The 56,402-nt window shown below is 45.7% G+C and carries 61 protein-coding genes (2 of these 61 cut by a window edge); 37 read left to right on the top strand and 24 right to left on the bottom strand.

The features are described from left to right. Positions 1-113 carry the 5' portion of an MFS transporter gene (locus BTR1S_RS01685; RefSeq protein ID WP_029419701.1) on the bottom strand. The gene continues 1,099 nt to the left of window position 1, outside the view, so 113 of the gene's 1,212 nt are visible here — the first part of the coding sequence; the start codon lies at positions 111-113; its stop codon lies off the left edge, out of view. A 183-nt stretch (positions 114-296) separates the two neighbouring features. Between BTR1S_RS01685 and sigY the strand changes: the two genes are divergently transcribed. The 7 genes from sigY to BTR1S_RS01650 all read left to right on the top strand — a co-directional run bounded on the left by sigY (position 297) and on the right by BTR1S_RS01650 (position 4,552). After that, on the top strand, positions 297-800 hold the full coding sequence (gene sigY, locus BTR1S_RS01680; protein WP_241748831.1) for an RNA polymerase sigma factor SigY: 504 nt from the start codon (positions 297-299) through the stop codon (positions 798-800). After that, on the top strand, positions 797-1,120 hold the full coding sequence (locus BTR1S_RS01675) for a YxlC family protein (protein WP_006639586.1): 324 nt from the start codon (positions 797-799) through the stop codon (positions 1,118-1,120). Before sigY ends, BTR1S_RS01675 begins: the two co-directional genes overlap by 4 nt. Continuing rightward, complete coding sequence (locus BTR1S_RS01670) at positions 1,121-1,339, top strand: hypothetical protein (protein WP_006639585.1); 219 nt, start codon at positions 1,121-1,123, stop codon at positions 1,337-1,339. Next, on the top strand, positions 1,336-1,551 hold the full coding sequence (locus BTR1S_RS01665; protein WP_006639584.1) for a PLD nuclease N-terminal domain-containing protein: 216 nt from the start codon (positions 1,336-1,338) through the stop codon (positions 1,549-1,551). The genes BTR1S_RS01670 and BTR1S_RS01665 overlap by 4 nt, the downstream gene beginning before the upstream one ends. Beyond that, positions 1,551-2,438 (top strand): ABC transporter ATP-binding protein, encoded by an 888-nt coding sequence (locus BTR1S_RS01660; protein WP_029419699.1) that lies wholly within the window; start codon positions 1,551-1,553, stop codon positions 2,436-2,438. The genes BTR1S_RS01665 and BTR1S_RS01660 overlap by 1 nt, the downstream gene beginning before the upstream one ends. Beyond that, entirely contained in the window at positions 2,435-3,211 is a 777-nt protein-coding gene (locus BTR1S_RS01655; RefSeq protein WP_006639582.1) for an ABC transporter permease, read from the top strand. Before BTR1S_RS01660 ends, BTR1S_RS01655 begins: the two co-directional genes overlap by 4 nt. 111 nt (positions 3,212-3,322) lie before the next feature. Next, positions 3,323-4,552: a multidrug effflux MFS transporter gene (locus tag BTR1S_RS01650; protein ID WP_006639581.1), complete on the top strand. Its 1,230-nt coding sequence runs from the start codon at positions 3,323-3,325 to the stop codon at positions 4,550-4,552. A gap of 49 nt (positions 4,553-4,601) precedes the next feature. On the opposite strand, the gene bslB (BTR1S_RS01645) is transcribed toward BTR1S_RS01650, so the two are convergent. Together bslB (BTR1S_RS01645) and bslB (BTR1S_RS01640) are read right to left on the bottom strand one after the other, a co-directional pair. Continuing rightward, positions 4,602-5,075 carry a biofilm surface layer hydrophobin BslB gene (bslB, locus tag BTR1S_RS01645; protein WP_029419698.1) on the bottom strand — a complete coding sequence of 158 codons (474 nt, stop codon included), beginning with the start codon at positions 5,073-5,075 and terminating at the stop codon, positions 4,602-4,604. Positions 5,076-5,289: 214 nt separating this feature from the next. Beyond that, the gene (bslB, locus tag BTR1S_RS01640; protein ID WP_029419697.1) at positions 5,290-5,841 is read right to left on the bottom strand and encodes a biofilm surface layer hydrophobin BslB; all 552 of its coding nucleotides are present in this window, start codon (positions 5,839-5,841) and stop codon (positions 5,290-5,292) included. 310 nt (positions 5,842-6,151) lie between these two features. Between bslB (BTR1S_RS01640) and BTR1S_RS01635 the strand changes: the two genes are divergently transcribed. The 4 genes from BTR1S_RS01635 (at position 6,152) to BTR1S_RS01620 (ending at position 10,298) form a co-directional block, all read left to right on the top strand. Further along, the gene (locus BTR1S_RS01635) at positions 6,152-6,823 is read left to right on the top strand and encodes a rhamnogalacturonan acetylesterase (RefSeq protein WP_006639579.1); all 672 of its coding nucleotides are present in this window, start codon (positions 6,152-6,154) and stop codon (positions 6,821-6,823) included. Positions 6,824-6,941: 118 nt separating this feature from the next. Continuing rightward, the gene (locus tag BTR1S_RS01630) at positions 6,942-8,657 is read left to right on the top strand and encodes an ABC transporter ATP-binding protein (protein ID WP_006639578.1); all 1,716 of its coding nucleotides are present in this window, start codon (positions 6,942-6,944) and stop codon (positions 8,655-8,657) included. A gap of 120 nt (positions 8,658-8,777) precedes the next feature. Then, positions 8,778-9,086 carry a PadR family transcriptional regulator gene (locus BTR1S_RS01625; RefSeq protein WP_006639577.1) on the top strand — a complete coding sequence of 103 codons (309 nt, stop codon included), beginning with the start codon at positions 8,778-8,780 and terminating at the stop codon, positions 9,084-9,086. Positions 9,087-9,104: 18 nt separating this feature from the next. Further along, the gene (locus BTR1S_RS01620; protein WP_006639576.1) at positions 9,105-10,298 is read left to right on the top strand and encodes a chromate transporter; all 1,194 of its coding nucleotides are present in this window, start codon (positions 9,105-9,107) and stop codon (positions 10,296-10,298) included. Positions 10,299-10,365: 67 nt separating this feature from the next. On the opposite strand, the gene prpB is transcribed toward BTR1S_RS01620, so the two are convergent. The 6 genes from prpB to BTR1S_RS01590 all read right to left on the bottom strand — a co-directional run bounded on the left by prpB (position 10,366) and on the right by BTR1S_RS01590 (position 16,613). After that, positions 10,366-11,283, bottom strand: a complete 918-nt coding sequence (gene prpB, locus BTR1S_RS01615) for a methylisocitrate lyase (protein ID WP_006639575.1) — start codon at positions 11,281-11,283, stop codon at positions 10,366-10,368. 12 nt (positions 11,284-11,295) lie between these two features. After that, positions 11,296-12,738 (bottom strand): bifunctional 2-methylcitrate dehydratase/aconitate hydratase, encoded by a 1,443-nt coding sequence (locus BTR1S_RS01610; RefSeq protein WP_029419696.1) that lies wholly within the window; start codon positions 12,736-12,738, stop codon positions 11,296-11,298. Positions 12,739-12,767: 29 nt separating this feature from the next. Further along, entirely contained in the window at positions 12,768-13,883 is a 1,116-nt protein-coding gene (gene mmgD / locus BTR1S_RS01605) for a citrate synthase (RefSeq protein ID WP_006639573.1), read from the bottom strand. A 76-nt stretch (positions 13,884-13,959) separates the two neighbouring features. Then, positions 13,960-14,631, bottom strand: coding sequence for a GntR family transcriptional regulator (locus tag BTR1S_RS01600; protein ID WP_006639572.1), 672 nt, complete (start codon positions 14,629-14,631; stop codon positions 13,960-13,962). Positions 14,632-14,781: 150 nt separating this feature from the next. Further along, a complete protein-coding gene (locus BTR1S_RS01595) occupies positions 14,782-15,630 on the bottom strand; it encodes a dTDP-4-dehydrorhamnose reductase family protein (RefSeq protein ID WP_006639571.1) in 849 nt (282 codons plus the stop codon). After that, the gene (locus BTR1S_RS01590) at positions 15,627-16,613 is read right to left on the bottom strand and encodes a polysaccharide biosynthesis protein (RefSeq protein ID WP_029419695.1); all 987 of its coding nucleotides are present in this window, start codon (positions 16,611-16,613) and stop codon (positions 15,627-15,629) included. The genes BTR1S_RS01595 and BTR1S_RS01590 overlap by 4 nt, the downstream gene beginning before the upstream one ends. Positions 16,614-16,901: 288 nt before the next feature. Between BTR1S_RS01590 and wecB the strand changes: the two genes are divergently transcribed. The 8 genes from wecB (at position 16,902) to licH (ending at position 24,505) form a co-directional block, all read left to right on the top strand. Further along, positions 16,902-17,993, top strand: a complete 1,092-nt coding sequence (gene wecB, locus BTR1S_RS01585) for a non-hydrolyzing UDP-N-acetylglucosamine 2-epimerase (protein ID WP_029419693.1) — start codon at positions 16,902-16,904, stop codon at positions 17,991-17,993. A gap of 122 nt (positions 17,994-18,115) precedes the next feature. Then, positions 18,116-18,706, top strand: coding sequence for a DNA-3-methyladenine glycosylase (locus BTR1S_RS01580; protein WP_029419692.1), 591 nt, complete (start codon positions 18,116-18,118; stop codon positions 18,704-18,706). A gap of 70 nt (positions 18,707-18,776) precedes the next feature. Next, a complete protein-coding gene (gene yxzF / locus BTR1S_RS23755; RefSeq protein ID WP_306420459.1) occupies positions 18,777-18,872 on the top strand; it encodes a small protein YxzF in 96 nt (31 codons plus the stop codon). Positions 18,873-19,099: 227 nt separating this feature from the next. Beyond that, positions 19,100-21,031 carry a BglG family transcription antiterminator gene (locus tag BTR1S_RS01575; protein ID WP_006639566.1) on the top strand — a complete coding sequence of 644 codons (1,932 nt, stop codon included), beginning with the start codon at positions 19,100-19,102 and terminating at the stop codon, positions 21,029-21,031. Between the two features lie 127 nt (positions 21,032-21,158). Then, a complete protein-coding gene (gene licB / locus BTR1S_RS01570; protein WP_006639565.1) occupies positions 21,159-21,464 on the top strand; it encodes a PTS lichenan transporter subunit IIB in 306 nt (101 codons plus the stop codon). A gap of 14 nt (positions 21,465-21,478) precedes the next feature. Continuing rightward, complete coding sequence (gene celB, locus BTR1S_RS01565; RefSeq protein ID WP_006639564.1) at positions 21,479-22,831, top strand: PTS cellobiose transporter subunit IIC; 1,353 nt, start codon at positions 21,479-21,481, stop codon at positions 22,829-22,831. Between the two features lie 16 nt (positions 22,832-22,847). Further along, entirely contained in the window at positions 22,848-23,177 is a 330-nt protein-coding gene (locus BTR1S_RS01560; protein WP_006639563.1) for a PTS lactose/cellobiose transporter subunit IIA, read from the top strand. Next, the gene (licH, locus tag BTR1S_RS01555) at positions 23,177-24,505 is read left to right on the top strand and encodes a 6-phospho-beta-glucosidase LicH (protein WP_029419691.1); all 1,329 of its coding nucleotides are present in this window, start codon (positions 23,177-23,179) and stop codon (positions 24,503-24,505) included. Before BTR1S_RS01560 ends, licH begins: the two co-directional genes overlap by 1 nt. A gap of 248 nt (positions 24,506-24,753) precedes the next feature. Here licH and BTR1S_RS01550 read toward each other — a convergent pair whose 3' ends face one another. The 7 genes from BTR1S_RS01550 to BTR1S_RS01520 form a co-directional block, all read right to left on the bottom strand. Further along, the gene (locus BTR1S_RS01550) at positions 24,754-26,022 is read right to left on the bottom strand and encodes an MFS transporter (RefSeq protein ID WP_029419690.1); all 1,269 of its coding nucleotides are present in this window, start codon (positions 26,020-26,022) and stop codon (positions 24,754-24,756) included. Positions 26,023-26,261: 239 nt separating this feature from the next. Continuing rightward, positions 26,262-27,353 (bottom strand): branched-chain amino acid aminotransferase, encoded by a 1,092-nt coding sequence (locus BTR1S_RS01545; protein WP_006639560.1) that lies wholly within the window; start codon positions 27,351-27,353, stop codon positions 26,262-26,264. A 187-nt stretch (positions 27,354-27,540) separates the two neighbouring features. After that, the gene (gene dltD, locus BTR1S_RS01540; protein ID WP_029419689.1) at positions 27,541-28,710 is read right to left on the bottom strand and encodes a D-alanyl-lipoteichoic acid biosynthesis protein DltD; all 1,170 of its coding nucleotides are present in this window, start codon (positions 28,708-28,710) and stop codon (positions 27,541-27,543) included. Next, entirely contained in the window at positions 28,710-28,946 is a 237-nt protein-coding gene (gene dltC / locus BTR1S_RS01535; RefSeq protein ID WP_006639558.1) for a D-alanine--poly(phosphoribitol) ligase subunit 2, read from the bottom strand. Before dltC ends, dltD begins: the two co-directional genes overlap by 1 nt. Before the next feature lie 15 nt (positions 28,947-28,961). Beyond that, positions 28,962-30,119: a D-alanyl-lipoteichoic acid biosynthesis protein DltB gene (gene dltB, locus BTR1S_RS01530; protein WP_006639557.1), complete on the bottom strand. Its 1,158-nt coding sequence runs from the start codon at positions 30,117-30,119 to the stop codon at positions 28,962-28,964. Continuing rightward, positions 30,116-31,624: a D-alanine--poly(phosphoribitol) ligase subunit DltA gene (dltA, locus tag BTR1S_RS01525; protein WP_006639556.1), complete on the bottom strand. Its 1,509-nt coding sequence runs from the start codon at positions 31,622-31,624 to the stop codon at positions 30,116-30,118. Before dltA ends, dltB begins: the two co-directional genes overlap by 4 nt. Before the next feature lie 12 nt (positions 31,625-31,636). After that, positions 31,637-31,786: a teichoic acid D-Ala incorporation-associated protein DltX gene (locus tag BTR1S_RS01520; protein ID WP_006639555.1), complete on the bottom strand. Its 150-nt coding sequence runs from the start codon at positions 31,784-31,786 to the stop codon at positions 31,637-31,639. 440 nt (positions 31,787-32,226) lie between these two features. Here BTR1S_RS01520 and ywaC point away from each other — a divergent pair, with 440 nt between their 5' ends. The 5 genes from ywaC to BTR1S_RS22360 all read left to right on the top strand — a co-directional run bounded on the left by ywaC (position 32,227) and on the right by BTR1S_RS22360 (position 36,251). Next, a complete protein-coding gene (ywaC, locus tag BTR1S_RS01515; RefSeq protein ID WP_006639554.1) occupies positions 32,227-32,889 on the top strand; it encodes a GTP pyrophosphokinase YwaC in 663 nt (220 codons plus the stop codon). Between the two features lie 532 nt (positions 32,890-33,421). Continuing rightward, a complete protein-coding gene (locus BTR1S_RS01510) occupies positions 33,422-33,985 on the top strand; it encodes an isochorismatase family protein (RefSeq protein ID WP_006639553.1) in 564 nt (187 codons plus the stop codon). Continuing rightward, the gene (locus BTR1S_RS01505) at positions 33,982-35,346 is read left to right on the top strand and encodes an MFS transporter (RefSeq protein WP_029419688.1); all 1,365 of its coding nucleotides are present in this window, start codon (positions 33,982-33,984) and stop codon (positions 35,344-35,346) included. The genes BTR1S_RS01510 and BTR1S_RS01505 overlap by 4 nt, the downstream gene beginning before the upstream one ends. Positions 35,347-35,832: 486 nt before the next feature. Next, positions 35,833-36,054 (top strand): hypothetical protein, encoded by a 222-nt coding sequence (locus BTR1S_RS01500; RefSeq protein ID WP_029419687.1) that lies wholly within the window; start codon positions 35,833-35,835, stop codon positions 36,052-36,054. 32 nt (positions 36,055-36,086) lie between these two features. Continuing rightward, on the top strand, positions 36,087-36,251 hold the full coding sequence (locus BTR1S_RS22360) for a hypothetical protein (RefSeq protein WP_155910206.1): 165 nt from the start codon (positions 36,087-36,089) through the stop codon (positions 36,249-36,251). Positions 36,252-36,392: 141 nt separating this feature from the next. On the opposite strand, the gene BTR1S_RS01495 is transcribed toward BTR1S_RS22360, so the two are convergent. Next, a complete protein-coding gene (locus BTR1S_RS01495) occupies positions 36,393-36,764 on the bottom strand; it encodes a hypothetical protein (RefSeq protein ID WP_006639550.1) in 372 nt (123 codons plus the stop codon). A gap of 11 nt (positions 36,765-36,775) precedes the next feature. Beyond that, a complete protein-coding gene (locus BTR1S_RS01490; RefSeq protein WP_006639549.1) occupies positions 36,776-36,979 on the bottom strand; it encodes a helix-turn-helix transcriptional regulator in 204 nt (67 codons plus the stop codon). Between the two features lie 360 nt (positions 36,980-37,339). Between BTR1S_RS01490 and BTR1S_RS01485 the strand changes: the two genes are divergently transcribed. Continuing rightward, entirely contained in the window at positions 37,340-38,293 is a 954-nt protein-coding gene (locus tag BTR1S_RS01485) for an aminopeptidase (protein ID WP_006639548.1), read from the top strand. Positions 38,294-38,318: 25 nt separating this feature from the next. Here BTR1S_RS01485 and BTR1S_RS01480 read toward each other — a convergent pair whose 3' ends face one another. After that, a complete protein-coding gene (locus tag BTR1S_RS01480; RefSeq protein ID WP_029419686.1) occupies positions 38,319-39,656 on the bottom strand; it encodes a M28 family peptidase in 1,338 nt (445 codons plus the stop codon). A 240-nt stretch (positions 39,657-39,896) separates the two neighbouring features. Here BTR1S_RS01480 and BTR1S_RS01475 point away from each other — a divergent pair, with 240 nt between their 5' ends. The 6 genes from BTR1S_RS01475 (at position 39,897) to BTR1S_RS01450 (ending at position 45,686) form a co-directional block, all read left to right on the top strand. Further along, entirely contained in the window at positions 39,897-40,673 is a 777-nt protein-coding gene (locus BTR1S_RS01475) for an IclR family transcriptional regulator (RefSeq protein ID WP_029419685.1), read from the top strand. Beyond that, positions 40,673-41,626 carry a sugar kinase gene (locus tag BTR1S_RS01470; RefSeq protein ID WP_006639545.1) on the top strand — a complete coding sequence of 318 codons (954 nt, stop codon included), beginning with the start codon at positions 40,673-40,675 and terminating at the stop codon, positions 41,624-41,626. Before BTR1S_RS01475 ends, BTR1S_RS01470 begins: the two co-directional genes overlap by 1 nt. 24 nt (positions 41,627-41,650) lie before the next feature. After that, entirely contained in the window at positions 41,651-42,280 is a 630-nt protein-coding gene (locus tag BTR1S_RS01465; protein WP_006639544.1) for a bifunctional 4-hydroxy-2-oxoglutarate aldolase/2-dehydro-3-deoxy-phosphogluconate aldolase, read from the top strand. Between the two features lie 5 nt (positions 42,281-42,285). After that, entirely contained in the window at positions 42,286-43,434 is a 1,149-nt protein-coding gene (dgoD, locus tag BTR1S_RS01460; RefSeq protein ID WP_006639543.1) for a galactonate dehydratase, read from the top strand. A 63-nt stretch (positions 43,435-43,497) separates the two neighbouring features. Next, on the top strand, positions 43,498-44,829 hold the full coding sequence (locus BTR1S_RS01455; protein ID WP_006639542.1) for an MFS transporter: 1,332 nt from the start codon (positions 43,498-43,500) through the stop codon (positions 44,827-44,829). A gap of 116 nt (positions 44,830-44,945) precedes the next feature. Beyond that, positions 44,946-45,686, top strand: a complete 741-nt coding sequence (locus BTR1S_RS01450; RefSeq protein ID WP_029419684.1) for a YwaF family protein — start codon at positions 44,946-44,948, stop codon at positions 45,684-45,686. Positions 45,687-45,805: 119 nt separating this feature from the next. On the opposite strand, the gene BTR1S_RS01445 is transcribed toward BTR1S_RS01450, so the two are convergent. The 3 genes from BTR1S_RS01445 to ydfH all read right to left on the bottom strand — a co-directional run bounded on the left by BTR1S_RS01445 (position 45,806) and on the right by ydfH (position 49,951). Next, positions 45,806-47,980: an MMPL family transporter gene (locus BTR1S_RS01445; protein ID WP_006639540.1), complete on the bottom strand. Its 2,175-nt coding sequence runs from the start codon at positions 47,978-47,980 to the stop codon at positions 45,806-45,808. Positions 47,981-48,096: 116 nt separating this feature from the next. Next, entirely contained in the window at positions 48,097-48,735 is a 639-nt protein-coding gene (gene ydfI / locus BTR1S_RS01440) for a two-component system response regulator YdfI (protein WP_006639539.1), read from the bottom strand. Next, on the bottom strand, positions 48,728-49,951 hold the full coding sequence (ydfH, locus tag BTR1S_RS01435) for a two-component system sensor histidine kinase YdfH (RefSeq protein ID WP_006639538.1): 1,224 nt from the start codon (positions 49,949-49,951) through the stop codon (positions 48,728-48,730). The genes ydfI and ydfH overlap by 8 nt, the downstream gene beginning before the upstream one ends. Positions 49,952-50,221: 270 nt before the next feature. Here ydfH and BTR1S_RS22355 point away from each other — a divergent pair, with 270 nt between their 5' ends. The 4 genes from BTR1S_RS22355 to BTR1S_RS01425 all read left to right on the top strand — a co-directional run bounded on the left by BTR1S_RS22355 (position 50,222) and on the right by BTR1S_RS01425 (position 52,654). Next, positions 50,222-50,389 carry a hypothetical protein gene (locus tag BTR1S_RS22355; RefSeq protein ID WP_155910204.1) on the top strand — a complete coding sequence of 56 codons (168 nt, stop codon included), beginning with the start codon at positions 50,222-50,224 and terminating at the stop codon, positions 50,387-50,389. Continuing rightward, entirely contained in the window at positions 50,386-50,562 is a 177-nt protein-coding gene (locus BTR1S_RS22350; protein WP_155910202.1) for a hypothetical protein, read from the top strand. Before BTR1S_RS22355 ends, BTR1S_RS22350 begins: the two co-directional genes overlap by 4 nt. Positions 50,563-50,681: 119 nt before the next feature. Beyond that, positions 50,682-51,545, top strand: a complete 864-nt coding sequence (locus BTR1S_RS01430; protein ID WP_006639536.1) for a glycosyltransferase family 8 protein — start codon at positions 50,682-50,684, stop codon at positions 51,543-51,545. 140 nt (positions 51,546-51,685) lie between these two features. Then, entirely contained in the window at positions 51,686-52,654 is a 969-nt protein-coding gene (locus BTR1S_RS01425) for a phosphoglycerate dehydrogenase (protein WP_006639535.1), read from the top strand. Positions 52,655-52,688: 34 nt separating this feature from the next. On the opposite strand, the gene BTR1S_RS01420 is transcribed toward BTR1S_RS01425, so the two are convergent. After that, on the bottom strand, positions 52,689-53,069 hold the full coding sequence (locus BTR1S_RS01420; protein WP_029419681.1) for a VOC family protein: 381 nt from the start codon (positions 53,067-53,069) through the stop codon (positions 52,689-52,691). Between the two features lie 150 nt (positions 53,070-53,219). Here BTR1S_RS01420 and BTR1S_RS01415 point away from each other — a divergent pair, with 150 nt between their 5' ends. Both BTR1S_RS01415 and putP read left to right on the top strand, forming a co-directional pair. Beyond that, a complete protein-coding gene (locus BTR1S_RS01415) occupies positions 53,220-54,410 on the top strand; it encodes a class I SAM-dependent rRNA methyltransferase (RefSeq protein ID WP_029419680.1) in 1,191 nt (396 codons plus the stop codon). A gap of 147 nt (positions 54,411-54,557) precedes the next feature. After that, on the top strand, positions 54,558-56,024 hold the full coding sequence (gene putP, locus BTR1S_RS01410) for a sodium/proline symporter PutP (RefSeq protein WP_006639532.1): 1,467 nt from the start codon (positions 54,558-54,560) through the stop codon (positions 56,022-56,024). Positions 56,025-56,106: 82 nt separating this feature from the next. Here the strand turns inward: putP and BTR1S_RS01405 are convergent, their stop codons facing one another. After that, positions 56,107-56,402: the final stretch of a CidB/LrgB family autolysis modulator gene (locus tag BTR1S_RS01405; protein ID WP_006639531.1), read on the bottom strand. The gene runs 388 nt beyond the window's last position; the window shows 296 of its 684 coding nt (coding positions 389-684); its start codon lies beyond the right edge, outside the window; its stop codon occupies positions 56,107-56,109.

Genomic DNA, 56,402 nt, shown 5'->3' with positions numbered 1-56,402 from the left:
GGGACATAGATGTATGTAGCAAACCAGAAGCAAAAAACGGCACCCCAAAAAATCACATGATCTTTCCTTAAAATTTGTTTTTCTTCATAGACGAGTTGTTTTTGCAGCTCCATCCCTTTTTATTCACACCCCTTTAAATTCAAGTACATCATAAATCCTTGCCGGAAAACAAGATGATTTTTTATCTTATTGAAATAGAATTGAACGGTTTGCCTGCGGCTGTCGTCGTAGATACAGAGACAAAAAGAAAGGGGGTTGGCGTTTTAGTGGATCAAGCAGATGAAAAAGAACTGATCATGCAGGCAAAAGACGGGGAAGATGCCGCTTTTACTAAACTGTTTCAGCTTCACTACTCTTTTGTATATCAATATGTGCTGAAATTAACGCTAAACCCTGATCTCACAGAGGACTTGGTCCAGGAAACGATGCTGAAAGCGTATATCGGCCTTCAACAGTTTCAGGGTAACGCGAAATTTTCAACATGGCTGATTTCGATTGCTTCCCGGCTGTTTATCGACCATCAGCGCCGGAAAAAACGCGAAAACCGCAAAACCCAGGCCGCAGGAGAAGCGGCCGTGCGAAAAATGAAATGGGAGTCTTCCCTTCACGGCCATGAATGGAGCGAATTCTTGGAACTGTTCGCTGCACTTGAGGCTGAAATCAGAATGCCAATCTTGTTAAGACATTACTACGGGTTTACTTACCCTGAAGTGGCAAACATGCTGAAAATAAAAGAAGGTACCGTCAAATCGCGCGTGCATCACGGGTTAAAGAAAATTCGAAAGGAGTGGGAACAGTGAATGAACGAGATAAAAAAGAAACGGTTGCGCATTTGAAACACGAACTCGAAAAGCTTGATGATACTTTTGTTCCGCCGGTTCCTCAAGCATTTGAACTGAATCAGCGTTTAGCCCGGTTTAAACAAGAGCGCAAGCGGGCGCTCAAAAAGGAATTGCTTTGTTTTATCGTCATGGCGCTGGTGATTTTATCGGCTTACTTGACAATTTCCGTTCAAGTTCCGGCTGTTTTTATCATGGTGCAAGGAGCGGCGCTTATATTGCTGCCTGCGCTCGCCCTGTTAGAAAAAAGGCGGCGTACGGCTGACGGGGAGGCTGATTAAATGAATCTTGACATGACCCAGGAAAAACTGCTTTTGCTTCTTTGCATTTCGCCGCTTTTATTTGCGCAGAGCATCTTTCTGTTTCTTGATGCGAAGAAAAAGGGAACCAATGCGTGGTTCTGGGGAATATGGGGCTTGATCCAAACACCGATGCCTTTATTATTCTATTATTTGTTTGTTGTAAGGCCGTTTCATAAGAAAAGGAGGCCGTCGTCATGACTGAAAGAGCAGATATACCTTGGGCGCTGATTGCCCCTTTCATTGTGCTGTATATCATTTTAGCGGTGTCCGCGTTGGTCAGTTGCATGAAACAGGAGAAAACGAATGGCCCAAAGTGGATGTGGATTTTGATCATTTTAGGGATCAGTTTTGTCGGTCCCGTCTCTTACTTTATCATCGGTAAAAAAACATATGAGAGGAGGCGTGTGTGATGCTGTCCGTCAATGGCTTAACAAAAATATATCAGCAGCACCAAGCTGTCCAAAATGTCAGCTTTGACCTTGAATATCAGCAATGCGTTGCCCTTCTCGGGCCAAACGGAGCGGGAAAAACGACGACATTGCAAATGCTTTCCGGTTTATTGGCGCCTACATCAGGACACATCCGTTTTTTGGGGAGGGAATCGATAAACAGGCTGGAAATCGGATATTTGCCTCAGCATCCTGCGTTTTTTTCATGGATGACGGCTTTAGAATATATGTTGTTCGCCGCAAGGCTTTCCAAGCTGAAACACCGTGAAGCCATGGAAAAGAGCCGGTCCGCTTTGCGCTATGTCGGTCTGGAAAAGGAAGAAGACCGGAAAATCGGCGGTTTTTCAGGAGGGATGAAGCAAAGGCTCGGACTGGCACAGGCTTTGGTTCACGAGCCAAAGCTTTTGATTTTGGATGAACCTGTTTCCGCGCTCGATCCGGCGGGACGGCGCGAAGTACTCGAGATCATGAAGAATTTAAAAACGAAGATGACGATTCTCTTCTCGACGCATGTCCTGCATGATGCCGAAGAGGTATGCGATCAAGTGATCATGCTGAAAGAAGGGGCTGTCAAATGGTCCGGTCCGCTTCATAAATTGAAGAACCGGCATCTAAAGCCGTCTTACATTCTGACAGCTGAAGAAAGCCTTGAAGGATGGCTGGAACACCTGCCTTTTGTCAGCAAGGTTGCGTATGATAAACCTTCACAAGCTAACATTGTTTTAACTGATCGGTCTGACAGCCGCCGATTGTTGGCTGAATGCTTGAACAGACATGTATCGATTCTTCGTTTTGAACAAAAAACGCAGTCTTTGGAAGATATGTATATGAAGGTAATGGGGCTATGAATTCATTTTATATGTTATTTCAAAAAGAATGGACGGAAAGCTGGAAGGACGGCAAGCTGTTTTGGCTGCCTGCCGTTCTGATCCTTCTTGGCTTGATTCAGCCGCTCAGCCTGTATTATATGCCCCAAATCATCGATATGGCCGGGAATTTGCCTGAGGGAGCAGTGATCGATATACCAAGGCCTAGGAGTGAGGAGGTTATGGCGAGCACCTTGTCCCAGTTCAGCACGGTCGGTACTGCGATTTTCGTTTTCAGCGTGATGGGCAGCATTGTCAATGAACGAAACCAAGGATCTCTTTCATTGGTGATGGCGAGGCCTGTCAGCCCGCTGCAGTATATCGGCAGCAAGTGGCTCCAGCATGTGCTGCTCGTATTGGCTTCATTTGCTGTGAGCTACGGATTGGCTTTCTATTATACAAATCTTCTATTCGGCAAGGTTGAACTTGAACGGTTTTTATTCAGTTTATCCGTGTACAGCATATGGATTATATTTGTTATGTCGGTTGCGATGTTTTTCAGTGCTTTGTTTCGTCATATTGGGGGGATTGCCGGCATGAGCATCAGCTTCATCGCCTTCGTTTCGCTGGCGGGTTCCTTGTTCCCCCGCTTTACCGAGTGGATGCCTGATAAGGCGAAAAGCCAGGCCGATTATTTTATTATGCATGGTTCATGGGACCATGCTTTCGGCTGGATGGTGTTTTCGTCTGCGGGAATTGTGTTTCTTTTGTTCATGTGCACCGTTTTTGTTTTTAAAAAATATGAATCTTACTAATCAGCCGGGCTTGCCCGGCTTTTCTGATTGTCAACATCATGACTTAAGGTATACAATACACTGGAGGGTTTTCGGGGCGGTTTTTAATAATATGAAAAAAGGAGTGATCCAATGGGTACGGTGAACAGCCAGGCAGATCTTGCCGCACAGTCGAAAGCTAAGCCAAACAGGATATGGATCGCTGTCATATTGGGCATTTTATCGGGAATCGGTCCGGTTGTGATTGATTTGTATTTGCCTGGGCTTCCGCAGATGGCTGATGATTTACATACGAGCGCTTCCATCGTCCAGCTTAGTTTAACATCGTGTTTATTAGGGCTTGCAATCGGACAAATAGTCATCGGCCCTTTTAGTGATGTGTTGGGCAGAAGGATACCGCTGATCGTTTCATTGGCCGTTTTTGCCGCGGCATCTTTTTTATGTGCATTAACATCATCTGTCTGGGTATTGATCGCCATGCGGTTTATCCAAGGTGCGGCCGGGGCGGGCGGCATCGTGATATCGCGTGCGATTGCCCGTGATTTATATTCGGGTACGGAATTGACGAAATTCTTTTCGCTGCTGATGCTGGTAAACGGGATTGCTCCCATCGTATCCCCGGTAGCGGGCGGACAGTTGATGAAGGTTACGACCTGGAACGGCGTGTTTTTTATGATCGGCGTCTTTGGGATCATCATTATTCTGTCTGTCATAATTGGAATTAGAGAGTCGCTGTCTCCGGACAATCGGACGAGAGGCGGTTTCAAGGAGACGTTCGTATCATTCGGAAGGCTTTTCGGCCAGCGGACTTTTATGGGATACGCTTTGGCGCAGGGACTGATCACAGCGGGGATGTTCGGCTATATATCAGCTTCTCCATTTGTTTTGCAAGACATTTACGGGCTGTCTGCTCAGGCCTTCAGCTTTTGTTTTGCGGTAAACGGCCTGGGCATTATCATCGCTGCCCAGATTACGGGAAGGCTGGCCGGCCGGTTCGGTGAAGCAGCTTTATTGAGATGCGGACTGATGATATCGTTGGCCGCCAGTCTGGTCTTGTTCGTGTCCGTCGTCTTTCATGCGCCGCTCATGTTTGTTTTGATCCCGCTCTTTATCGTCGTCTCCTGCATTGGAATTGTGACGACGTCGAGCGGTTCTCTGGCCATGCAAAGCCAGGGGAAGTCAGCCGGGAGCGCATCGGCGCTTTTGGGGCTTTTGACGTTTATTTTAGGCGCAGGCGCAGCGCCGCTTGTAGGTATCGCCGGAAGTCATACGGCTTTACCGATGGCCGTCGTCATTGTATGCTGCAATATTAGTGCACTGGTTTGTTTTAAGATGTTGGTCGGGCGCCGGGCGTCCAAGTGAAAAACCTCCGGAGCTTCAAGCCTCCGGAGGTTTTTCATGCAGATGAGGATTAACGGGGAGCGATTTCCACTGTTGCTTCTGCATGGTGATAATGTCTTCCGAATTTTTGCAACTCAGCGGTGACTCTGTGGGTGCCGGCATTCGGAAGCGTTTTTCGGACCATCACCAGCTTGAATTGAGAGGAGCTGAACGCATAGACGGGAACCCGGACGGTTTGTCCGTCATTTAGAATCTGCGTATAATTTAATGTTCTGCCATTTAGTGAATCCCTTGTGTTCGCATGGAAGCGATACGGGAAGTTAAATTCCACATAGCTGGCACCGACGAAAAAATTCGGTTTGTAGGTGACTTCAATGTCAGAGGTTGTCCATTCTTTATTGCTGTCAACGGTTTCGACATGAAGAGTCGGTTCGCTTCTAAAAAAAGTCGCGTGTGCTTCCTGGGAAGGAAGAATAAATGAAAATAAAGCTGCAGACGTTAGCAGGCCGGCGCTCGCTTTTCCAATCCATTTACGTTTAAGCATCGTATCGTTCCTCCTAAATTGCATTTTGATAGAAAAGGAAAAAATAAGATGGGATACTATAAAAACCCTTTTCACACTTGCTTAATCTATCACTATTTACCGGAAAAATGAATCTATTTTGAGAGAATTTCTAAAAATGTTAAAAAATACAGCGCCGTGATGTATGTAATGATTCAGACAGCCGGCCCTAAGCAAGAGGCCGGCATGATATCATTTAACGCGGAACAATCTCAAGCGTTGTTTCAGCGTGATTAATATTTTTTCCGTTTTGCTGAAGTTCAGCGGTAATTCTGTGGGTTCCCGCATTTGGAAGCGTTTTCCGAACCATGACCAGTTTGAATTCGGAAGAACTCAATGCGTAGACGGGCACTCTGACAGTCTGTCCGTCATTTAAAATCTGTGTATAGTCAAGTGCTTTACCATTTAGCGTGTCTGTTGTGCTTGCATGAAAGCGATATGGGAAGTTAAATTCCACATAGCTTGATCCGACGAATGTATTCGGTTTGTACGTAATGACGATATCGGATGTTGTCCACTCTTTATTGCTGTTGACGGTTTTAGCCTCAAGCGCCGGCTTCTGAACCGGATTTTCCGGCTGCGGGAATTGCGGCGGCTTAGGCGGATGCGGCCAGTGGAACGGACCCCTAAAATGACTTGTATGAACCTCCTGGGCATTCGCTTCATGGGAAGGAAGGACAAATGAAAACAAAGCTGCAGAAGTTAGCAGACCAATACTGATTTTACTGATGATATTACGTTTAAGCATCTGCAAGTTCCTCCTAAATGGCGATTAAGTAGAGGACGTCCGGAAAATATCAAGAAAAGGCAAAAATACGATCGCGATCAACTAAATTCCTTTTCTTGCTCCATTAATCTATCACCATTTACCAGACAAGTAAATATTTTTAGGTAAATTTCTTGAAGAAATTTAAAATATTTAATAGTTTTCTGTCAATTAATAGACGTTTTTATAGAAAAAGAGCCGTATAACGAACAAAATGGTTAAAAAAGTATTTTTGTTGCCGTATATTGATTTCCATCCTAATATATAAAAAAGAGCATGAGGGGGATGGACGATGAAACATATGCAACTGTTTTTGGCGGGGGATTCAACAGTATCTAACTATGATGCTTCTTCTGCGCCGAGAGCCGGCTGGGGGCAGAAAATAGGAGAATTGTTAAATCCGGGCATCCTCGTCCGGAACGAAGCGGTGTCAGGAAGAAGTTCAAAAAGCTTTGTAGAGGAAGGCAGATTGCAGCGCATTTTGGAATACATACGATCCGGAGACTATTTATTTGTCCAGTTCGGACATAACGATCAAAAGCCGGATGAACGTTATACCGATCCTTATGGAACATATCAGGCTTATTTGCGCCGATATATCGATTCCGCCAGACTGAAAAACGCCCATCCGGTGCTGATCACACCCGTTCAAAGAAGGTCGTTCGATTCTGAAGGCCGGCTGCGGAATACCCATGGCGATTATCCGGATGCCGTGAGACAGCTTGCAGATGAGCTTCATGTCCCGCTCATCGACCTTACAGAAACAAGCGGCCGGCTGCTTCAGTCCATGGGAGCTGAATCGGCGAAGAAGCTGTTTTTGTGGCTTAAGCCTGGAGAGCATCCCAACTACCCGGATGGAGTTGAAGACAATACGCATTTTTGCGAATACGGCGCTGGGGAAATCGCCGGGCTCGTGGCAGAGGGAATGAGGGAAGCCGGGCTTCCTTTATGCATCGGTCAGTAGCATCCGTGCTGATTTGAGAATGTTTTTCAATTATTTTTCAAAATTTTTGCACTTCATCCTTTAAACTGTGATACGATCTATTTCATAGAGCCTTTAAAAAAGGAGTGCACATCTTAAAATGATTCGCCGCTTTTTTTCATACTACACACCACATAAACGGCTGTTTTTCATTGACTTTACCAGCGCGATTATCGTCGCCGTTTTAGAGCTTGCGTTTCCGCTGGTTGTTCAGTGGTTTATCGATACATTGATTCCGGGAGGCGATTGGACAGAAATTGTCTGGGTAAGCATCGGGCTTTTATTGATCTACCTGCTCAGCACCGGGCTTCAGTATATCGTCAATTACTTCGGCCATAAACTGGGGATCAACATTGAGACGGACATGCGCCAGGAGCTTTTCCAGCATGTACAGCGCCAATCTTTCCGCTACTTTGACAATACGAAAACAGGACACATCATCAGCCGCATCACAAACGATTTGTTTGATATCGGAGAGCTTGCCCATCACGGGCCTGAAGATCTGTTCATCGCGGTCATGACCTTTTTGGGCGCGTTTTGGATCATGCTGACGATTAATGTGAAACTGGCGCTGGTCGCGATTTTGTTCGTGCCGTTATTAATCGGGCTGATCACATATTCAAATATTAGAATGAACCGGGCCTGGAGGGAAATGTACAGCGAAATCGCGGATGTAAACGCAAGGGTTGAGGACAGCGTATCAGGTGTCCGCGTCGTACAATCCTTCACAAATGAACGCTTTGAGATTTCCCGTTTTCTGAAAAACAATCAAAAGTTCCGCAGGGCAAAGCTGAAGGGCTATAAAACAATGGCTCTGACGACTGCGGGGACATTTTTAATGACGCGCTTGATGATTCTTTCGGTTCTTGTATTCGGGGCGTGGCTCAGTTTTTCAGGAAGCCTGACATATGGGGAATTCGTCGGGTTTGTTCTGTATGTCAACGTGTTGTTTAAGCCGATTGATAAAATCAGCGCGATACTGGAGCTCTATCCAAAAGGGATGGCCGGCTTCAAGCGGTTTACCGAGTTGATCGATACAAAGCCGCAGATTGTCGACCGCAAAGATGCGATTGATGTACCAGCCTTAGAGGGAAACATCGTCTTTCACAATGTAACGTTCGGCTATGAAGAATATAAGCCTGTTTTAAACGGGATTGATTTATCGATTAAAGCGGGCGAGACGGTTGCGTTTGTCGGTCCGTCGGGAGCGGGAAAAACGACGATCAGCTCGCTGATTCCGCGTTTTTACGATGTTGACGGAGGTTCGATTACGATTGACGGCATTGACATTCGCAAGATGACAAAGCGGTCTCTGCGTTCACAAATCGGCATTGTTCAGCAGGATGTGTTTCTGTTTACAGGGACACTGCGTGAAAACATTGCATACGGGAAATTGGATGCAACTGATGAAGAAATTAAACGCGCGGCAAAAATGGCTCATTTGGAGCAGCTGATTGAGTCGCTCCCCGACGGCTATGAAACACAGGTCGGCGAAAGAGGACTGAAGCTGTCCGGAGGTCAAAAGCAGCGGATTGCGATCGCGAGGATGTTTTTGAAAAACCCGCCGATTCTCATTTTGGATGAAGCGACATCCGCTCTTGATACAGAAACGGAGCAGATCATTCAAAATGCTTTGACAGAGCTTGCCAAAGACCGGACAACGCTCATCATCGCCCACAGGCTTGCCACGATCCGCAACGCCGACCGGATTGTCGTGGTGACGGAAAACGGAATTGCCGAAGAAGGCTCACACGATGAATTGGTTGAAAAGGGCGGAATATTCGCCAGCCTTCACCGTGTTCAGCACCAGTCATGATATGAAAAAAACAAGTCCATATGCGGGCTTGTTTTTTTGTCTAAAACTCTTGTAAGAGGATCTTGCTGATGATACAATATCGAAAACCGATATTGAATTTCGATATTAGGAGGTGCCGCATTGGAAGACAAAGTGCTGCGAAAATTATTTCTCGGATTTATTCAGATTCACATTTTGCATCATGCCAGTGAACATCCGATATTCGGCTTATGGATGCTTGAAGAGCTAAAGGAGCACGGGTATAACATCAGCGCGGGAACATTGTATCCAATCCTCCATTCGATGGAGTCTGACGGACTTCTGGACAAAGAGGAAAAGAATGTGGACGGAAAGATCAGGAAGTATTATTCGGCCACAGAGAAAGGGATTCGCGTGCTGAAGGAAGCGAGACTGAAAGCGTATGAATTGTTTAAAGAAATAAAAGAATAAGCGGAAAGGAGTGGAAGGGTGACCAAACATCATGCGGACAGAAGCTGGAAAACGCTGCTCGAGATTCTTATCGTATCGACGAGGCTCGGACTGACATCGTTTGGCGGGCCGATCGCCCACTTGGGATATTTTCATGCCGAATATATCAGGAAGAGAAAATGGCTCGACGAAAAAAACTATGCCGACCTGGTTGCCTTATGCCAGTTCCTCCCCGGTCCAGCCAGCAGCCAGGTCGGGATCGGGATCGGCGTGATGCGCGGAGGCCTGCTTGGCGGTATTCTCGCATTTCTCGGATTTACGCTGCCATCTGTTGTCGCCCTGATTGTATTTGCGTTGATACTTCAAGGATGGGACGCCGAAACGGCGGACTGGATTCACGGACTGAAAATCGTTGCCGTCGCAGTTGTCGCCCACGCGATCATAGGGATGGCGCAAAAACTGGCGCCGGATGTAAAAAGAAAGTCCATCGCCTTGTTTGCACTGGTCGCCGCGCTGTTGTGGCAGACGGCTTATATCCAGGTTTGCGTCATTTTAGTGGCTGCTTTTCTCGGCCTTCTTTTTTATAAAAATCAAAAAGCAGCAGAGCATTCTGTCATACAATTTCCGATATCACGGAGGTTTGCGGTATGCTGCCTGAGCTTATTTTTCGGACTGCTTATTCTTCTACCGGTATTAAGGGAGATGACGGCAAACGGCTGGATTGCGCTCTTTGACAGCTTTTACAGATCGGGTTCATTGGTGTTTGGCGGTGGACATGTCGTTTTGCCTTTGTTGGAACGGGAATTTGTACCTTCCGGATGGATGGGCGAGGAAGCGTTTTTAGCCGGTTATGGTGCGGCACAGGCTGTTCCGGGTCCTCTGTTTACTTTTGCGTCATATCTCGGCGCTGTCATTAGCGGCTGGCAGGGCGCGTTACTTGCGACTGCGGCGATCTTTCTGCCGGCATTTCTCCTTATTTTAGGAACGCTGCCTTTTTGGGATTCCCTGCGCCGCAATCCGAAAGTAAAAGGGGCGTTAATGGGAGTAAATGCAGCCGTTGTCGGAATTTTGATTTCGGCGTTTTACCATCCGATTTGGACCAGTTCGATATTGGCTCCGATTGATTTTGCGTTTGCAGCGGTTTTATTCAGCATGCTTGCCTACTGGAAGCTGCCTCCTTGGGTGGTCGTTTGTACGGGTGCTGCTGGCGGGTCGCTGATGGCGCTGATATAGGTCTGCAAAAGGCTGCCGATAAGTTCGGCAGCCTTTTGCTTTAATGGTCCGTTGCGGGATTCCCCGCCTAGCGGCTTTCTTTCCCGATTTCGGGCAGTACGGTTTTTGCAATCGATTCGTCGAGCTGCTCATAATCATAGTAATGAATGGCATCATATAGTTCTTCACGGGTTTGCATATCCTTCAGTACGCCTTTTTGCGTTCCTTTTTCATATATTTCCGCAAAGACCCGTTCATACGCTTTTGCCGCGGCACGCAGTGAAGTGACTGGATAAATCACCATGCTGAAGCCGAAAGATTGAAATTCCTCAGCCGTAAAATAAGGCGTTTTTCCGAATTCCGTCATATTAGCGAGCAAAGGCGCATTGACCGCTGAAGCCATGTCCTGAAAATCGTCTTCGCTTGTCAGAGCCTCGGGAAAAATCGCATCGGCCCCGGCCTCTGCGTATAGATTGGCCCGTCTGATTGCCGCGTCTCTGCCTTCAACCGCTTTTGCATCGGTGCGGGCCACGATGACAAGGGACGGGGCTGTCTCTTTGATTGCCTTAATTTTAGCGATCATATCTTCTGCGGGGATAAGCGATTTACCATTTAAGTGCCCGCATTTTTTGGGAAGCTGCTGATCTTCGATTTGAACAGCCGCGACTCTGCTTTCCAGCATTTCCGCCGCCGTTCGCGCAGCGTTCAGCACACCGCCGTAGCCTGTATCAATGTCGACCAAAACCGGAAGATTTGCGGCTCTGACCAGCTCGCGGGCTTTTTCCGCCATCTCTTGAGAATGAATCATCCCCAGATCAGGCAGTCCGCGGCTTGCCGTATAAGCGGCCCCTGAGAGATAAAGAGCCTTAAACCCGACGTTTTTGGCGGTGATCGCTGCCATTCCGTCATGAACGCCGGGGATTTTCAGGATATCCGGTGACCGGATAAGCTTTTTGAACGTTTCCGCCAGCTCTTCCTGACTCGTTTGTTTTGTGACAATCCACATGAATAACACCTCCTAGATCACAAACAGTTCCATAAAGTCCGGGACAGATGTGTCTTTTAAAATGTGCGGATCATTCAGCAAAGAATTGATTCTCTCCGCTTGTCTGGCCGGAAAACGGGTTTTCAAATTGTTGATGAATTTTTCTTTTAACAGCGGGATGCCTTCATTCCGCCTGCGCCGATGGCCGATCGGGTACTCGATTGAAATGTTTTCTGAATGTGTGCCGTCTTTATAAAATACTTGGACAGCGTTTGCGATGCTTCGTTTTTCCGGGTCAAGATAGTCGGCGGAATATTGTTTGTTTTCCACTGTTTTCATTTTCGCGCGGAGGCGGTCGATTTCCGGGTTTTGCGCGATTTCGTCCTCATAATGCTCAGCGGTGATCTCCCCGTAGATCAGGCCGATCGCCGTGATATACTGCAGACAGTGGTCACGGTCTGCCGTATTGTGTAATTCTCCGGTTTTGTCGATGATCCTGATGGCGGATTCATGCGTCGTAATAACGATGTGATCAATGTCATCAAGTCTGTCTTTTACTTGGCCGTGTAGCTGAATCGCCGCTTCCGCCGCCGTTTGGGCATGGAATTCAGCCGGGAACGATATTTTAAAGAGGACGTTTTCGATAACGTAAGAATCGAGCGGTCTTGCAAGCGTTAATTCCTTTCCTCCAAACAATACATCCTGAAATCCCCACATCGGCGCGGATAATGCCGTTTGATACCCCATTTCGCCTTTTAAAGTCATCAGCGCGAGCCGGACGCCTCGGCTTGTGGCATCACCTGCCGCCCAGGACTTTCGCGAGCCGGTGTTCGGTGCGTGACGGTATGTCCTCAGGCTCGAGTTGTCAACCCAGGCTTGTGAAACGGCATTGATGACGTCCTGTTTTGTACCGCCTAAAAGAGAGCAGGCGACGGCCGCGGAAGCGACTTTCACAAATAGAACATGGTCAAGTCCGTTTCTGTTCAGGCTGTTGTTGAGAGCGAGAATTCCTTGAATTTCATGAGCTTTTACAATCGCTGTGAGGACATCATCCATTGTGAGCGGATCTTTTCCGGCGGCGATCCGCTGTCTGCTCAAAAAGTCCGCAGAGGCTAAAATGGCCCCCAGGTTATCAGACGGATGACCCCATTCGGCTGCAAGCCATGTGTCATTATAATCGAGCCAGCGAATCATGCAGCCGATGTTAAATGCACCTTGCACAGGATCGAGTTCAAACTGGGTGCCGGGAACGCGGGCTCCGTTCGGGACAACCGTTCCAGGTGCGATCGGTCCGAGGTGTTTGGTGCATTCGGGAAATCTGAGCGCCAATATGCCGCAGCCGAGCGTATCCATTAATACGTAACGGGCCGTCTCGAACGCTTCTTCACTCGTAATGTTGGCATTTACCGCATAATCGGCAATTTCTTCAAGCAATCGATCACATGATGTTTCAGTCGCTGCGCCTTGCATGTTCATGAGTATCCCTTCCTTTCAAATAATATGGATTATGGATGAAGACCCCGCGGTCCTGTATAGTGGACCCTCGGCCGAAACAGCCGATTGTCGGCATGCTGTTCAATCACATGGGCGCCTAAGCCGACCGAACGCGCCGCAAAGAAAATAGGGGTGTAGAGCTCGATCGGAATGCCAAGCAGATAGTAGACAGGCGCGGCATAATAATCAAGGTTCGGATAAAGCCCCTTTTCTTCGCGCATCAGCGTTTCCCCGGCATCACACATTTCGTATAAATCCTGTCTGCCCGTCTTGTGGGAAAGTGTAAAAAGAGCTTTTTTCAATAAGGCGGCTCTAGGGTCCATTTTTTTCATATAGACGCGGTGGCCAAACCCCATCACCTTTTCTTTTCTCGCTAATTTCTGCTGAATCAGCTTGAGAAAGCCGGACGTTGTTTTGCCTTCGAGCAGCATATACATGACCGCTTCATTGGCCCCGCCGTGCAAGTTTCCTTTTAAAGATGCTGCTGCACCCGTAAAGGCTCCGTATATATCTGAATGGGTCGACGCGATCACCCTGGCGGTAAAAGTGGAATTCGGCATTTCGTGTTCGCTGTACAGCATTAAGGTTTGATCAAAGACAGCCGTTTCCTGTTCGCTCGGGTCATTTCCCGTCAGCATGTATAAAAAGTTCTTGCTGTAGGACATTTGTTTATCCGGTAAAATCGTCTTTTGCTGGTGTAAGATGCGGTAGCTGTTTGCGACAATATTCGGCACTTGTGCGATCAGCCGCAGCGCTTTTGCCTGATTTGCCGCTTTAGACCGGTCATTCAGCTCGGGGTCATACCCCGCCAAGGCTGAAATTCCGGTTCTGAGTGCATCCATTGGGTGAGTATCTTGTGGAAGTGTGGATAGAATCGTGTATATTCCGCTCGGAAGGCCGTAAGCATTGTTTAAAGCGCTTTCAATCCCTTTCAGTTCCATTGCATCCGGGAGTTTGTTTTGGATCAGGAGATAGACGAGATCCAAATATGTTTTTTGTTCGGCAAGCTCTATTAAATCATAGCCTTTGACAACGATTTCTTCAGCCTCGGTATCTAAATAAGAAACCCTCGTTTCAGCGGCGATCACGCCCTCTAATCCCGGTTTAAATACATCTTGTTTGCCCATTTTTCCACCCCATATTCGTTTTTTAACATGTGTGTAAAAAACGTGATGTGAAATTGGCATCGGCTTTTTGAGCATGTTAATACAAATGTTTGAGCGTTTCTTCAATCGAATGTAGGCTGCGTCTAATATGGGAACGCATGGCTGCTTCTGCCAGACAGCTGTTTTTTTCTTTTACAGCATTGAAAATCTCCACATGTTCATTAAAGGATACGGATGATTTGTAATGTGGATTTTTGTATCCGCTGATCCTTCGATACCGTTCGATTCTGCTTTCTAATTGTTCAAGAAAACGCTTTGCTGTCGCATTCGCACTAATGGAATGCAAGATGGAATGAAAGTCAGATCCGTATTTGACCGTATCTGTATGGCGGTCTTTTGCTGCAGCCATTTTCATTAATTCGAGCCGGTCTTCAAGCTGATGAAGTTGCTCTGTCGTCGCAAGCTGGGCAGCCTCTGCAGTCAGCAGTCCTTCCAGCGCTTCGCGAACCTTAAAAACCTCTTTCGCTTCTTCTGGTGAAATCGGACAAACACGAAGCCGGCCGTTTGGCTGCTTACTGACCAATCCTTCAAGCTCCAGCCGGTAAAGAGCCTGCCGCAGCGGGGTTCGGCTGATGGCCAAGTCTTGTGCGAGATTGTCCTCTACGAGCTGTTCAGAAGGTGAATATTCCAGCTCAATGATCTTTTTTCTGATTTCATTGTAAGCGTAATCACTTGCAGACTGCCTTCTGACTGGATTTGAAGAGTGCATGAAAAAATTCTCTCCCCTCCTTTTGTCTGAATATAAATATAATTGTATACAATTATACGGTTTTGTCAATGTCATCCAGATCAGCAAAAGTTTTGGACATGAAAAAACAAACACCGTCCCTCGTCTTGTAAGAGGCGGGTGTTTGTTTTTTTATTCATATTGATATAAGTACGGCCTGTCATCCATCCATTGTTTTAATTCAACAAGCATTTGTTCGTAGCCGATGGGCTGGTACGGCACATCTTCCCTTGTCATGACAAGGCTTTTATCAAACCGCATGTGATCATCGGGAATGATCGCAACACCTCTGGCAAAGATCTTATTTAGCAGGAGGAGCAGCTCGTATTTGGAGATGAAGCGATTTCCGGTGAGGTGAATCAGTCCGGTTAACCGCGATTCCAGCAGCCCCTCAATCGCTTTCGCCAGCTCGAGAGTCGTCAGCCCGTTCCAGAACACGTTGCTAAACCCGCGTATTTGTTCCTTTTGATTCATGAACCAATGGAACAAACCGATGCCGTCTTTCAGCTCGGGTCCTATAATGGACGTCCTGATGGTTAGATTTTGATCATCCAGGACTTCACCAAGACTTTTGGTTTGTGCATAGGCTGAACTCCCGTCTTTTGCATCAGTTTCCATATATTTTCCTTTTGAGCCTGAGAACACGCAGTCTGTGCTGATGTGAATCAGGTAATATTGATAATCGCCGCTCATGTCTGACAGCAGGTGGGGCAGAATGCTGTTAACATGGATCGCCTGCAGCAGGTTTTGACGTGCGGCATCATTTAAAATTCCGGTTGCATTGATAACGATGTCGGGTTTGACTTGTTGGAGCAGCTTTTTTAATTCATCTGTGTTTGTTACATCCAAAAAAAAGCAATGTGGATCATCGGACAGTGAATGGCGTTGTGTCCAGAATACTTCATATTGCGATTTCGCAGAAAAAAATTCCTTTAATACATGGCCGGCCATTCCCGTTCCGCCTAAAATCAGCAGTCTCACTGAATAAATCCTCCTTCCCTTAACAGGGCTGCAATTTCGGATTTCGACATTAACAGATCGTTTGATTGGTATTTCTGAAAGTTTGCTTTTTCGAATTTTCGATAATGCTTGCGCAGCTTTTCCGAAGGATGGGAAGGCAGTATCACATAATGCTCGGAGTCAAAGAGGTAGGTATACGGTGCTTCATGATCTGAGACCAGTACTTCATGAAGCTTCTCTCCAGGCCGGATTCCGATTTCTTTCATTCCGACGAAGCTTCCCATCTCTTCTATCAGAACCTCCGCAAGATCCACTATCTTGCACGCCTTCATTTTCATGACGAAGATCTCACCGCCTTGTGCATCTTCTGAAGCTTTAAGCAGCAAGTCTATCGCTTCGCCGACCGTTAGAAAAAACCTTGTCATTTCTTTTGACGTCAGCGTGAGGTCCTCCCCTTTTTGTATTAAATGTTTAAAGAGCGGTACGACGCTTCCGTTTGTTCCGAGTACATTTCCGCCTCTGATGCAGACAAAATCCGTATGCTCGCTGTAATCGTTGGCACGGATCATCAGTCTTTCTCCCAGCGACTTTGTCATTCCGTAAAAGTTGACTGGGTCAGCCGCTTTATCGGTTGAAACATCAATAACTTTCTTTACGCGATGGGCAAGGGCCGCACGTATGACATTCTGTGTTCCGACAACATTTGTTTTTAATGCTTCTTCAGGCTGTTCCTCACAGATCGGCACATGCTTCAATGCCGCAAGATGAAATATATAATCGACATCCCGGCAGGCAGACTCCAAAGACAGATAGTCTCTTACATCACCGATGATAAACTTTAATGCAGGATGATGATTGAACTCCCGCTGCATGCTGATTTGCGTGAATTCGTTTCTTGAAAAAATCCTGATCTCCTTTGGTTTGTATAATAATAGTTTTTTGGTAAGCTCCATACCCCAGGAACCAGTTCCTCCGGTAAGCAGTATTCGGGCGTTTTTAAACATACTTCTCCTCCTAAAACAGATCGTTTGATAGACTGTCAAAACTAGCATATAAATGTATATGTTTTGTAGAAATATTTGTGTGATAGAACAGCCTGATTGAAGAAAAATAAACCAGATTGAGAGGTTGGCCCATTCAAACTGCACACCTTTTTAGAGACGCGAATATATATATAAAGGTTTTCAGCCGTCATGATGATGGCGGAAGACGAGGTGTAGATAACAAAATAGATCTGTGCCGTCTTATGAAAAGACAGCGATTTGATCAGCAGCATAAAAGGAGTCAGATGGATGAAAATCATGACGATTATCGGGACCAGGCCGGAGATCATCCGCTTAAGTTTGATCATCGGCAAGCTTGATCAATTTGCCGATCAGCATATATTGGTCCACACCGGTCAAAATTATGATGAAAAGCTGAGTAAAATTTTTTTTGATCAATTAAAGGTAAGGATGCCGGACTATCACATTAAACTGTCGGGGCATTCAACAGGCGCTCAGATTGGTGAAATATTTACGGAAGTCGAAAAGCTGATATTAAAGCTTCAGCCTGACAAACTGCTTGTGCTCGGCGATACCAACAGTGCGCTTTGTGCTTTTCTGGGCGAAAGGTATGGAATTCCCGTCTACCACATGGAGGCCGGAAACCGCTGTTTTGACAATGCGGTCCCGGAAGAGATCAACCGCAGGGTCATCGATTCGATCGCCTCTTTTAATTTGCCCTATACAAGGATTGCCAAAGAAAATTTGGAAAGGGAAGGCATGCATCCGCAAAGAATTTGGGTGTCAGGAAATCCGATTTATGAAGTCATGAACCATTTTCGTGATGACATTTCACAAAGGAAGATGCTTGACACCTTGAATGTGAAGAGCCAATCCTTTATTTTGGTAACAGCGCACAGAGCGGAAAATGTAGATGTAAAAGAAAGGCTGCAGCATATTGTTGATGCGCTGACATCGCTTGCCGGCACACACAAAATACCGGTGATTTGCAGCATCCATCCGAGAACGAGGGATCGTTTGCAAAAATTCGGTATTCAACATCATGATGAGCTGCTGTCATTTTGTGAACCGTTTGGTTTTTTTGACTTCATCCACCTTCAGCAGCATGCGAAATGCGTCATAACGGACAGCGGAACGGTCCAGGAAGAGAGCTGCATCCTCAAAGTTCCTTCGGTTACCATCAGGAACAGTACAGAACGGCCTGAAACAGTGATGTGCGGAAGCAATGTGGTATCAGGGCTTGAAACGGAGCGGATCGTTCAGGCGGCGGAGTTAATGATGGAGGCGAAAACGGACTGGGAGCTGCCTGAAGGGTATGCAGACCCGCATGTATCAGACAAGGTTGTCCATTTTATCTTAGGCGGCTTGAGGCATGTTTAATATGGTAAACTGAGCATTCAACTCCATGTAAAAGCCTTCTATTTCTCGCAAGGTTCTTGAAGACATGTTAAAATCATCACAATTCATATATCGTTTTTACCATCAAAAGGAGGCTTCCCCATATGAAACAAGCTTGCAAACCCCTTCCGCCCGAATTTTACCGTAAGCCGACCCTTGAGCTTGCACAGTCACTGTTAGGATGTCTGTTGGTGAAAGAAACGGATGAAGGGACTGCTTCAGGGTATATTGTAGAAACCGAAGCTTATATGGGACCAAAGGACAGGGCGGCCCACAGCTTCGGGAACCGCCGGACGAAACGGACAGAAGTGATGTATCAAGAGGCAGGCCGCGCCTATACGTATACGATGCATACGCATACGTTGTTCAATGTCGTGAGCGCCGGCATTGATGAGCCTGAAGCGGTCCTCATCAGGGCGGTTGAACCGCATGAAGGGCTCCTGCTGATGGAGAAAAGAAGAAGCGGAAAAAAACCGCGTGATTGGACGAATGGGCCGGGAAAGTTGACAAAGGCGCTCTCTATCACAATGGATGATTACGGAAGGTGGCTGACAGAGCCGCCCCTGTATATTGCAAAAGGGTATGTCCCACACGACATTTCCTGCGGGCCGAGGATCGGAATCGAGAATTCGGGAGAGGCGAGAGAATACCCTTGGCGGTTTTGGATGAAAGGAAATTGGTACGTGTCGAGGTGAAAAAGGACTGGTTTGGCTCCCTGTCTCCCCGGGTAAAGGTGATAAAAATGGGAAGGGAGTCATGCCGGTCATGAAAAAACTGTTTAAAAATGTCGTAAAGTTGACACCTGTCATTTATCCGATCGCACGGAAAATCATCAAAGACAGAAAAGCGAAAAAGACTTGACAGCCGGCTGATCCGGCTGTTTTTCCAGATTGGAGGGCTTCACGTAAAAACGCTTTTCCAAGGTGCCGCTCCGCATGTAGGCAAATTGACTTGAAAACGCAATCATAATAGAATTTACTAATATGAGAGAAATTTCACAAAATGAATGAATATATGTTAAACAGCAGGAAAGATTCTGGCTGTTTGTTCATTGGTTCAAGCGATACCTTTATGAGGGGGGCTTTTTTATGCTCAATGCTCGGCTTAGCAGTATTCTCAGCGAATTAATGACAGCGGAATCACCCTTGACCAGCACTTATTTGGCCAACGGATTGAATGTCACCTCCAGGACGATCAGATCAGACGTAAAAGAATTAGACTATCTTCTCTCTAAAAACGGGGCTTCCATCACATCCATCAGAGGCGCCGGTTACAGGTTGTCCATCCATCATAACCACCTCTTTCGCCAGTTTCTGCAAAATACGTTTCAAGAAGAATTGTCAAACCCCGTTTTTCCAAATGAACGTATTCTCTATCTATTAAAAAGACTGCTGTTAACAGACGGCTATCTCAAACTTGAAGATTTGGCTGATGAGATGTTCATCAGCAAATCGACCGTTCAAAACGATATGAGGGACGTTCGAAAAAGGCTGAAACCTTACGGCATTGAATTAGAAATCAAACCAAATTACGGCTTTAAGTTGAGGGGAGATGAAGTAAAGCTGCGCTATTGCATGGCGGAGCATATTTTTCCGAAAAGAGAGAGCGAAATGGACATCCTGAACACCCGGATTTCGATCCTTCCGAAAGAAGAGCTGGGCATGATCCGCCAGACGATTTTGGAAAGGATAAGCGAGGATGAAATTTCCCTGTCTGACATTGGCTTGAACAACCTCCTGATTCATATCGCCATCGCCTGCAAACGAATTCGCAATGGAAAGCATGTCTCGTTTTTTTCAGAAGACATAAAGGAGATTATGAATCATAAAGAATATGAAGTATCCCGGTCGATTGTCCGGACGCTGAAAGAAAAACTGAAGGTGGCGTTTCCGGAAAAAGAGACGGCTTATATTGCCATTCATCTGATGGGAGCCAAAAGAACGGCAATGGCGAAGATCCCCAGCGATAAAATGGAAGGCTTTATTGATGAAGAGACAGATAGACTGACAGATTTGGTCATGGAAACAATCGATGAAAAATTCAGGCTGGGCATTAAGAATGACAAAGAATTAAAAATCGGCCTCTGTCTTCACTTAAAGCCGGCACTGAACCGCTGCCGCTACGGAATGAACATCAGAAATCCGATGCTGGACGCCATTAAAGCAAACTATCCGCTTGCATTTGAAGCAGGAATCCAGGCCGGAGAAGTCATCAAAAAGGAAACGGGATTCGACATTCAGGAAAGTGAAGTCGGCTATCTTGCTTTACATATCGGCGCCGCGCTGGAAAGAAGGAAAATGAAAACCCCGTCAAAGCGCTGTATCATTGTCTGCGCTTCAGGAGCGGGAAGCGCCATGCTGCTTCAGGACAGACTGCGGTCAAGATTCGGCTCAAAGCTTGAAATCATTGGAACGGTTGATTATTATAAACTGAATCAAATGCCGCTCCATGCCCTCGACTTTGTCATCAGCACCATTCCGCTGCCCGACGGACTCCCAATCCCGGTTGTTAAAGTGAATGCGATATTGGGAGGAGCAGATTTAACAAAAATAGAGCACGTCCTTACGGCAGATACAGAGCTGGCTGCAAGATATACGAGAAGACAGCTTGTCTTTTTGCAGGAACACTTTCAATCGAAAGAGGAAGTGCTGCGTTTTTTGTGTCATCAAGTAACAGCGCTTGGCCTTGCGGATGAAGGTCTTGAAGCCTCAGTCTTGGAAAGAGAGGCTGTTGCGCCCACGTGCTTTGGCAATCTTGTGGCGATTCCCCATCCGATGACACCGCAAACAGATACAACATTTTGGGCGGTATGTACGCTGCAAAAGCCGATAGAATGGGAGGATAAAAGAGTCCAATTCATCTGCCTTCTTTGCGTTGAAAAAGACAATACCTCCAATCTGCAGGGGATGTACAAGTTATTGGGCAATGTGCTGGATAATCGGTCGATTGTCCGGGAACTGCTGAAATGCAAAACGTATGAAGAGTTTATGGCTGTTTTCAGAAGTCCATTTTCCGGATAAAACATGTTCCCCTGTCTTTTTTCCGGAGGGAAGAGGAAAATCATTAAGTCAATATGAAAACGGTTTCATTGTATGATGAAACTGTAAAACAGATTCGAATTCATTGCAAAAAGGGGGATATATAAATATGAACATCTTATTAGCTTGTGCAGCAGGTATGTCAACTAGTTTGCTTGTTACGAAAATGGAAAAAAGCGCAGAGGAACAAGGAAAAGACTATAAAATTTGGGCCGTCTCCGGAGGAGAAGTCCAAAATCATATTGATAAAGCCGATGTATTGCTCCTCGGCCCGCAAGTCCGTTATATGCTTCCGCAATTGAAGAAATTGGGGGAATCGAAAGGGGTGCCTGTCGACGTCATCAACACGGTCCATTACGGGACTTGTAATGGGGCAGAAGTGCTGAAATCCGCAGAACAGCTTGCCGGTGTTTGAAGGAGGGCGGAGGGGTGAATAAGTTCAACCTGTTGTTAGAGGAGAAGGTCATGCCGATCGCCGGCCGGATCGCCGCCCAGCGCCATTTGCAGGCGCTCAGAGACGGGATCATCCTGACCATGCCGCTGATTATCATCGGTTCGCTGTTTCTCATCTTAGCCAACCTGCCGATTCCAGGGTATGCGCAATTCATGGCTGGGATATTCGGCGACCAATGGGCTGAAAAGCTGAGCTACCCGGTAAACGTCAGCTTTGACATTATGGCGCTTATCGCAACGTTTGGAATCGCATACCGACTTGCCGAGAAGTACGGAATTGACGCATTGTCTTCAGGTGCGATCGCCGTAGCGGCTTTCCTGCTCGCCACTCCTTATCAGATTCCTTTTACACCTGAAGGCTCTACCCAGGAAATTATGGTCTCGGGGGGTATACCGATTTCCTTAATGGGAAGCAAGGGTCTGTTTGTCGGTATGCTGATTGCGATGTTTTCTACTGAAGTATACCGTTGGGTCGTTCACAAAGACATTGTTGTCAAAATGCCTGACGGTGTGCCTCCGGCCGTCAGCAAATCATTCATCGCCCTGATTCCGGGGTTTGCCGTCATCGGTTCGATCTGGATCGCCCGCCTTTTGATTGAAATCACGCCTTTTGAAAGCCTGCATAATGTCGTCAACGTGCTTTTGGGCACGCCGCTTTCCATTCTCGGAGGCAGTCTCGGGGGAAGCCTTGTGGCCGAAACCGTCCAACAGCTTCTGTGGTCTTGCGGTTTGCACGGGGCGAACATCGTCGGCGGGGTCATGTCGCCGATCTGGTATGGCGCAATGGATGAAAACCGTCTTGCTTTTCAAGCCGGAGAAGTTCTGCCGAACATTTTTACAATCCAGTTTTTCGAAATCTTTATCAATATCGGCGGAAGCGGAGCTACATTGGCGCTGGTCATCACCATGTTTTTCAGATCGAGAAGCAAGCAGATGAAGCAGTTGGGGAAACTTGCAATCGGACCGGCCGTTTTTAACATCAATGAACCGATTATTTTCGGGATGCCCATCGTCATGAACCCGATGCTTTTGCTTCCGTTTATCGTATCACCGCTTCTGATGATGATCGCAACCTATATCGGAATGAGCACCGGTCTCGTCGCAAAACCTGCGGGAATTGCAGTGCCTTGGACAATGCCGCCGCTTTTTTCAGGATACTTGGCGACGGGCGGAAAAATTTCCGGAGCTGTCATGCAGCTGATTAACCTGTTCATCTCGTTTGCCGTTTACTACCCGTTCTTTAGAATGTGGGATAAACAAAAGCTGAAAGAAGAAAGCGAGCTGGAAGCTGGGCCGCCTGCAAATGAAAATCAGCAGATCGGCGTATAAAAAAGGGGGTGCACTTATGACTGAGGAGTTGGAACAGACGATTTTTCAAATCATTCTCCACGGAGGAAACGGCAGAAGCTTTTGCATGGAAGCCATTGCCGAAGCCAAGAAGGGCGATTTTGCCGAAGCAAAAAAAAAGCTTCAGTCAGCGGATGAGGAATTGATAAAGGCTCACCACTTTCAAACGGCTCTCATTCAAAATGAAGCAAAGGGGACAAAAACAGAGCCGTCACTATTAATGATTCATGCGCAAGACCATTTAATGAATGCAATGACAATGAAAGATTTGGCATCGGAAATTGTTGATTTATATAAAAACATAAATATTCGCGGAGGTGTCAACTGATGAAAAAAGGCTTGAAAATCGTAACAATTGGCGGAGGTTCAAGCTATACGCCCGAATTGGTTGAAGGATTGATCAAAAGACACGAGGAGCTGCCTGTAAGCGAGCTATGGCTTGTCGATATTCCCGAAGGAGAAGAAAAGCTCAATATCGTCGGAACGCTGGCAAAACGGATGGTTGAAAAGGCGGGAGTTCCGATTAAGGTGCACCTGACGCTTGATCGCAGAGAGGCCTTGAAAGACGCTGATTTCGTCACCACTCAATTCCGCGTCGGTCTGCTTGAGGCAAGAGCGAAAGATGAAAGAATCCCATTAAAATACGGTGTCATCGGTCAGGAGACGAATGGTCCCGGGGGCTTGTTTAAAGGACTTCGCACCATTCCGGTCATACTCGATATCGCAAAAGACATTGAAGAGCTTTGTCCTGATGCCTGGCTTGTCAATTTCACAAATCCGGCCGGCATGGTGACAGAAGCGCTGCTCCGCTATTCAAATCTGAAAAAAGTCGTCGGTCTGTGCAATGTGCCGATCGGCATGAAAATGGGAGTGGCAAAAGCGCTTGATGTTGACGAAAGCCGCGTGGAAATCCAATTTGCCGGGTTGAACCATATGGTGTACGGCCTCGATGTCTTCCTTGACGGTGTCAGTGTCAAAGACAAAGTGATTGAAGCAATGGCAGATCCGGCAAATGCAATGACCATGAAAAATATTTCCGGCGAGTCATGGGAGCCCGACTTTATCCGCGGTCTTGACTTAATTCCATGCGGATATCACCGCTACTACTATAAAACCAAGGAAATGCTTGAGCATGAAATAGAGGCGTCGCAAACGGAAGGAACCCGTGCTGAGGTCGTTCAAAAAGTAGAAAAAGAGCTCTTTGAATTATATAAAGATCCAAACCTGGCCATCAAACCGCCGCAGCTTGAAAAACGCGGAGGCGCATATTACAGCGACGCGGCCTGTAACCTGATCAGCTCGATTTATAATGACAAACACGATATTCAGCCTGTCAATACGATGAACAATGGTGCAATCGCAAGCATACCGGATGATTCAGCGGTGGAAGTAAACTGCGTCATGACGAAGAACGGTCCAAAACCGATCGCAGTCGGGGACTTGCCGGTCAAAGTCAGAGGCCTTGTCCAGCAGATCAAATCGTTCGAACGAGTCGCCGCCGAAGCCGCTGTGACCGGCGACTACAACACCGCTCTTGTGGCGATGACGATCAACCCGCTCGTACCGTCCGACAAAATCGCTAAGCAAATACTGGATGATATGCTTGAAGCGCATAAAGAGCATCTTCCGCAGTTTTTTAAATCAGTAGAAGCATAGATTGATTGCCAAGGTTCCGGCCGTCTCCGCCGGAACCTTTCGTTGTAGGAGGAATTGCCACTAAAGGCGGCCAATCTGAAGCGGCGGCGTCCGGTCCGGCGGCAGAGGACAAATCTGTGTCTGAAGCAGATTGCCGTCCGCAGCGTCACGCCAATTGAACAGCGGAGCCGCATGGCGGACCGCCTCTGTCAGCTGTACCCGAATATCCTGCAGCCGACGCGGTCCGAATGCTTTACCAAGGCTTGGGGTTACATATGGGCGCTTGCTTCTTTTTCCTTGATAAGATCTGAGCGGCGGGCTTTCGCAAGCTGAGTAAACAGCAAAATTCCGACGCCGGCAAGGATTTCGATGAAACCGCCGATTGCGATGACTTTGCCGGCTCCGAGCGCCTGTGCAGCATATCCGCATGCCAGCGCGCCTAAAGGAAGCGACAAATTTGTGATCATATGAATGACAGCAAACACCTGAGGCTGGTCATCCCCTTCCACAGACGTCTGAATGATCGTGAATTCTGGAACATTGATCGAGCTTATGGCCGCACCAAATGCAAAAGCGGCGAGAAATACAAGGGGCAAAAAGGTATTCAACCCCGTAATGAAATAAGCCATTCCTTCAAAAATTCCGGCCGCAATAAAGAGCAGCCCGTATCTGTTGACTTTTACTTTGGCGAGGATAAAGCCCAATAAAAAAGCCCCTCCGGCTGTCGTAGCCTTCAATAAGGAATGGATGAACGGCGTACCGTTTAAATCTTCGTCAACATACACCGCGGAAAGCGCCTCCCATGGCGATGCCGCCAAATTCATAAATATACAATAAATGGCTAGCGGGAATAAAACCTTATGATGCCTTACAAGAGTAAATCCTCTTTTTAATCTTGAAAAATATGTACCCCTCGGTTTGCCGGTATTGGATTCAGTAAGTTGCTGGGCCGTTTTACTTTTAATACAAAGGACAAATATCCCTGATATGATGTAAAGTGTGAACGACATAATCATCGTCGGCGCCGGGCCGATAAAAGTCAGAAGCACCCCGCACAATGTGACAGCACCAAGCCTTACAATTTCCGAGGAAGACTGGAGGATTGCATTTGCTTTTTGAATCAGCTCTTCGTCGACAATTTGAGGAATCAGTGTAATGGATGCGGGATTATATGTCGCCCCCGTTGCTGAATGGATAATCATCAGCCCCAGGACAAACCACATCGGTGAAAAGCCGTTATAGTAGCATATCGGGATAGCCAGTACAACCGCCGCTCTCGTTAAGTCCGAAAAATACATCCAGAATTTTAGCGCGCTTCTTTTTACCAGAGGCCCTGTCAACGGTGCCAAAAAAGCTTCTGGAAGGAAGGTGACGGCGAGCAGAAAAGCGGTGCCGATTGCGCCTTTTCCATCAAAAATCAGGAACCATAAAATAGAGTTGAAGGCGAAGCAGTCGGCTGAAATTTTAATGAGCCTGGAGAAGAAAAGAAGCGTAAAATTCTTTTTCCAGACACTCAATGCTCCATTAGTTTTCTCCATCTTCAAAGTCCTTTCTTTTACATCGCGGTAGTCGTTTTTTTGATGTCTCCTTTCATAATGTTTAATAGGAATGATTTTATATGTATATAGATGATTTTAACATAGTTTATAGAAAATGGTATCAAATCTGGTGAGTCATTTTCATGAAGGGATATTTGAGAGGCATGCCTGCCTGGGGGTTGGCCGCCATCCGGCCCGGAAATGGGCCGGCCCTCTTGATTTTAGAGGGGCCGGATGGTTCAACATGATTGGGTGACAGTGTCGACTTCTACTGTCCAGCCGAATGGGTCTGGCAATGCGCCTTTTTGAATTCCTGTGATCGTGTCATAAAGTTTTTTAGCGATTTCTCCGGTTTCTCCGCCGTTAATGACGAGGCTTTCATCTTTCCAAATCAGCTCTCCGACCGGGGAGATGACAGCTGCGGTTCCAGTGCCAAACGCTTCTTCAAGCAGCCCGTCTTTATGGGCCTGGATCAATTCGTCAACGGAAATTTTCTTTTCGGTGACAGGAAGGCCCCATTGTTTTAAAAGGTAGAGGACGGAGTTTCTCGTAATGCCTTCCAAAATGCTGCCGTTTAGCGCAGGGGTGACGATTTCTCCGTCGATTTTGAAGAAGATATTCATGCTTCCCACTTCTTCAATGTATTTCTTCTCAACTCCGTCCAGCCATAATACTTGGGAAAATCCTTTGCTTTCGGCAACTTCCTGCGCCTTCAGGCTGGCCGCGTAGTTCCCGGCCGTTTTTGCGTTTCCTGTGCCGCCTGTCACTGCCCGGACAAATTCACTCTCAACGGCGATTTTTACAGGTTGGATGCCTTCCTTGTAATAAGAGCCGACCGGCGACAGGATAATCAGCAGTTTATATGTCTTGGATGGAGCGACACCGAGGTAAGGCTCCGTTGAAATAATGAATGGCCGGATATATAGCGATGTTCCTTCTGCGGCCGGAATCCACTCTTTTTCGATCTGAAGAAGCTGCTTAAGTCCGTCCAGCACCGTATCCGGATCGACCCGCGGAATGCAGAGGCGGTCGTTTGATTTGTTCAGCCGTTCAACGTTTTTTTCCGGTCTGAACAAAAGAACTTTTCCATCGTCTGATACATAAGCTTTTAATCCTTCAAAAACGGATTGGCCGTAGTGATATACCATTGCAGCCGGGTCCATTTCGATAGGCTGGTAAGGGACGATCCGCGGATCATGCCAGCCGTTTTCAGCCGAATAATCCATGACGAACATGTGGTCGGTAAATACACGGCCGAATTCGAGCCGGTTCGGATCAGGCTTTTGTTTTTTCGTTTGACTGAGCTGTACGCTGATGGTTTGTTTTGTCATAATCATTCTCCCTGCCGTTCTAGTCTTTTTTCCAAAAAATATTTATATTCTATTTTAAACCTTATATTCATAATCGCAATAGATTTCAGAGAAATTTGCAAAATAGAATTTTTGGAAATATTTAAAACCTATATTGTTGATAGAGGCCGTAAAATAAAAAAAGATCCCCTCGCAAGGGAATCCTTTTTCATAATTTGTTTTGATAAAAATCTTCGATTGCTTTGTCGACGTAAACCCAGCCTTTCCAGCCGAGATGGATCGTATCTTTCAGGAAATAAGGGTCGTATTCGTGATTTGTTAAATCAGCTACCTGAAAACCTTCTGCTTCAATCTGTTTTTTGATCTTAGCATAGTAATCGGTCCGCCCTTTTTTAGGGAAGCCGGTATAGTCATACCATTTGCCGTGTACAGGAACCGAAATGAACAAAGGTTCGGCGTCCGACTCCTTCAGAACATCCATCATCATCTGAAAGTCGTTGAACTCCACGGATTTTACATAAGACATATGTTTCTTGCTGTTTTTTAATTTCTTCAATTTCGGTTTTATCTTTTTATATGCGTTATTGACCAATTTAAACTGATTTGAGCGGGATTCCTTCTCTCCGACCTGCGCCGCCATCTGCTTCAGCTCACCCCAGGATTTATTCTTCACACTTTGTGAAATGGTGCGGTCGGGGGCGGTGCCTTCAGCCATTGAATAGTATAGATCCTTTTTCTGCAGCACGTTTCGATAAGCTTTGGCAGCCGGCGTGAGAAGGGACAGTGTCATATGATCCTGCTTTAGCTCAGCTTTATATATCGCTGCGAGCAGGGCGTCATTTTTGACAGCATGGTATTTCAGCATGCGTTTGATCATTTTTTTCTTTAAATTTTGGTCGATATGTTGATTGAATAATAGATCATAGGCCTGTAAGGCTGAGAAATTCGGCGCGAAATGGGCTTCATCAGACCCTTTTTTCTGAAACCACTGCGGGGAAATGATGAATACCAGTTTCTTTCCCTTTAATTGATCCGCATGAGCTGCGAAATTGACAGCGTGGATCAGGGATTGTGAACCGCCTTTTCCGACCAGGTATGGAGTAAATCCTTTATTATTTACTTTGAAATAATTAGACGGATGAAATTGATCCAACCGGGACAGTTCGGATGATCCATAGATCGGGAGGTACTTTGGATCTTCAAGCATTTTGCTTTGAAGGTACGTTCCCTGGAACATCATCGGATTCAGCTCCGTCGCCGATGTCTCCACCCGGTCTTTAGGAACAAACGCCGCCAGCCATGAATTTGGGATCATGATCATGGTGAAAAAAAGTAAAAATGCCAAAATGATTGGCCCGAATAAAAAACGCTTTTTCATTATCTCAACTCATTCAGCTGCTTTATGATTTGATTTGGCGTGTTCCATGCATCCCGGTCAAATTCTGTAATCGGCACAGTGATGTTAAAGCGGCTTTCAAACGCGAGCAGCAGCTCTACCGTACCAAAGGAATCGAGGATTCCTTCTTCAAAAATATCGATATCAGGATTCTCCTTGACGATATCGTCCTGACAAACTTCTGCTATAACTGAAAGCACTTCTTGATTAAAGTCCATTGTAAAATTCTCCTTTTAATGAATTAGTTTTCCTGAGAAAATAAAGAATCCAAAGCACACAAAATGGAAGGTCACCACTATTGAGACTGCTGTCGTCCACTTGTTGTTTGGCCACCATTTAAACTTCTTATTCCATTTTTCAAAGAAGTTGAAGCCTACCATAAGCAGTGCGTGATAAAGTCCGTAGATGATGTACTGAAGGGCAAGGCCGTGCCATACGCCCATTAAAAGAAACAGCAGCACATATCCGATATTTGAAACCGCCATCCGGTTTTTGATCCATTTTTTCTTTGTCATCCAGAAGACAAAGCGCATAAACACGTAGTCTCTGAACCAGAATGAAAGAGACATGTGCCATCTGTTCCAGAAATCTTTAATATTGCGGCTGATAAACGGCTTATTAAAGTTTTCCGGAGACTTGATCCCCATGATATAGCTGATGCCGACCGCAAAAGCCGTATAGCCGGCAAAATCGAAGAACAAGTAAAGGCTGTAAGCGTACATGTATCCGAGTCCGTGAGAGATGCTGCCGGACGTGATGTGCGGCAGATTTAAAATAATGTACGTATTAATGCAATATCCAATAATGAATTTGTACAAAAAGCCGAGAAAAATCTTGTTGATTCCCTTATACAGCAGCTCTTCATACTGCTCTTTCGTCCAGACCGTCTGTTCATCCTTTTCAAAACGGCGGTACCTGTCAATCGGCCCTGATGAAATGGTCGGGAAAAACAGAATGAAATACAGCAGTCTGCCGACGGGAATCTGGTTTTTGATCAAACCGTCGCGGGTTTCAATTATGAGCTGAACCCCTTTAAAGGTTAAATACGAGATTCCGAGAAAACTTGCCCAGTTGTTCAGGCCAAGGAACGGCAGCAGCTTCGAAACCGCCAGGGGCAGAATGGAAGCTGCTGCGGCCAAACAAAATACAAAGCCGCTGTTCGCTTTGGAACGGTAGGCAATATAGCCTTTGATCAGCACCATTTGCCAAAGCGTAAACAAGATCAGAGCAATGAGCCCGTGCAGGCTGTTTGAAAAAATGAGCGCCAGCACAACAACGGAAACCGCCATATTGTAGAGCTGAAATCTTTTTCCGTTGAGCCCAAGGATGATGGTCGGCGCCAATAAAATAGCCAATATGATAAAGAAGAGAAATGAACCGTACGGCGTCATACTGATACCTCTTCTTTTAGCCGTTTTCTGTCAATTTTACCGTTTGCAGTCATCGGAATCTCTTTTTGATACACGAATTTTCTCGGTATCATATAAGCCGGCAGCGTGCTGCCAAGATCTTTCTTAATGGCGCTCGTCAACTGGTATTCCTTTTCAAAATCGTGTTCAGCAGGCACGATCATCGCGATCAAATACTCGATTTTCTCTTCACGGTAGTATGGAATCACCACGGCGGACTGAACGTATTTGGATTGATTAATTTGGTATTCAATCTCTTCAAGCTCGATGCGGTAGCCGTGCAGCTTAATTTGAAAGTCGAGTCTTCCCTGGAAGAAAAGCTGGCCGTTTTCTTTGTAGCCGGCGTCTCCAGTACGGTAAGCCGCTTCTCCGTTATATGAGAAAAATGATTTTTCCGTCAGCTCTTTTTCGCCTAAATAGCCTTTGCTGACGCTTTTTCCGGTGATAATAATTTCGCCTTTTTCACCATCTTTAACAGCTTCCCCGTCTTCGTTGACGATGACGATCTCTGTGTCAGGCTTCGCTGAACCGACAGGAAGGGAAGAGTATTGAGCTAACACTTCGTCTGTCACTTCAATTGAAGTCACTGCCACTGTTGCTTCCGTCGGGCCGTACGTATTGAAGACCCGGGCTTTCGGAAATCGTTCTTTCAGCTGTCTGGCGACTGATGCAGGGAGCGTTTCTCCGCAGAACATAAATACACTCAGGCCGGGGAGAAGCTCCTCTGAAAATGACGGATCCATCAAGCACATTTGGGCAAATGAAGGCGTTGAAGTCCAGACATTGACGTTTGATTGTTTCAGCGCTTCAAATAAAAGCTTCGGCCGATTAATCATATCTTTCGTGACGGTCCAGAGAGTGCCTCCGGCCTGCAGGCAAGGATAAAGATCCATCACTGACAGGTCAAAGGAAAACGGTGCCTGGTTTAAGAACACATGACCGTTTTTTACCGGGAAATCCCCGGTAATCCAGTTTGTGAAGCTTTGCAGGTTATCGGCGGAAATTTGCACGCCTTTTGGATTCCCTGTGCTTCCGGACGTATAGATAATGTAAAATGTCTCTCCGTCCTTCACCCAGTTGTCAGGATTCGTCTCAAGCTGTTCTTCGCTGTCAAGCAGCTCCGGTGTGAGCACGGAAATCAGAGCATCCCCTGTATCCAGGTCGGTTCCGGAGTTGTTGATCACAAGCTCTGCTTTTGAGCTTGTGATGATTTTCATCACCCGGTCAGCCGGTATGGAAACATCAACCGGTATATACGGATGGCCGGATTTCACGCAGGCAAGGAAAGATACCGGCATTTCCGGCTGCATATGGCCGTAGACGATGATAGGGGAACGATCGCTGACCGCTGCTTTTTGAAGCCGGGAAGCAAGGCGCTCCGACTGTAACCACAGTTCTCTGTATGTCAGCGATTTGTCTTCATTCACAAATGCAAGTGTATCGGGTTGTGTTTGAGCATAATTTTTAATCGTTTCTATCAGTTTCATTTTGATTCTCCATTAAAAGTCGTTATAAATATATGAACCTGTATTTGCTGTATGGAATCCGTAAATCAAAAACAACAGCACCAGAATCAGAAAGTAGTAAGAAGTGTTGAGCAGCCACTTCATTGTTGTTTTTTCATACAACATTTTAAGCTTGGTTAACATTGATCTGTTCCTTTCCCTAATAAAATTGCCGTGACAACAGTATAAGACGAATTTGATTTATAAAAGTTTCATTTCTTCTAAAAAAGTGGAAAAAAATTTGTGTGATTTTGTTCAAAATTGCTGAAAACTTGAGTCCTATCAGCCTATTATAAACATTTTATGCTGAATATCAATCCAATAATATTTTTCTTTTTGGAAATTAGCGCCATCTTTTGACGCGTGAAAAAAATAAAATTGCATTCTGCTGCCGTATGAACAGCGCAGCTCCTAAAATGCCGTGCCGGCCATGATAGCAAAAAAAATGGTCCGGCGATCAGAACATTTAAAGAAAATGTTATAATCTTATTAGTGAAAACAGTTTTCTCTTGTTCGAAACTTTAGCAGAAATGACAACGTCTATTGTGTTGAAAAGACATTAATTTGACATAAGGAGAACCAATATGGAGACTTCAATAGATCAAATAACAAGTTTGCCGCAGCATCAAATAGAAGATTTCAGGCAGCTGATGGAAGATTGGAAAAACGAGCTTTTAGTTTATAAATTCGCTTTGGATCAAATGGATACGAAATTTTCGATTATCAGTCAGGAATACAACTTAATTCATGGACATAATCCGATTGAACATACAAAATCCAGGGTGAAAAACTTTGAAAGCCTGATTAATAAGCTTGTGAGAAAAGGCTGTGATATTACAACGACCGCCGCCAAAGAGCATATCAACGATATCGCGGGACTCAGGATCGTTTGTTCATTTGTATCGGATATATATAATATGGTCGAAGTGCTGAAAGAGCATGAAGATATTAAAATTTTGAAGGTGAAAGATTATATTAAAAATCCGAAGCCGAACGGTTACCGCAGCCTCCATTTAATAGTAGAAGTACCCGTTTATTTGACAAACCGGGTGGAGCATGCCAAGGTGGAAATCCAAATCAGAACGATTGCCATGGATTTTTGGGCGAGCCTTGAGCATAAAATCTACTATAAATTAAATAATGAAGTGCCTGACCGGCTGACCGACGAGCTGAAAGAAGCCGCCGATATCGCAAATTATCTCGATGAAAAGATGCTTCATATCAGATCAAAGATTGATCAATCATAAAGCCGGGCCAAGATTTTCCCGGCTTTGCTTTTGGCGGTTCGTTCTTTCTGTTTGAAGATCATGAATGGAATTGCCGGTATGGCGTGTGGGGTTGACCATGTCATACGACGTTGGCTTTCCTCCGATTCCCTGTCTTGTTACACTTTCTCCGCAACAAGCCGCCCACCATATATTCCAGCTTGATAAGCCGCTGATTTCCCTTTTTGTTTTGCCCTGTCACCGATCCGAAACCTTCAAGCATTTCCTCTCCTTTTGTGTGGCATGTCCAATCCTACTTTGAAAGAAATGACGGCGGGGCTGTTTCATTTTCGCTGTTTTTCTTACCTGTTCACCTGTTGTGACGCCAAACCTCAAGAAATGATATATGATGGCCGCCGGAGAATATATTCATGTAAAATATTTCATAAGCGCTATACATATGTTTTAAGAGCTCCCGCTGATTCATCCGGCAGGGATGCGTACTTTTTGCGAAACGATCATGAATCGAATAAGCGAATCGAGAAAAAGATAATCACAATGAGGAGGTCTTGATATGAACGGACTGCATATTGATTTCAATAAAACGGCTCTTGTCTTAGTCGACTTGCAAAAAGGGATTGTCAAAATCCCCGGGGGAGATGCCGTTGTAAAGAAAGCGGTTAAATTAATCGACGTGTTCCGGCAAAAACAGGGGTTTATCTGCTTTGTAAATGTCGCGTTTCATGATGGGAAAGATGCACTTATGCCGGAAACGGACGAGCCTGCGCAAACTTCAGCCGAACGCCCGTCCGATTGGGCGGAGTTTGTACCTCGGCTCGGCGTCGGAGAAGGCGATTACATTGTAACCAAGCGTCAATGGGGCGCTTTTTTCGGAACGGATTTGGATCTTCAGCTTCGGCGCCGGGGGATTGACACGATTGTGCTGTGCGGAATCGCCACGAATATCGGCGTTGAAAGCACGGCCCGGGAGGCGTACCAGCTTGAATATCAGCAGGTCTTTATTACAGATGCGGTGACAACATTCAGCGAGGAAGAACACGAAGCCTCAATCCGCTTTATTTTTCCCAGAATCGGCAGGCTTCGGACGGCGGAAGAGTTTTTATCACAGTTCTCATGAAAATCTCTAAAAAGAGCAGGGCGCTGTTTTTGACGACCGTCGCATCTGGAACCATGCTGAACCCGCTGAATTCCTCGATGATCTCATTGGCTCTTCACAGCATACAAAAAGAATTTGAATTGTCGTTTTCAACGGTATCCTGGTTGATTTCATCTTTTTATTTGGCCAGTGCGGTCGCCCAGCCTGTTACAGGCAAGCTTGGAGATATAATCGGACGGAAAAAGCTGTTTTTGTTCGGTTTGATCCTTGTTGCCGTTTCGGCGCTCGGCGCTCCTTTAGCCCCCGCGTTTATGGTTTTATTGGTCATGCGTTTATTCCAAGCGATCGGGAGCAGCGCGATTTATCCGTCCGGAGTGGGGCTGATCAGGAGCCATATCCATGATCGCCAAGCCTCCGCCTTGGCCGTCCTTTCCATTTTTGCTTCTGCCATGACGGCACTGGGTCCGACCGTGGGGGGCTTTTTAATCGTTTGGGGCGGATGGCAGGCCATTTTTACGGTCAATTTTCCGTTTATCCTGTTCAGCTTTTTGCTTGGGATGTACATGTTTCCAAAGGATGAGAAAAAGCCCGGCTTAAATGCCAAGGCCGTCATCAGGCAGCTCGACTTGACGGGAATCCTTTTATTCGCCGGCGGAATCGTCCTTTTATTGTCTTTCTTGCTTTCTTTAAGCACAGACCCCCATTATGCCGAAGGGATTTGCGGATTTGTTCTGCTTTTCATCTTTGTATGGTGGGAGCTGCGCACGGATCACCCGTTTATTGATATGCGGCTGTTTGTATCCCATCGGGCGCTGTCATCGGTGTATGTCCAGTTTATTATGTTGAACATTTTTAATTACTGTCTGTTTTTCGGACTTCCAAGTTATTTTCAGGATGAGATGCAACTTTCTGTTCAAACAAGCGGATTGCTGATGCTGTTTATGTCCGGAATGAGCATCATCGTGTCTCCGCTTGCGGGAAAGTGGATAGATCGCTCAGGGGAGACACAGCCTGTATTGGCCGGGGCTTGTTTAATGATTGCCGGAGCAGTGCTCATGACGCTCTTTTTCGTGCAGGCGCCGATGATCTGGAAAGGTTTGATTCTTTCTTTGCTGGGAATCAGCTACGGCCTCGGCAATGTAGCCCTGCAGTCAGCCATGCTGACGGCAAGCCCTTCCGACATGATCGGCACGTCTTCAGGCCTCTTTCAAACGTGCCGTTATTTAGGCTCAATCCTTTCCTCGGTCATTCTTGGCTTGCTGTTCGGGCAAGAAATCACCGCCGGTCATTTCCGGGATTTGGGGATGATCATGGTGATCGTCGCCATCGGAAGCCTGATCTTTAGTTTCCGGTTTGTCAAATTGGCGAAGGATCTGGATTGATTAAAATAGAGCTGCGGGGTGCGGCTCTATTTTTTGTTATGACGATTCATTCAAAACCGAACAAAAAATGAGTATTGGACTTATTTGGAGATCGGGAAAACGATGGTCATTGCACAACAGTTTGTCCAAACTTAGGTAAGGATAAAGTAGGGCGAACGAAGAAAAAAACAAAAAAATGATATTAAATACTTATGTTAAATTAGTAATAAAGTTACAAAATTGTAATAAAAAATAAAATCAAAATTGGTTGAAAAAACTATGATAAATGAAACAATATTATGGAAATAATTAAAGAAAGTTGTCTATCATAATTTTGGTGGGAATTTTTATCGTTGGATTTATGGTTCCTAAAACTAGTTTTGCTCAAGAATCTGCGAAAAGGGTAATGTAAAAGATCCTGATCAGGCAATACTAAATGCTGAACAAGAAAAATTAATTAATACTATTAAACCTTACGTACATGTAGATGCTGATGGAAAGTTATTTTTGAAAAATGTCCCTGAAGATTTATACAAGGAATATAATCTTAGTGCTTTAGAGGATTTTGAGTACATAAATAAAGGCGTAGAAAATAATCAATTGGTTATAGATATTCAACTCAATATAAAACCAACAGGATTTCAAATCATGGCTACTTATGGTAAGTGGATTCACCATTGGTGGGTTATGACAGAAAATTCACTCATAAATAAGCAAACGGTTATATAAGTGAATTAAATGCTGCAGCTGGAGGTGCCGGAATGGCGACAGGTATATTCGCTGAATTGCCGCCAATAGCGGGAGTAGCCGGGATGGCAACAGGATATTGGACGCTATTAGCTTCACGTGTGGATGCACATAACGGGAAAAAAGGTGTTCTTGTGTCAATTACTTGGGCACTTGTTTTCAGTGTTGAATCTCTATAAAACTTTCAAAACGTATGGTTGATCAACCATACGTTTTTTGAAAATCAATGTTTACGCTTTTTGGTCACAACTGTAATCATCACCATGACTATAAAGATAACGAATAATTGTATAAGATAAGGAAACAAAGTACATCATCTCCTAATAAATTTTTGAGAAGATCATAAATAAAATGTTGACTGTTGCAATAATAAGAGCACCAAGGATTACAATAACTGTCTGCGCACTCAAGTTTATAATGTTATTTCCTAAGATAAAAAAAATAAAGAGATATCCCATCGAAATAAAATAATTATAAAACATGGCTTTTTGTTGGATTAATTTATAGCGCTCATCATTTTTCTTAAATTGAGGATATAAATAACCTAGTCTGAAAAACATGATAAATAAAGAAAAAGGCAGAAAAGCCATTTCAAATTCAGATTTTCCATTAACCCATAGGCTAAAAAAAATATATAGACTTAAAATCAACATCAAAAAACTGATTGTGAAATTACCTAATCGTGAATTCATGATTTACCTCCTTAAACATCTTCGCTGTCTAGAATAAATAATTCTTCTACTGTAGTTTCAAAAAGCTTTGCCATCAACATTGCTAACCGAAGAGAGGGGTTGTATTTTCCCTTTTCAATTGAAATAATGGTTTGTCTTGACACATTAAGTTTCACCGCTAAAGTCTCTTGAGAATAATTGTATTTTTTTCTAAATTCAACAAGTCGATTTTTCATAAAACCCCCCCGTGTAATTCTACCGTAACGTAAAATTAACTTTACGTCAAGGTTACTTTACAAAATGAGGCCAAGAGTCCCGTGTATCAGCGGAACATACGCGAAAATACTTAAATAATAAGTCGACGAAAGACCCTATCTCCTTCTTGTCTAAATAGAGATCTTAATCAACCACATGTCGTTCGGCCAGCTGAGTATTTTTTTGTTTTGGCGGAGTTCTCGGTTCTTGCCCGCCTGATGAGGTATACTGAAGGAGAAAGGGAGCGTACTGTGAAAAAAGCCGACCTGCCTGTGTTTTTCTCGATTGCGCTCTGATAGGACAAAACACGTTTCAGAAATGACCTAAAAAGGATGATGAACATGAACCAGGAGCTGATTCAAATCGGCCAAAAGGTATTGTCGATCTGTCTCGGGCTGAAAAAAGGGGAGTCTTTTCTGATTGTCTGTGACGACAATAAAAAAGGACTGGCAGAATCTTTGTATCAGGCGGGACAAGCGCTTGGGGCGGAAACGATGCTTGCGGTCATGAAGACAAGGGGAAAACCAGGCGAAGAGCCGCCGCCGTCAATTGCTTCGGCAATGAAGCATGCAGATGCGGCCGTTTGCATTACCGAGCATTCGCTAACCCATACAAACGCCCGGAAAGAAGCTGCGAAAGCGGGAACGAGGATTGCGACGATGCCGGGGATTACGGAAGATATGTTTTTAAACGGCGCGATTTCCGCCGATTACGAAAAAGTAAAGGAAAGAACGGAAAACGTTTGTGAGGTGCTTTCAAACGGACGGTCTGTCCGTATAGAAAAGGCGGGCTATATTCTTACGTTTTCAATCGACGGGAGGAAAGGGATTCCAAGCACCGGTATGTATTTGAATCCCGGGGAATCCGGCAACCTGCCTTCGGGTGAAGCGTATATCGCGCCGCTTGAAGGTACAGCAAACGGCCAAATCGAAATAGACGGGTCACTGGCCGGCGTCGGAACATTAATCTCACCGCTCGTGTTAACGATTGAAAACGGACGGATCACGGATGCTGAGGGCGATGCCGCCGAAAAGCTGCTGAGCATTCTTGGGAGCGGCGACGGCCGGTGCCTCGGCGAGTTCGGCATCGGGACAAATGACCGCGCAAGAATAACCGGTGTCGTTCTCGAAGACGAAAAAGTTCTCGGCACCATACACACCGCATTCGGAAGCAACAACACGTTCGGCGGCACGATTGCAGCGGGTGTACATATTGACGGAGTGGTAACAAAGCCGACGGTTTATATTGATGACGAGCTGTTTATGGAAAATGGGACATTAAAAAAACAGAGCTGATGAGGCTCTGTTTTTTTGACGCAAATTATTGCTCCCGGCGTTCTTCCTTTTCGACTAAATCGTATACCGCTGTCCCGGCGATTTGCCCGGCCGTTTTCAACCGGTCTTTGCTGATATGCTCAATCGTGTCGAAAGGGGTGTGATACCATGGCTCTAAGGATTCGGTCCCCGGTTCCATCCAGATAAAATTGGCTGAATCGATTCCCGCTTCATAGAAAGGTACGTGGTCGGATGAGCCGCCTTTTCTTAATGACAAAACATTTTTTCCAATGCTTGTTGCGGCGTTTTTGCTTAATTGCCAGATCAGATTCTCAGAACCGTCAGGTGTATTGATATAAAGCTGTGACGCGTTTTCCCAGCTTGTTCCGACCATGTCCAGGTTGAAATTTGCCGTGCTGCGTTCGATTTCACGGTTAGACAGCTTGCTGACATAATATCGCGAGCCGACAAGCCCGATTTCTTCAGCGCCGAACGTAATAAAGCGAATTTCTTTGTCAGCGGGGATGTTTTTTGTAATTCTCGCCAGTTCCAGCACGACAGACGTTCCCGATGCATTGTCATTGGCACCCGGCGCTTCGGGGACGCTGTCATAATGCGATGTCACATACACGATATCCGGATGTTTGACTCCTTTTGCTTTGCGGACGCCAATGACGTTTTGAGAGGTTTGATTCGGGAAGGACTTTAGCTTGAGCGTTGCTTCTTGTTCTGTGAGAAGGTTTTCTCCGTCTTCTTTTTTAACGCCGACGACCGGAATCCCGGTTGTATTTCCGCTGAGATTTGGTGTGAGAGGGACAAGGCTGTCTACATTGTTATAAATGATGACGCCAGCCGCACCGGCATTTTCAGCGTTTTTCGCTTTTTCATAAAATGACAGGTCCCCTCTTAAAATGACGGCGATTTTCCCTTTTGCTTCTTCTGTGAAATCGCCTGGGAGCCCGAGTCCCGCGTCGTAGAGCGGAGCGGTCAACCCTTTGTCAGATGTAGGGGCAGAGCCTGATGCAGGCCGTGCCGGCAATTCGTTTCCCCGGACTGTAAGCGTTCCTTCCAATCTGTCGGGGATGCTGAATGTCTGGGTACTGACTTTCAGATTCGATTTTTTCATTTGAGAGGCGATAAATGCTGCGCTCTTTTTTTCCGCTTGGGTGCCTGTGACGCGCGGGCCGATCGTTTCGCTTAAGTGGTAAATCGTTTGATAAGCGCGGTTCTCATTGAATTTCTTGGCGATTTTCCCTTCGCTTTGAGAATGTATTCCTTCTGATGCTGCTTGCACCGCATTTGCCATGCCGTCGGACGAAGGCAGGAAAACACCGCCCATTACAATGGCTGCGGACATCCCCAGAACCATTAATTTTTTCTTCATGTCATAACCTCCTTGATTGATCTTTGTATGGAAAGATTCGCATCAAGAAAGGCAAATCCTGCGTCTCAAAAATAAATGAGACGTTAGACCTCGGCTGTCGATTTTATAAGGGAATAGATGTCTATAAAAATTATTTTTTTATAAAAAAAGCGGTTGACGTGCCGTTTCTTTCTGTTTAGAATACGTCCGATTAATCATAATTCTGATTTTGAATCACATATGTGAATAATGGAGGGTGCCATGTCTGTAAAGTCTGCAGTGCGCGTGCTGCAAATATTTGAATTGCTTTCAAACCATCCGGATGGATTAACGGTAAAGGAGATCGCGAGAGACTTGTCGCTACCGCAGAGCAGCACATTCAATCTGGTTGTCACGCTTTTTGAAGAAGGCTATCTTCAGCAGGACCCGCTGAAGCGCTATAAGCTTGGAGCAAAGCTGATTCAAATTGGAACCGCTGCCATGGATTCAATGGATATTTCGTCCCAGGGGGTCCCTTACTTAAAACAGCTGATGGACGGCGTGCAGGAGACAGTGTTCATGGCCATGCTGAGCGACGATCAGCTTGTATACATCGCAAAGATTGACAACAACCGGTCGATCAGGACGACCGCACAGCCTGGCTCGCGGAAACCGCTTTACTGTACAGGGCTCGGCAAAGCGTTTTTAGCGTTCCTGCCGGAGATAGAAAGAAGCCGGTTGCTTGACCGCATCCAATTCGTACGCTTTACAAGAAACACCATTACAGATAGAGAACAATTGGAAGGACAGCTGACGTATTTTACAGAGCTGGGATATGCCATTGATGATGAAGAAAATGAAGAAGGCCTGTTCTGTTTGGCAGCTCCCGTGTTCGGAGCAGACGGCGTCATCAAGGCTGCAATCAGTACGGCCGGACCAAAGGACCGCATGCTGAAAAGGAAGGCTGTCATCGCCAAACAGCTACTCCATACAGCGGAGAAAATAACGGAAAGCATCGGCGGTCATGCTAAGCCGCCTGAACAAAGGGAGGATGTCTGATGGATGTCATCAGTTTAGGAGAAGCAATGGTTCTGTTCACCCCGGTTGAAGACGGTCCTCTCAGGTATGCGAGAAACTATACATCGAGGATCGCGGGAGCCGAAACAAACACGCTGATCGGGCTAGCAAAGCTCGGAAAAAAAGCCGGCTGGATCAGCAGGCTGGGAAAGGATGAATTCGGGGCGATGATTCTTTCTTCCGTCAGGGGGGAAGGGGTTGACGTCAGCCGGGTTCTGATCGATGCAGACGCACCGACAGGCTTGTTTTTTAAAGAAAGGGCAAACGAGGCACGGGTCAATGTCTTGTATTACAGGAACGGCTCTGCCGCAAGCTTTTTGAGGAAAAGCGATATAGATGAAGATTATGTGAAAAACGCCGGCTTTCTGTACATAACCGGGATTACGCCGGCTTTAAGTGAAAGCGCTTCAGAAGCGGTGTTCCATGCTGTCGAACTGGCCAGAAAACACCAAAAACCCGTTGTGTTTGATCCGAATTTGCGAAAAAAGCTGTGGGACGAAGAGCGGGCGAGGCGGACGTTGCTGGAGCTTGTCAAACAGTCTGATATCGTGCTGCCGGGCTTGCGCGAAGGCCGCTTTTTATTCGGAACCGATGATGAGAAAGCGATTGCGGAATCAATTCACCAGCTCGGTGCTGAAACAGCTGTTGTCAAGCTGGGGGCAAAAGGAGCGTATTATTCTGCCGGAAATGAAAGCGGTTATGAACAAGGCTATGAGATTCAGAGAGTGGCTGACCCTGTTGGAGCAGGTGACGGGTTTGCGGCAGGCGTTTTATCAGGGTTGATTGAGGATATTCCGCTTCGTGAGGCTGTCAAAAGAGGCTGCGCGGTCGGCGCCATGGTGACCGCGGTAAATGGCGATATAGAAGGACTGCCTGACCGTGATGCGCTGTTTGCCTTTATGGAGCAATCTGAGGAAGACGATGTCAACAGATAACTTCAAAATGGAAGGGTGGAAGAGATGAAGGCTTTATCACAAATTGAAAAACATAAAGTGATTGCAATCATCCGCGGCTATCGGGCGGAGGATGCCCTCAAAATTACGGAAGCTTTAAAAGCGGGCGGCATCAGGCTGGTGGAAATGACACTGAACTCGCCTCAGGCGATCAAAGCGATTGAGGCTGTGTCAGAGCAGTTTGGAGATGACATGCTGATTGGAGCGGGCACGGTGCTTGATTCTGAATCGGCGAGGGCGGCCTTGGCGGCCGGCGCGCAGTTTATCTTGTCGCCGACCGTTAATGAAGAAACGATTAAGCTGACCAAACGGTATGGAGCGGTGAGCATACCGGGAGCTTTCACACCGACAGAGATTTTGACGGCTTATGAAAACGGCGGAGATATCATCAAAGTATTTCCTGGAACGATGGGGCCCGGTTATATCAAGGATATTCACGGGCCGCTTCCACAGATTCCCCTGCTTCCGACAGGAGGAGTCGGATTGGAAAATATCCGCGAGTATTTAGACGCCGGAGCCATTGGAGCGGGGATCGGAAGTTCTCTGGTCAAACCAAATGAAGAGGTCAACGGCTTGTATTTAGAAAAGCTGACCGAAAAAGCGTATCAATTTGCTGCAGCGATCAAAAGGGGATGAGCGATATGAAGATAACTGGTTTTGAATGTTTTCAAATTCCGCCTCGCTGGCTTTTCTTAAAAATCGAAACAGATGAAGGGATCACAGGGTGGGGAGAACCGGTGATCGAGGGCAGGGCGGAAACAGTTAAAACGGCCGTCGGCGAATTAATGGAATACTTAATCGGCAAAGACCCGATGGATATTGAGGATCACTGGAATGTGATGTACAGAGGCGGGTTTTACAGGGGCGGCCCGATCCTGATGAGCGCAATAGCCGGAATCGATCAGGCGCTTTGGGACATTAAAGGGAAGTATTACAATGCGCCCGTCCATCAGCTGCTTGGCGGGAAAAGCAGGGAATCGATCAAGGTTTATTCATGGATTGGCGGAGACCGGCCCCAAGACGTCGGTCTTGCGGCAAAGCAGGTAGTCGAACAAGGCTTTACGGCCGTTAAAATGAACGGTACAGAAGAGCTGCAATATATTGATTCACACGAAAAAATCGATCAGGTGATTGAGAGAATCGCGGCGGTTAGAGAGGCGGTCGGTCCCTACATTGGCATCGGCATCGATTTCCACGGCAGAGTCCATAAGCCGATGGCAAAAATTTTGGCGAAGGAGCTTGAGGCGTTTCGGCCGATGTTTATTGAAGAGCCCGTATTACCTGAAAACAACGAGGCGCTGAGGGATATTGCCAACCTTGTCTCAATTCCGATCGCGACAGGCGAGAGGATGTTCTCAAAATGGCAGTTTAAAAACGTTTTGACCGATGGCTATGTGGATATTATCCAGCCGGATTTATCACATGCCGGGGGTATTACCGAATGCAAAAAAATCCTTTCGATGGCTGAAGCGTTTGATGTCGCGGCGGCTCCCCACTGTCCCCTCGGACCGATTGCGCTGGCGGCGTGCCTGCAGGTTGATGCGACCTGCCACAACGCATTCATTCAGGAGCAGAGCTTGGGGATCCATTACAACAAAGGTACGGATTTACTGGATTATATGGTGGATAAGGAGGTCTTTTTCTATGAGGACGGCTATGTCCGGATTCCAGACGGACCCGGCCTGGGCGTTGACATTAATGAAGAGCATGTCAGGAAAATGGCTGAAATCGGGCATAACTGGCGCAACCCGGTATGGCGGCACAAAGATGGCAGTGTGGCGGAATGGTAATTATTGAAGGCGTTTTCATTTAAAAGCTTTTCGATCAAAGGCCGAAAGAAGGGATGAACCTAAATGAAAGCAGTAAATCAAAATCAGAAGCCGACAAAGGTTCGGGTACGGGTATTATTGTTTATCTTTGTATGTGTTGTGATCAATTATATGGACCGCAGCAATATATCGGTGGCCGCTTCAAAGCTTGGAGATGATTTGAATTTGTCATCCGTACAGCTGGGCTTGATTTTTTCAGCCTTTGGCTGGGCTTATTGTGCACTGCAAATACCGGGAGGCGGTCTTGTCGACCGGTTCGGTCCGCGGCTTGTTTACGGTTTTACTTTGATTACCTGGTCGATTGCAACATTGCTGCAGGGGTTTGCCCGCGGCTTTGGATCATTATTCGGATTAAGGCTGGCGACAGGCGCCTTTGAGGCGCCCGCCTTTCCGGCGAACAACCGGGTTGTGACTTCATGGTTTCCCGAGCAGGAAAGGGCATCTGCCATTGCTTTCTATACATCCGGGCAGTTTGCGGGTCTGGCGTTTTTGACGCCGGCGCTCAGCGCAGTCCAGCATGTCGTCGGCTGGCGCGGCCTGTTTATCGTCACAGGGGCGATCGGCATCATCTGGGGGATAATCTGGTATGTTTTTTATCGTGATCCTGATCGTCACCCAAAAGTAAACAAGGCCGAGCTTGAACATATAGAAAAAGGCGGAGGGATTGTCCGACGGGAGCAGGGTTTAAAAAAGGAAAAAACCGCATTTAATTGGACGCATTTCAAACAGGTGACCTCTCACCGGAAGCTGTGGGGCATTTATATCGGGCAGTTCGCTGTCAATTCAACTTTGTGGTTTTTTTTGACATGGTTTCCGACGTACCTTGTGAAATACAGGGGGCTTGATTTTCTGCAGTCGGGTTTTCTTGCCTCGCTTCCTTTTCTTGCCGCATTTGTTGGGGTTCTGTTGTCCGGCTTTTTGTCTGATTTTTTGGTGAAAAGAGGCGTATCGGCAGGGGTGGCGCGCAAGACGCCGATCATTATCGGCTTGTTCCTGTCAATTTCGATTATCGGCGCCAATTATGTCAATCAGACATCGCTGATTATTTTATTTATGACTCTGGCCTTTTTTGGAAACGGTTTAGCCTCCATTACGTGGGTGCTTGTGTCATCTTTAGCGCCAAAGCATTTAATCGGGCTGACAGGAGGAGTCTTTAATTTCGTCGGAAGTCTCGCTTCTGTAATCGTTCCGATTGTCATCGGTTTTCTGGCTGATGGCGGAAGCTTTGCCCCCGCTCTTGTCTTTATCGGCATCCTTGCTTTACTGGGAGCGCTCTCCTACATTTTCCTGGTTGGAAAAGTGGAGCGAATCCACATCAAACATGAGACGAAAGAAAAACATAATATCTCGATGTGAAAATTCTTGGCTGCCGAATATTTGGCGGTCTTTTTTAATTAGTTTGGCTTTTCCGGTATAATACACAAGGTTTGCTGTAAACTAATGTTAAAACATTTTGACGACAGGTGCTGCTCATGAACACATATTTTCAAAAAGATTATCAGCTCGGATCTTTTCAGCTTTTTTCAATGTCTCATATCGTAACATTGCTGGTGATTGCGGCGCTCGGCGTTTGTCTGTTCATCTTTCGCCGGACTCTCCGAAAGCCCGGCTGGAACCGGACGATCCGCTATACCTTTGTGTTGATTCTCGTCATTTCGGAGATCAGCTATCATTCCTGGTTCATAAGCGTCCGGTCATGGACGCCGCGCTATTGTTTACCCCTTCACCTCAGCGATCTTTCCGTCTATCTTGTGATGATTTTGTTGTTCACCAAAAATCTCAACTTGTTTAAATTCCTTTACTTTGCCGGATTGGGAAGTGCGCTGCAAGCGATATTGACACCGGATTTGGGGAGATACGGATTTCCGCATTTCAGGTTTTTCGAATTTTTCATTTCCCATGGGATTGTTGTGCTTTCCTGCCTTTTGATGGTTGCCGCCGAAAAGTATAAACCGACGGTGCGCTCTCTTTGGGTGACCTTTCTCCTTGTCAATGTCTATGGAGGCTTCATATTTTTGATCAACCGCCTCTTGAAATCAAACTATATGTACATGATGAAAAAGCCGGGGGGCGGTGCATCGCTGTTAGATGTGCTCGGGCCATGGCCGTGGTATCTTTTATCAGCTGAAGCGGTCACGATTGTCTTCTTCTATCTTCTCTATTTGCCTTTTTGGATCGCCGGGAAGGTGAGAGAAAAAAAGGATCATGCATGATCCTCAACGTGAGGATATAATGCACCTTTTCCATGGCTGATATTAGCGATTAACCTTTTCTAAAAAATAAACGTCCATATGAAGCAAAAAAGCAGATCTCGTAAAAGATCTGCTTTCTATTACATACTGATTTGTTTCTTTTGTTCATGAGCTGTTTCTGGCTGTATTTCCTTCGTGAGTTGATGACCTTCTATGTCTACATTCGGAATAATCTTGTCCAGCCATTTTGGCAAATACCAGGCTGCATTCCCCATCAGCTTCATCAGACTTGGAATCAGTGTCATTCGTACAATAAATGCATCAAAGAGCACACCAAAGGAAAGAGCCAACCCGTTGGCTTTAATAGAAGCTTCACCAGCAAAGATAAACCCTGCAAAAACGAATATCATGATCAGGCCGGCTGCGGTGACAACAGGACCGCTGTGTTTTAATCCAGCCTGAATGGCTTGTACTGGATTCTTTGTTTTTACATATTCTTCGCGCATTCTGCTTACAAGGAATACTTGATAATCCATCGCTAATCCGAACAGAATCCCAATGGATAAAATCGGCAGGAACGCGAGTATCGGCCCTTTTTCAGGTATTTTGAACAAGTCGATGAGATTCCCGTCTTGTAAGACAAATACACAGACTCCAAGAGTGGCTGTCATCGTCAAAATGAAACCTGCAACCGCAACAAGAGGCACAAGCAACGAACGGAATACGATTGTCAGCAATACAAACGCAAAACCAACAATGAGTACAGCAAACACCGGTATCGCATCATTAAGGCGATCTGAAATATCAATATTCACTGCAGTCGATCCAGTAACGAGCAAATCCACCCCATTTTTATCTGATAAGCTGCGTACATCCTTTACCAAATCCTTCGTTGCTTCATCATTTGGACCTGTTTCAGGAACGACCGTAATGATGGCAAAGTTCCCTTCTTTATTAGGCATTGCAGGAGTGACACTCGCCACATGGTCCAGTTCCTTTATTTCTTTCACTGCATCTGCGAAGGCTTCCGCCTTATTTTCTGTCACACTTGCGGCATCCGCTACGATTGTTAATTGACCATTAAATCCTTCTCCAAAACCGTCGGCAAGCAAGTCATAAGCCCGGCGATCCGGGTTATCCTTCGCTTTCATCCCTGCATCAGGCAAGCCCAGCTCCAAATGCATAGATGGGATACTAATAACGAGCAAAATCAGAATGCTGCATACACTTAGCATGATAGGATTCTTTGTGACAAAGCGTCCCCAGACATTTGTTTCCGCGCTTTGTTTTTCTTTTTTCTTGTTTGCTTTCGGAACCATCCGTTTCCCAGCTATCGACAAGACGGCAGGCACAAGCGTGATTGAAGCGAGAACAGCCATCAGTACACTAAGTCCTGCTGTCAGCCCCATTGCAGACATAAAAGGAATGTTAACGACAGTCAATCCGCAAAGTGCGACGATAACAGTAAGTCCGGCAAAAACGACTGCACTCCCGGCTGTTCCTGTAGCTCTCGCAATTGATTCATTTTTTTGTATACCTTCGCCTAAAAACTGGCGGTGCTTCGTAAAAATAAATAAAGCATAATCAATTCCAACTGCAAGGCCAATCATTCCGGCTAATGATAGACTGACGGAAGCGATATCGAATACTTGTGTCCCAATCAAAACAAGCCCAATACTTACACCTAATCCAACCAGTGCTGTTAAAATCGGCAAACCTGCTATTAATAAAGAGCCAAACGTAATGGCCAAAACGATAAAGGCCAAAATAATGCCGACAATTTCAGAGATGCCGCCTATCTCCATCTCAGCTCCTGGTACATCTCCGCTTAGCTCAGTTTGCAATCCCTCATAATCAGCCATTTTCAAACTGTCTTTTAAGTGTTTGATAGAGTAATCTTTAATATCATCTGCTGATGATTTATACTTGATATCAGCATAGGCAACTGTGCCATCTTTCGCGATTGTTCCTGTCACAAAAGGACTTGCAATCGCGTCAACGGAACCATCTTTATCGATTTCCTTTAACGTATTTTCTATTGCTTTTTCCGCTGACTTCGAAGTCAGTTTCTCCCCATCTTCAGCACCGAAAATAACCCGTATGCTCCCTTTATCAGGACCGTGGGGAAATTCTTTTTGAATGACATCCATCGCTTTTTCCGAAGGTGTGTCAGGTATGGACATATCCTCAGAAAAACTTGGTTTTAACGTGATTGCAAGGCCTATCGAAGCAACTAGCACAACGATCCATGCGCATATTACTTTTATGCGATTGCGAGCAACCCATCCTCCTAATTTATATAACATTTTTGACATGATAATCTCCTTTCAACACATTGCTTGATCACATTCTTCCTCATTGTAGTGGACAATGAAATAAAAAAAACGTACATTCGGGCATGTACGTTTGGGCAAATTTTAATTTGATATTATTAGTCTAATGTCAGAATGCCTCTTTGCATGGCAATCGTCACTGCTTCAGTTCTTGAATTCGCGCCTAATTTATTGTAAATGGACGTTAGTCTAGACTTTACTGTTCTCTCAGAGACGCCCAAATCAAAGGCAATCGCTTTGCTTTTAAGACCTTTAGCAATTGCTTTTAGAACTATGACTTCCTTTTCTGTCAGCTGCGTATCACTGCTCTGCTTCTTCATCCGCTCCAATTGGATTTCTTGCAGACGTTTTAAGATATCAGGCTGCAATAGCACGTTTCCTCTTATTGCTGCGTCCATCGTATGAAAAAGGGTTTCTGAACTTGTATCCTTCAATAGATATCCTTTCGCCCCTAATTCAATTCCTTCGATCATTAAGTGATCTTCATTATACGTAGTCAAAATAATGATAGGGATGTCGTGTTTTTCTTTTATTAGTTTAATGGCTTCTAACCCGCTCATCTCCGGCATATACAAATCCATGAGAATAATATCCGGTTTTAATTCATCTGCAAGGCGAACTGCCGCTTTGCCATTTTCCGCCTCTCCTATGATGATGTAGTGATCATTCGTTTCAATTAAAAGCTTCAGACCTTCCCTCACGACAAGATGGTCATCAACGATTAAAACCTTATTCATCTTGCATCTCTCCCTGAATTGGTACAGTGATATCAATTTGTGTTCCTTTAGATGTTGTACTCTTTATATTGAATTGGCCTTTCATTGCTCTGACGCGTTCTTCTATGCCGAGAAGCCCATAATGTCCTCTCTTTTTCTTGCCCTTTTCAACATCAAATCCTTTGCCGTTATCCTTGACGGTTAAATGGAGCCTCCTCTTATCATCATCCCAAATGGACACTGAGATCGTTTCTGCTTCAGCATGCTTTACGGCATTCGCTATGCATTCTCCAATGATGTAATAACAGTTTTCAGCTGTTCGAACGTCCGGCACTTGGTCTAATCTGTAGTCTAAAAAGCAAGCCATGCCTGTCGACTCTTGAAAATGATCCATTAATGAGGTAATTCTTTCTTTTAAAAAACCGATTTCTTCTGATTTGCTGCGCAGATCGTCAATCGCTGAACGTGCATCAGCTAGTGTGCTTTTCACTCTATTCATAGATTGTTGAACGATTTCTTTTGCTCTCTCTGTGTTGTCTTTGGCGAGATGAATATGAATAGCGTCCAGCTGCATATTTAAACTGACCAGCCCTTGAGCAAGCGTATCGTGCAAGTCCCGGGCCATACGCTGTCTCTCGTTTTGCAGCGTCAGCTGTTCTACCTGCTGATGAGCCAGCTCCAGCCTTTCAAGAGTCAGCTGCGCTTTTATCTTTTCATCGACTTGGGCAAAAAATGTAGCGGCATATGTGATAATCACGATCATAATAGGTACTGCTATAACAAGAAAATGCAAATATTCACCTTTGTGAATATGATATAGTACAGTGATTGACAGCAGAAGCAATAAATAAAGGATGAGGAACGTCTTTCTTCTGTCTGCCATTCCTATAATCTGTCCGATCAAAAATGCATAAAGGCCAATGATGATCAGCACTAAAAAGCCTGACATGACATTAGCAAGTGTAAAAGTGATCAAACCTTGTAATACGAAGTACAGAATCACCCTTTTCTTAACCCAGCGATATGAGTGCCAATGCATCAAAGCAAAGATGGCGGTCAATACCGTAAACACATTAAGCAATAAAATGGACCAGCTCCCATTAAGAAATTGCAGCACGATAGAGGCAACATAGATCATGAGAATAAAAGCCAGGCCCGGCACTCTGAGTGCAAGCATATTTAATGCCCGCCTATCATGTGAGTAGTATTTTTCTTTGAAAGGATTCCTTATCAGCAAACCTCATCCACTTCCTTTAACAGTTTAACCAAAAAGAGACTTATGAAAATCGATCCCATTTCATTGAACGTGCAACATACATTTATCCAATCATTTTATAGGAAGAGAAGGAACACAACAATACCAATGTGCAGTGAACCATTAGATCTTCCCAACATATGATCATTGCCCAAACGTACATATGCATTCTGCCTTTATGTACGTTTTATCTTTCCAAATTTACATTTAAAATAATGAGGAACTCACTTTTTATTAAAGGAATGATCAACATTGAAATCGATTGATCACACAATTTTATCATTAAAAAGAAAAGGTATCCGAACTGAGAAAGTGTCAAAAAATCAGTGCCCTGATCGATTAAGCAAGAACGAAAAAACAGACAAGCATAGAAACAAAAATAGTCAATCCAAGAACAAGCGTAAAGAAAAAGAGGAATGAAGATGTATTGGTTCTTAGGTGCTTTATTATATTTTCTCGTCGGTACTTGTATTTTCATTGGAGTCATTAGAGGCAGTCACTCAGGCTCATGGATACTCCTTGCATTAGCAGCCCCGTTCATCATTGTTGGCTATCCTTACTTTTATTTAAAGCAGCATCTTGCTAAAAGATAGCAAAATAGACGCTATACAATCTGAGGATCTTGCATGATCCTTTTTTTTCGGCCTATCGACGGTGTTTATTTTTCGAAAAAAGGGAATAGAACAAAAAAAGAGAAGGAGATGGAAACGATATGAAAAGCGACCGGACGATGCATATCATTTCTTGTACAGACAACAATTACGCGCAGCATTTGAGCGTCATGTTCACCTCATTGCTGATGAACATGGACAAACAGCGGGATGTCAAACTGTACGTGATTGACGGAGGAATTGAAGAGGATCATAAAGAGAGGCTGAAAAAGACGACTGATCGCTTCGGTGTCCCCGTTACATTTCTTGATGTGGAAAAAAGCCAATATGACAGGGCCGTTGAGAGCAGCCATATTACAAAAGCGGCTTATTACAGAATTTCGATTCCCGATCTCATCAAGGATGAATCTGTGAAAAGAATGATATATGTCGATTGTGATGCCTTGGTATTAGAGGATATATCAAAACTGTGGGATATGGATATTTCGCCTTATTATGTTGCGGCTGTCGAAGACGCAGGCCAGCATGAACGCCTGAAAAAAATGAAGATCAGCGACACGGCGAAATACTTCAATTCGGGTATTATGATCATAGATGTTGAAGAATGGAGAAGGAACAGCATTTCAGAAAAAGTGATCAGCTTTATTAATAACAACAGCAAGGATATGTTTGTATTCCATGACCAGGATGCGCTTAATGCGATTCTATATGATAAGTGGTATGGCCTTCATCCGAGATGGAACGCACAGACCCATATCATGTTAAAGGAAAAAACACCGGCAACCCTTTTGGACAAGAAGCGCTATATGGAAACAAGGGCAAATCCCGCAATCGTCCATTTCTGCGGAGGAAACAAGCCCTGGAATTCGCAAACCGCGCACCCGTACGCCCGCCATTATTTTGAGTATTTAAAACAAACAGCATTCCATCAGCCCGCCAAACTATCTAAAAACCATGTCAGTTAAAATGCCAATCTTCTTTTTTTAAGCTTCCATTTATAGATATAATCACGATAACCCTAACGTATCCCCATAGACGCTTGTTTCCTCAAAACAGGAAACAAGCATTTTTCTAGTCTTGAAAAAAGGTGAATGGAGGAGGGACTATGGTTAAAGTGCTGTTGACGCTGAGCGAACCTTTTTATCGCGCCGCTCCGCGGTTCAAAGAAAAGCTTGACAAGCTTGGAGCCGAATTTCTCTTTTTGGATTCGGAAAGTTTGGGCAGGGAGGAATTGCTGGCCAACGTCAGAGACGTCCATATTTATGTTCTCGGCGTCGAAAAAGCTGATCGCGAACTGATTGATGCCGCACCGAATCTGCGTTACATCATGAAATTCGGTGCGGGCGTCGACAATATTGATGTAGCCTACGCCAAGGAGAAAGGCATTTTCGTCACGAATGCCCCTGGTCAAAACGCGTCATCAGTCGCTGATTTGGCATTCGGGCTCCTGCTTGCTGGCGCAAGGTCGATTCCGCAGACAAATGCAGCTGTCAAAAACGGTTTATGGAATATATCAATGGGCTATGAACTGGATGGAAAAACACTCGGGCTCATCGGCTTTGGAGAAATCGGCAAAAAAATCGCCAGGCGGGCGTCGGGTTTTAACATGAACCTGCTGGCATACGGCACATACAAGGATTACAAGTCGGCAAAGCTGCTCAACGTGCGCTTTGCGGAATTGGATGATCTGCTGATGAAATCGGACTTTGTATGTATCAGCACTTCATTAAGGCCAGAGACATTTCATCTGTTGAATGCAGAACGGCTGGCGAAAATGAAAAAGACGGCTTTTCTGATCAATATTGCGCGCGGGGAGGTCATTGACGAAAATGCGCTTGGAAAAGCGCTTGAACAGAACATGATTCGGGGCGCGGCTTTGGATGTTTTTGAAACAGAGCCTCCCTCATCGCGGATTACCCTCCTTTCCAACGCCATTTGCACCGCTCATATCGGCGGCGCCACATATGAAAGTATCAGGCGCATTGAAACGATCACGTATGAAAATATCAAACGGTTTATCGAAGACCAGCCTTTAGCCTTCACTGTTGAGGATTCAGGCGCCATCCGGACGTAAAAAGACGGTTCAAACAGAACCGTCCCTTTTATATTCACGATCTTTGAAAAAACTCCACCATTTCCCCCTCAGGGCCGAAAATAAAGAAATAGCGGTAGCCGTTCGGCAGTTCGGTAATTCCGTCCTCCATCAGCTTCACGTCGGTTTCTTTGATGCGGGCGAACTCAGCCTCTATATCATCTGTTGACACCGCAAAGTGATGAACTTTCCCTTCCTGCGGAAGCTGGTCATTGTAGCCTTCGATGAGCTCAAGCTCTGTTTCATCCCGATTTTCAAATCCCAGAAATGCAAGCTTGATGATCCCGTTCGTATGGATGAGCCTGTCTTTCAGCTTCATGCCGACAACGTCTTGATAAAATGCGATAGATGCTTCAATATCTTTTACCATAACACCAACATGGTCGATTCGCGCCATCATGTGTTCCCTCCTTATTATTCTCCACCATCTTAAAGAAAATCTGAATAGACTGTCAATTCATGCGCCATTTTTCTCTCCTGTGCATAAGAACATGGCCGGGACGGTTATGGTAGGATAGAGAAATACTAAACATAAGGACTGAACAAAATGAAGACGTTAACACTCAAACACGCTTATGCGGCAAAAATTAAAAAGGGTTTCCCGCTGATTTTAAAGGAAGCGGTTTTTTCAAAAGATGACGGCATCTCAGAAGGAGCGCTGATCGAGCTTGTAGATGAAAAGGGCGGTTTTCTGGGAAAAGCCTATTATGGAGAGCAGAATAAAGGTGTCGGCTGGGTGCTGACACAAAACAAGGAGGAGCCCATTGACCAGGATTTTTTTCTCAGCCGCCTGGCAACGGCCATTCAGGCACGACATCAGCTCTTCCAGAGTGCTGAAACGACAGCCTTTCGCGTTTTCAACGGCGAGGGTGACGGAATCGGGGGACTGACGATTGATTATTATGACGGTTATTTTCTGATCCAGTGGTACAGCAAAGGCATTTTTGCATATAAGGAAGCGATTATTGCAGCCCTTGATGAAATTACAGATTATAAAGCGATTTATGAGAAAAAAAGATTCAGCGCGGCCGGGCAGTATGTGGAAGATGATGATTTTGTAAAAGGGGAAAGGGGAGAATTTCCGATTATCGTCAAAGAAAACGGAATACATTATGCCGTTTATCTCAATGACGGCGCCATGACCGGCATTTTTCTCGACCAGCGCCATGTCAGGAAGACGATCAGGGATCGATATGCGGAAGGAAAAAACGTATTGAACACATTCTCATATACAGGGGCGTTTTCCGTTGCTGCGGTATTGGGCGGGGCCGTCAAAACGACAAGCGTCGATGTTGCAAACCGCAGCTTGAGCAAGACGATCGAACAGTTCAGCGTAAACGGTCTTGATCATGAAGCGCACGACATAAAAGTGATGGATGTATTTAAATATTTTTCCTATGCCGCTAAAAAGCAGCTTGGCTACGATCTGATTATTCTTGACCCGCCGTCTTTTGCAAGGACGAAGAAACATACATTCAGCGCCGCAAAAGACTATAAGCATCTGTTGAAAGAAGCCATTCAAATCACCAAACATGATGGCGTCATCGTCGCCTCGACGAACAGCAGCGCTTTTGGGATGGAAAAGTTTAAAGGCTTTATCGATGCAGCATGCAAAGAAACGGGGACAAGCTATACGATCCTTGAAGAACATTCGCTGCCTGAGGACTTTAAAACGTTGCAAAGCTATCCGGAAGGCAATTATTTAAAGGTTGTGTTTTTGCGGGTTCATCATCGCTAATGCGGTAAGACCGCTTCCGTTTCGCTTAACCGGTCTCCGGCCGTCGAGCAGGACAAAAAATCGCGGCATTTCACCATGAAAACGATACCTCTTGAGAGATTATTCATGTATATTGATATTACGTGAAAAATTGTATAGGGGGAAGCTATGGATTACGGAGTTTTGTTATCGATTGGAATTTATATGGCTGGAATGCTTTTGATTGGATACTTTGCTTACCGCCGAACGTCCAACTTAACCGATTATATGCTTGGGGGAAGGAACCTTGGGCCGGCTGTCACCGCTTTAAGCGCGGGTGCTTCGGATATGAGCGGCTGGCTGTTGATGGGGCTTCCCGGCGCCATGTTCCTAAACGGGCTGAGCAGCGGCTGGATCGTCATCGGCCTTACAATCGGAGCCTATTTGAACTGGGTGTATGTCGCCCCGAGGCTGAGGACATATACGGAAGCGGCCGGCAACAGCATCACCATTCCCGATTATTTTGAAAACCGTTTTAAGGACGGGTCGAGAGTCTTAAGAATGACATCAGCTCTTGTTATTTTAATCTTTTTTACATTTTATACATCCTCGGGGATGGTGGCGGGAGGAGAGCTTTTCAAAACCGCCTTTCATCTCGATTATCGAATCGGCATCTGGCTGACAGCCGGAGTTGTTATTTTGTACACGCTGTTTGGCGGCTTTTTGGCGGTTAGCTGGACAGACTTTGTGCAAGGAACGATTATGTTTATCGCCCTCATCGTGATGCCGCTCGTTGTGTTTATCCAGCTGGGGGGAGTCGGCCCTGCCTTTTCTGAAATCCGTTCAGTCGATCCGGAGCTTCTGCAGCCGTTTAAAGGAACGACTGTGATCGGCATCATTTCGCTGTTGGCATGGGGGCTCGGTTATTTTGGGCAGCCTCATATTATCGTCAGATTTATGGCGATTTCCAGTGTGAAGGAAATGAAGAGTGCCCGCAGGATCGGCATGGGCTGGATGATTTTTTCTATTTGCGGAGCGATGCTTACCGGGCTTGTCGGAATCGCGTATGTCAGCGTGAACCATTTGCCTTTGAAAAATGCGGAAACGGTATTTATCGTTCTTTCTGACCTCCTGTTTCCGTCCGTGATCACAGGGTTTTTGCTGGCCGCCATTTTGGCTGCTGTCATGAGTACGATTTCTTCACAGCTCCTTGTCACGTCAAGCGCCCTGACGGAAGACTTCTATAAAGCGTTCATACGAAAAGATGCATCTGACCGGGAGCTGGTGCTTGTCGGAAGACTGGCGGTTCTCGCCATTTCACTGATCGCACTGATCATGGCGCTTCATCCGAATGAAACGATTCTGAATCTTGTCGGCTACGCATGGGCCGGTTTTGGAGCCGCATTTGGCCCGGTCGTCCTATTAAGTCTGTATTGGAAGCGAATGACGAAGTGGGGTGCGCTTTCGGGCATGCTCGCGGGTGCGCTGACAGTCATCGCTTGGGAACAGGTGGAGGCTTTTCGCCCGGTCTATGAAATTATTCCCGGCTTCATTGTCTGTACGGCTGTCATCATTGTCGTCAGCCTCCTGACAAAAAAACCGCCTGCAGAGATTGAAGACGAGTTTGATACGGCCGTTGAGAATCTAAAGGGCTGAAGTTTTAGCAGCAAAACGGACCGCTGCGATGCAAGCCGCCCGGCAAATCAAAGAGACCCCCGAATATTCGGAGGTCTTTTTGTTATACCGTAATAAGAGAAATGAGAAATGGCGCAGCGCAAAGCGTAATAATCGCAGCCAAGATCATCGAAACGCTTGAAATGGTTCCGGATACAGAGCTGAGCTCAAACGCTTTTGACGTACCGGCGCCGTGTGCGCTTGTTCCGAGCAGAACGCCTCTCGCAATTTCATTATCGATTCGAAAATAGCGGATGACCATCGGCCCGATAACAGAGCCGAACAAAGCGGTCAAGATGACGAAAACGGCGGTAACCGCCGGCATTCCGCCGATCATTTCAGAGACGCTCATCGCAATTG

Origin of the sequence: Bacillus sonorensis NBRC 101234 = KCTC 13918, assembly GCF_001592005.1 — a bacterium.
Classification (GTDB): domain Bacteria; phylum Bacillota; class Bacilli; order Bacillales; family Bacillaceae; genus Bacillus; species Bacillus sonorensis.
Note: the sequence above shows the minus strand (reverse complement) of the source record. Positions and strands in the feature narration are given on the sequence as shown.

Bases quoted from the DNA above. Each gene is read 5' to 3' on its own strand.
- dgoD (WP_006639543.1), top strand. From the start codon at position 42,286: ATGAAGATAACTGGTTTTGAATGTTTTCAAATTCCGCCTCGCTGGCTT.
- BTR1S_RS01420 (WP_029419681.1), bottom strand. From the start codon at position 53,069: ATGGCGCGAATCGACCATGTTGGTGTTATGGTAAAAGATATTGAAGCA.
- BTR1S_RS01550 (WP_029419690.1), bottom strand. From the start codon at position 26,022: ATGGAGAAAACTAATGGAGCATTGAGTGTCTGGAAAAAGAATTTTACG.
- dltD (WP_029419689.1), bottom strand. From the start codon at position 28,710: ATGAAAAAGCGTTTTTTATTCGGGCCAATCATTTTGGCATTTTTACTT.
- BTR1S_RS01485 (WP_006639548.1), top strand. From the start codon at position 37,340: ATGAACCAGGAGCTGATTCAAATCGGCCAAAAGGTATTGTCGATCTGT.
- BTR1S_RS22360 (WP_155910206.1), top strand. From the start codon at position 36,087: ATGGCGACAGGTATATTCGCTGAATTGCCGCCAATAGCGGGAGTAGCC.
- mmgD (WP_006639573.1), bottom strand. From the start codon at position 13,883: ATGGGCAAACAAGATGTATTTAAACCGGGATTAGAGGGCGTGATCGCC.
- sigY (WP_241748831.1), top strand. From the start codon at position 297: ATGCAGGCAAAAGACGGGGAAGATGCCGCTTTTACTAAACTGTTTCAG.
- dltB (WP_006639557.1), bottom strand. From the start codon at position 30,119: ATGACGCCGTACGGTTCATTTCTCTTCTTTATCATATTGGCTATTTTA.
- BTR1S_RS01480 (WP_029419686.1), bottom strand. From the start codon at position 39,656: ATGAAGAAAAAATTAATGGTTCTGGGGATGTCCGCAGCCATTGTAATG.
- dltC (WP_006639558.1), bottom strand. From the start codon at position 28,946: ATGGACTTTAATCAAGAAGTGCTTTCAGTTATAGCAGAAGTTTGTCAG.
- yxzF (WP_306420459.1), top strand. From the start codon at position 18,777: ATGAAAAAACTGTTTAAAAATGTCGTAAAGTTGACACCTGTCATTTAT.
- putP (WP_006639532.1), top strand. From the start codon at position 54,558: ATGGATTACGGAGTTTTGTTATCGATTGGAATTTATATGGCTGGAATG.
- ywaC (WP_006639554.1), top strand. From the start codon at position 32,227: ATGGAGACTTCAATAGATCAAATAACAAGTTTGCCGCAGCATCAAATA.
- BTR1S_RS01630 (WP_006639578.1), top strand. From the start codon at position 6,942: ATGATTCGCCGCTTTTTTTCATACTACACACCACATAAACGGCTGTTT.
- BTR1S_RS01505 (WP_029419688.1), top strand. From the start codon at position 33,982: ATGAAAATCTCTAAAAAGAGCAGGGCGCTGTTTTTGACGACCGTCGCA.
- BTR1S_RS01635 (WP_006639579.1), top strand. From the start codon at position 6,152: ATGAAACATATGCAACTGTTTTTGGCGGGGGATTCAACAGTATCTAAC.
- BTR1S_RS01430 (WP_006639536.1), top strand. From the start codon at position 50,682: ATGAAAAGCGACCGGACGATGCATATCATTTCTTGTACAGACAACAAT.
- bslB (WP_029419698.1), bottom strand. From the start codon at position 5,075: ATGCTTAAACGTAAATGGATTGGAAAAGCGAGCGCCGGCCTGCTAACG.
- BTR1S_RS01670 (WP_006639585.1), top strand. From the start codon at position 1,121: ATGAATCTTGACATGACCCAGGAAAAACTGCTTTTGCTTCTTTGCATT.
- wecB (WP_029419693.1), top strand. From the start codon at position 16,902: ATGAAAATCATGACGATTATCGGGACCAGGCCGGAGATCATCCGCTTA.
- BTR1S_RS01650 (WP_006639581.1), top strand. From the start codon at position 3,323: ATGGGTACGGTGAACAGCCAGGCAGATCTTGCCGCACAGTCGAAAGCT.
- dltA (WP_006639556.1), bottom strand. From the start codon at position 31,624: ATGAAACTGATAGAAACGATTAAAAATTATGCTCAAACACAACCCGAT.
- BTR1S_RS01470 (WP_006639545.1), top strand. From the start codon at position 40,673: ATGGATGTCATCAGTTTAGGAGAAGCAATGGTTCTGTTCACCCCGGTT.
- BTR1S_RS01465 (WP_006639544.1), top strand. From the start codon at position 41,651: ATGAAGGCTTTATCACAAATTGAAAAACATAAAGTGATTGCAATCATC.
- BTR1S_RS01665 (WP_006639584.1), top strand. From the start codon at position 1,336: ATGACTGAAAGAGCAGATATACCTTGGGCGCTGATTGCCCCTTTCATT.
- BTR1S_RS01425 (WP_006639535.1), top strand. From the start codon at position 51,686: ATGGTTAAAGTGCTGTTGACGCTGAGCGAACCTTTTTATCGCGCCGCT.
- BTR1S_RS01590 (WP_029419695.1), bottom strand. From the start codon at position 16,613: ATGTTTAAAAACGCCCGAATACTGCTTACCGGAGGAACTGGTTCCTGG.
- BTR1S_RS01490 (WP_006639549.1), bottom strand. From the start codon at position 36,979: ATGAAAAATCGACTTGTTGAATTTAGAAAAAAATACAATTATTCTCAA.
- licB (WP_006639565.1), top strand. From the start codon at position 21,159: ATGAACATCTTATTAGCTTGTGCAGCAGGTATGTCAACTAGTTTGCTT.
- BTR1S_RS01495 (WP_006639550.1), bottom strand. From the start codon at position 36,764: ATGAATTCACGATTAGGTAATTTCACAATCAGTTTTTTGATGTTGATT.
- BTR1S_RS01575 (WP_006639566.1), top strand. From the start codon at position 19,100: ATGCTCAATGCTCGGCTTAGCAGTATTCTCAGCGAATTAATGACAGCG.
- BTR1S_RS01520 (WP_006639555.1), bottom strand. From the start codon at position 31,786: ATGTTAACCAAGCTTAAAATGTTGTATGAAAAAACAACAATGAAGTGG.
- licH (WP_029419691.1), top strand. From the start codon at position 23,177: ATGAAAAAAGGCTTGAAAATCGTAACAATTGGCGGAGGTTCAAGCTAT.
- BTR1S_RS22350 (WP_155910202.1), top strand. From the start codon at position 50,386: ATGAAGATGTATTGGTTCTTAGGTGCTTTATTATATTTTCTCGTCGGT.
- BTR1S_RS01560 (WP_006639563.1), top strand. From the start codon at position 22,848: ATGACTGAGGAGTTGGAACAGACGATTTTTCAAATCATTCTCCACGGA.
- BTR1S_RS01455 (WP_006639542.1), top strand. From the start codon at position 43,498: ATGAAAGCAGTAAATCAAAATCAGAAGCCGACAAAGGTTCGGGTACGG.
- BTR1S_RS01510 (WP_006639553.1), top strand. From the start codon at position 33,422: ATGAACGGACTGCATATTGATTTCAATAAAACGGCTCTTGTCTTAGTC.
- BTR1S_RS01600 (WP_006639572.1), bottom strand. From the start codon at position 14,631: ATGCACTCTTCAAATCCAGTCAGAAGGCAGTCTGCAAGTGATTACGCT.
- bslB (WP_029419697.1), bottom strand. From the start codon at position 5,841: ATGCTTAAACGTAATATCATCAGTAAAATCAGTATTGGTCTGCTAACT.
- BTR1S_RS01475 (WP_029419685.1), top strand. From the start codon at position 39,897: ATGTCTGTAAAGTCTGCAGTGCGCGTGCTGCAAATATTTGAATTGCTT.
- BTR1S_RS01655 (WP_006639582.1), top strand. From the start codon at position 2,435: ATGAATTCATTTTATATGTTATTTCAAAAAGAATGGACGGAAAGCTGG.
- BTR1S_RS01580 (WP_029419692.1), top strand. From the start codon at position 18,116: ATGAAACAAGCTTGCAAACCCCTTCCGCCCGAATTTTACCGTAAGCCG.
- BTR1S_RS01545 (WP_006639560.1), bottom strand. From the start codon at position 27,353: ATGACAAAACAAACCATCAGCGTACAGCTCAGTCAAACGAAAAAACAA.
- BTR1S_RS01445 (WP_006639540.1), bottom strand. From the start codon at position 47,980: ATGTCAAAAATGTTATATAAATTAGGAGGATGGGTTGCTCGCAATCGC.
- BTR1S_RS01415 (WP_029419680.1), top strand. From the start codon at position 53,220: ATGAAGACGTTAACACTCAAACACGCTTATGCGGCAAAAATTAAAAAG.
- BTR1S_RS01660 (WP_029419699.1), top strand. From the start codon at position 1,551: ATGCTGTCCGTCAATGGCTTAACAAAAATATATCAGCAGCACCAAGCT.
- ydfI (WP_006639539.1), bottom strand. From the start codon at position 48,735: ATGAATAAGGTTTTAATCGTTGATGACCATCTTGTCGTGAGGGAAGGT.
- BTR1S_RS01610 (WP_029419696.1), bottom strand. From the start codon at position 12,738: ATGAACATGCAAGGCGCAGCGACTGAAACATCATGTGATCGATTGCTT.
- BTR1S_RS01450 (WP_029419684.1), top strand. From the start codon at position 44,946: ATGAACACATATTTTCAAAAAGATTATCAGCTCGGATCTTTTCAGCTT.
- prpB (WP_006639575.1), bottom strand. From the start codon at position 11,283: ATGTGGATTGTCACAAAACAAACGAGTCAGGAAGAGCTGGCGGAAACG.